This is a genomic window from Paenibacillus sp. A3, assembly GCF_001399685.1.
In the GTDB taxonomy this organism is placed as follows: domain Bacteria; phylum Bacillota; class Bacilli; order Paenibacillales; family NBRC-103111; genus Paenibacillus_G.
In genome coordinates this window covers 1-57,671 of sequence record NZ_JTHN01000182.1, presented here as the reverse complement: position 1 = coordinate 57,671, position 57,671 = coordinate 1, and the positions used below count along the sequence as shown (strand labels likewise).

The following is a 57,671-nucleotide window of genomic DNA, read 5'->3' as shown; positions in this document are numbered from 1 at the left end:
TTGACGACCGTGGCGACATAGTGAACGCTCTTCATACGGCCTTCGATTTTGAAGCTGTCGACGCCGGCGCGAATCAGCTCGGGAACGTGCTCGATCATGCACAGATCCTTCGAGCTCATCGAGAACGGATTGTCGCCCGCTTGGAACAGCGGAATTTCCTTAATGCCGATCTGCGGTCCGTTCAGCTCTTCCTCGGTAGTAAACAGATCATATTTCCAGCGGCAGGACTGCGAACAGCCGCCGCGGTTCGAGTCGCGGTCCGTAAAATGGTTCGACAGCACGCACCGTCCCGAATAGGAGCTGCACATCGCCCCATGGACGAACACTTCGATCTCCATATCGACGTGCGTCTTGATCTCGACGATTTCTTCCATGGTTGCCTCGCGGGCAAGCACGACCCGGTCAATGCCTTCTTCTTTCCAGAACTGCACGGCCTGCCGGTTCATCGTGGACTGCTGGGTGCTCAGGTGAATTTCCAGCTTCGGAGCCGCGCGCTTGCACGTCTCGATAATAATCGGGTCCGCCACGATAATCGCATGCACACCGGCATCCTGAATGCCGCGAAGATAATCTTCCAGGCCCGACAAATCTTCATTGTGGGCATAAATATTCGTCGCGACGAATACTTTCGCGCCGTATTTCTCCGCAAACTCGACCCCTTCCCGCATTTCCTCAAAGGTGAAGTTGTCCGCGTTCGACCTGAGCCCGTATTGCTGCCCGCCGATATAAACCGCATCCGCCCCGTAATGAACGGCGAACTTCAGCTTTTCCAAGCTGCCGGCCGGCGCGAGCAGCTCAGGTTTCTCGAACCGCACTCGCTTGCCGAGCAGCTCTTGCTTCAACAATGTCATTCTATTCCACCTCGCTTATATCTTCAGATCGTATTAATAAACCTGCTCTTTGAAAAAGAATCCGTACGTCAGCTCGCGCCGTTCGTCTTGCAGCGCGCGGATGGCATCCAGCCACTCCTCTTGAAACTCGTAGCCGTCCGGATTCGCCATATATGCGTCTATTGCTTGCCGGTAACCGCGCACAACCGCTTCATTATACTCCGGCGACTTCAGGAGCGCCTCCAGTTTGAAGCTGTCGATGCCGCCTTCCATCAGCTCGTGCAGGCTATCCAGCATACAGATGTCGTCCGAGCTCATGATATGCGTGCCGTTCGCATCCTCGTAGATCGGATATCGTTCGTTCGGCCGCTCCTGCTCGATCAGGAACAATCCTTCCTCTTTATCGAGCTCCAGCTTTTCAAGCTCTTGCGGACGCCCCTGATGCTCCTTGTAATTGGTCAGCAGGCTCCGCTTCGAATGATATATATTCGTAATGCCGTGAACCTGAACTTCGACTTCCATCGAACCTTCAAGCTGGCGCGCAATTTCCAGAGTCTCCTCCAGGTTCAGCTCGCGGGCCAGCACCATGCGGGCCGCCCCTTTGCTTGCCCAATAGCTAGCCGTCGCGTAGTTGGTGGAGGTCATCTCCGCATTCCAATGCAAACGCATGCCGGGTGCGAAGCCGCGAACAGCCATCAGTACGGCCGGATCGCCGAAGACGATGCCGTCGACGCCCGCTTGCTGCAGCCGGCCTACATACTTTTCCAGCTCAGGCAGCAAGTCGTTGTCCATAATATTGTTGACGGCTGAGTATACTTTCGCTCCATGTTCATGCGCCCATGAAACGAGCGATGCCAGCTCTTCTGCCGTCACTTCCCCCGGCAGCCGCAAGCCGAACCGGTGCTCGCCTACGAGGACGGCGTCCGCCCCTGCCTCGATATACCGCTCCGCTTCTGCCGATGATCCGGCCGAAATCAACAGTTCCGGTTTTTTCATGTGCCCTGCTCACCTTCTCCTCACATTGTAAAGCTACGGCTTGGCGCTCTTGGCGCTCTCCGCGATATTCTTCTTATGCTGTTCGAACGTTTCCGCAAACAAATGCGCCTTGCTTCCGTCCTTTTTGGTTACATAAAACAAATATTTGGTATCTGCCGGATAAATCGCCGCTTTGATCGAGGCGAGGCTCGGACTGGCAATTGGTCCGGGCGGCAGCCCTTTATTCAAATACGTATTATAAGGACTTTGGATCTGCAAATCCTTCTCAAACAGCCGTTCCTTCGGCTTGTCGAACAAATACTGCACGGTCGCATCGATTTGCAGCGGCATGCCCTGCTTTAAGCGGTTATGAATAACGCCGCTGACGAGCGCGCGCTCGTCTTCGACAACAACCTCGCGCTCAATGAGCGAGGCCAGCGTCAGCATCTGATGTACGGTCAAGCCGCGGTGGGCCAAGGTCTGCTTCCAATCCTGCGGCAGCTGCCCAAGCCTCTTGTCGAGCTCTTGCGTCATCGTCTCGATCATCTCTTGCGGACTCGTACCCTTTTTCCATTCGTACGTTTCCGGGAACAAATATCCTTCGAGACGGGACCGCAAGGACGCATCGGCTGGAATTTGCGCGGCTGCGGAGCCTTCCGGCCCCTTGTAGCTTTGGACAAGATTCGTGAACTGCTTCAAGTCAATGCCTTCCTGCTGCTGCAGCTTTTCCGCGATCTGACGCACGGTAAAGCCCTCAGGCACCGTCAGCCGGATGCCGACTTCTTTAACCGTATCTCCCTGGTTCAGGCGGTCGATAATCTCATCCGGCGACAGCCCGGGCGTCATGGCGTACTCGCCCGCTTGGAAGCGGCCGCCTTCCTGCTTGTATTTCAAGTACCACGTAAAAACGCGGGCGCTGCGAATAATGCCCTTGCTCTCCAGCTCGGCCACGAGCTGCCCCGTTCCGGCGCCCGGCGGCAGCGAGATGCGCTGCTCCGTCTCCGCAGCCGGCATCGGCTGAAGCGAGCGGGTGACATACCAACCAAACCCTGTCCCGGCTCCGGCCACCATTGCAACAATTCCTATTGTTCCCCAAATCCATACCCGTTTCACGGCGCCGCTCCTTTTACATCTCCGCAAACAAACGAAAAAGAGCGGATCATCTCCGCTCAGGCTTCCTTCAGAAAAAAGTTGTACATTACAACTGTTCGTCAGCCGGAAAAGTCAACTCGTCGAAAAGCTCGGAGACGTTTTCCCATTCATCGTCGTCTTCGATCGTTTCAAGCTCAAGCTCCCCGTCATCTTTCCGTGTCACACGGTAAATTTCCGGTTCGTCTTCCTTGCCCGGCTTCGCTTTTTCAAGCATCGCGTACCCTTGATCGCCCAGGATCAATTCGGAGACGATACGATAGACGACGGATTCCTGCTCTTCGTCATACAAAATAATATCATCTCCGAACGTTTCCCGCAACTGACGGGTCGGCGTCGCTGCCATATTCGGATTCAACGTTCCAGCCTCCTTATGCAAACGGCCCGCCTCCCGGACGGGAGACCGGTCGCCGTTTTACTTGGACGATTCTTCTTCCTCGTCGTCGTATTGGTCCATCAGCGTGTTGAACGTTTCCTCCACGATATTCCATTCTTCTTCGTCCTCAATCGTGTACAACTGCAGATCGTCGCCGTCTTCTTCATAGCGGAACGCGTACACTTCGTCGGATTCCTCGTCGGCATCGACAGGAACAACCATCATGTACTTTTTATCCGAGCCGTCCACTTTGAAATGCATGATGACTTCGAACTCTTCTTCGTTGCCTTCCTCATCGGGAATGTAAATAATTTCGGGCTCTTCCTGCAGTTGTTCCTGATTGGAATTTTGGTCTTTATCTGTCACCGTTTTTCACCTCTTCGAGTTGGATTGGGCATCCATATATCCTTGCAAAATGAGCGCAGCCGCCATCTTGTCGATGACCTGCTTTCGTTTCTTGCGGCTGACGTCCGCCTCCAGCAGCGTGCGCTGGGCGGAGGCGGTTGTCAGCCTTTCATCCCACAAATGCACCGGCAATTGTAGGGTTTCATTCAATTGCTCTGAAAATGCGATACAAATTTCTCCACGCGGACCGATCGTGTTGTTCATGTTTTTCGGCAGGCCTACGACGATTTCCGTGACGCTGTATTGCGCGATAAGCTCCCGGAGGCGGGCCATATCGCGCTCCTCGGTCGTTCTCCGGATCACTTCAAGCCCCTGCGCGGTCCAACCGAGCTCGTCGCTGACGGCGACGCCGATCGTTTTGTCCCCGTAATCCAATCCCATCAAGCGCATTAGGTTCTCCAGTCTGGTGGCTAAGTCCGTTGAATAATAGGCTTGCTGCGTGAGCGGATCATCCTTCCGATCGCTGCTCTCCCCCACAAAGTGAAGTCCAATCCAAGAAGTAAAATCGACTACTTTGCGGGGACCCCGGCTCCGGATTCTTGGATCAGATAACCTTTTGAGAGGTTAGAATCCGGAGACAAAGGCGACCGCTAACGCTTCTCCAGAACGATTCCGCCCCTCCGCAGCATTCACCGGACTTTAGGATTTATAGTGCTGCAAGTAGGAACGAACCAGTTCCTCGATCAATTCGTCCCGCTCCCGCTTGCGGATGATGCTGCGCGCATTGTTGTGACGCGGAATGTAAGCCGGGTCGCCCGAGAGCAAATAGCCTACGATTTGGTTGATCGGATTGTACCCCTTCTCCTGCAGCGCGTCGTACACCGCTAGAATGACTTCTTTGGGTGAGGTCTCGATCTCTTCCGCTTTTACGTTGAACTTCATCGTTTTATCCATCGAACTCATTTAGAGGCACCCCCCTGCATTGATCAATACTGACTTATTCGCCACGATCCTAAAAATTCCTGTTTACGGCAAAATTATTATTTTGCCGCGACGAGCTGCTCCACGCTTTGCAGCGCTTCCTGCAGCTTGGAAGCGTCCTTGCCGCCGGCTTGCGCCATGTCCGGACGGCCGCCGCCGCTGCCGCCGCAGCGAGCAGCGACTTCCTTGATCAGCTTGCCTGCGTGGTAGCCCTTCGACACCAGATCCGGGGTAACGGCCGCAACCAGATTGACCTTATCCTCCGCAGCGGCTCCGAGCACGATCACGGCCGAGCCGAGCTTCGTCTTCATCTGATCGACAATATTGCGGAGCGTCTCCATATCGCCTGCGCTCACCTGAGCGGCAAGCATCGTTACGCCGTCCACCGTTTTCGCCTGATCGGTCAAAGAACCCGCTTCAATGCCGCTCAGCTTCGCTTTGAGCGATTCGTTCTCGCGCGATACTTCCTTAAGCTGTGCAAACAAGCCGTCGATCCGCTTCGGCACGTCGCCGATGTTCGATTTCAGCAGGCTTGCCGCATCGCGCAGCAGTTGCAGTTGCCCGTCCAAATATTGATAGGCGTTCCGTCCCGTCGTCGCTTCGATCCGGCGCACGCCGGAGCCGATCCCCGACTCGCTGACGATTTTGAACAAGCCGATCTGGCTCGTGTTCCGCACGTGGCAGCCGCCGCACAGCTCCAGGCTGTAGCCGCCGACTTGCACGACGCGGACGATGTCGCCGTATTTTTCGCCAAAGAGCGCCATAGCCCCCATGGCCTTGGCCTCGGCAATCGGTTTGAGCGAAATTTCGACTTCGATGCTCTTCCAAATTTGCGCGTTGACCCGCTGCTCGATATCCTGCAGCTCTTCTGCGGAAATGCTGCCGAAGTGCGAGAAGTCGAAGCGCAGGCGCTCGGGCGCAACCAGCGATCCGGCTTGGTTCACGTGCTCGCCGAGCACTTCTTTGAGCGCTTTGTGCAGCAGGTGGGTAGCCGTATGATTTTTAATAATATCTTCACGCACATTCTGCGTTACCGTTGCCTGAACGGTGTCGCCCTTGCGCAGCACGCCCGCTTCCACGACAACCGTATGCACGTGCTGGCCGTGCGGCGCCTTGCCCACGTCCTCAACCTTGAGCACCGTATCGCCTGCGGTAATATATCCGTGGTCGCTGACCTGACCGCCGCTCTCGGCATAGAACGGGGTTTGGTCCAAAATCACCTGGCACGTCTCGCCCGTTCCGACCAAATCGACAAACTGATTCTCATGCACGACCGCGATCACTTTAGCAGCAGTTACCAAATCAGTATATCCAACAAACTCGCTTTTAACCGTGAAATCGGCCAGCGGACCGCCCTGTACCTTCATGCTGTCAGTCTCTTTGCGGGCCTCGCGGGCACGATCGCGCTGCTCCTGCATCGCTTGATCGAAGCCTTCGCGGTCGACCGTCATTCCTTTCTCGGCAGCGAAATCCTCGGTCAGATCGAACGGGAAGCCATACGTATCGTACAGCTTGAAGGCATCCGGGCCGCTGATGACCGTGCTGCCTTCGTTGCGGGCTTTGTCGACCATTTCGGCCAAAATCGCAAGGCCGTCGGACAGCGTCTCGTGGAAGCGCTCCTCCTCGATGCGGATGATCTTCTCGATGAATTCGCGTTTTTCGACCACTTCCGGATAGTAGACGCCCATCACCTCGCCGACAATCGGAGTCAGCGTATACAGGAACGGCTTGTCCATACCAAGTACCTTGCCGTACCGCACCGCACGGCGGAGCAAACGGCGGATGACGTAGCCGCGGCCCTCGTTGGACGGAAGCACGCCATCGCCGACCGAGAAGGCAACCGTACGGATGTGGTCGGCGATTACTTTCAGCGCCACGTCGTACTCTTCGTTTTGCTTGTAAGTCACGCCGGCAAGCTGGGCCGTCTTTTGAATGATCGGCTGGAACAGATCGGTATCGAAGTTCGAATCGACATCCTGCAGAATGGAAGCGAAACGCTCCAGGCCGGCGCCGGTATCGATGTTTTTGTTCGGGAGCGGCGTATAGCTGCCGTCCTTATTATGGTTAAACTGCGAGAAGACAAGGTTCCATACTTCAAGGAAGCGCTCGTTCTCTCCGCCCGGCCAGCACTCGGGATCGCTGAGATCGCCGTACTTGTCGCCGCGGTCGTAGAAAATTTCCGTACACGGGCCGCAAGGACCTTCGCCGATGTCCCAGAAATTGTCCTGCAGCTTGTAGATGCGCTCCTCCGGCAGTCCGATCTTTTTATTCCACAGTTCGAACGCTTCGGTATCCTCGGGATATACCGTGACGGACAACCGGTTCGGGTCGAAGCCGATCCACTCGGGGCTCGTCAGAAACTCCCAGGCCCAAGTGATCGCTTCCTCCTTGAAATAATCGCCGATGGAGAAATTGCCGAGCATTTCAAAGAACGTATGGTGACGGCGCGTTTTACCGACGTTCTCAATATCGTTCGTGCGGATACACTTCTGCGAGTTCGCGATCCGCGGATTTTCCGGGACGACGCGGCCGTCGAAATACGGCTTCAGCGGCGCCATGCCAGCGTTGATCCAGAGCAGCGACGGATCGTTGTGCGGCACGAGCGGAGCGCTGGGCTCGATCGTGTGCCCCTTGCTTTCAAAAAACTTCAACCATTTTGCGCGAATTTCACTTGCTTTCATTGGGTTCATTTTCCTCCCGACACTTCATTTTAATACAAAAAAACGCCCCTGAAACAGGGACGATTTGCTCGCGGTACCACCCTGGTTATTGTGCGGCTGCATGGATACGCCTTCACAATCTCCTCTGTCCGGACGATAACGGGCCCGCCCGGCGGACTTTTTGAATCCGCGCTCCGAAATGAGCGTTCGGTCATCCTTCATTAGAAAGGTTTTCCCAGCTGAAGCTGCGAGACTGCAAGCAAGCTTGCCGTCGACGCCTCCAAAACCTTCTCTCTGGCTAATGGACTATGACGTACTTAAATTTCATCAACGCTTTCCTGTGCCTAAAAATAAGCACTATTTATCAAAATTATAGCTTTCGGGCAGCAGACTTGTCAACAGAACGTCTACTGCTCCCAAGCCATGCGCTGGACAAGCCGGTGCCTGAACAGACTGATTACGAAATCCTCGTAGAAATCGTGCCGGACAATCCATTGATACTCGGCGTCTTCGTGGGCGTAGAATAAGACGTCCGTGATCACGTCGTTATCGTCAAAATAATCGCGAATCCGCTTCACTGCCTTCTCCACACCGGCATCGGGGCGATGAAGCTTCATCCGGAACTCGACATCTTGTCCGTTCGATTGCTCTTCAATGGTCAGAAGCTCACGGTCGTATTCATAGTATAGCATGGGTGAAGCCTCCTTCGGTTAACCGACTGCTGTTACATCAAATATCTCACATACACGTATATATTTGCAACAGCTATCGAAAGCAGCATGAGCGGAAAGGCGATCGCGAAAAATTTCATAAACGAAATCGGATGGCCTTCCCGAGCCGCCATACCGGCAACGATCAGATTCGCGCTCGCGCCGATCAGCGAGCCGTTCCCTCCGAGACAAGCCCCGAGCGCAAGACTCCACCAAAGCGGCTCCAGGTTGCTGACTCCCATCGTGCCCATTTCCTGAATCATCGGAATCATCGTCGCCACAAACGGGATGTTATCCAAAAACGCCGAAGCGATTCCGCTGAGCCAGAGGATCAGAACAGCCGATTTCGTCACATCGCCGCCCGTTACCCCGACCGCGTAGTTCGCCAACGCGGCGATTACGCCGGTTTCGATCAAGCCCGAGACAAGCACGAACAATCCGACGAAGAAGAAGATCGTCGTCCACTCAACCCGCTGAAACGCCTCTTCCAGAAAGTGCTCGCCGGTCAACAGCAGAAGCAGGAACGCACCGGCGAGTGCCACGGTCGCCGACTCCAAATGCACGAGCTGATGAACGAAGAAGCCGAGCAGGGTCAACCCAAGCACCGCAAGACATTTTTTCAACAGCGCGGGATCGCGGATTTCCGCCTTTTCGTCCAAAGTCATAAGGCTAAGCCGCAGCTCTTCCGTTGTGCGAATCTGTTTGCGGTAAATCAGGACAAAGAACGGCACAGTGACCGCGAGGACAATTGCCGCAATCGGCGCCAAGTTGTTGATGAAGGCCATAAAAGTCAGTTCTTTCACCGCGCTGCCGATCATGATGTTCGGCGGATCGCCGATCAGCGTCGCCGTGCCGCCGATATTGCAGGCGAGAATTTGCGACATTAGAAAAGGAACCGGATTCACTCGCAGCTGCCGCGTAATGCTGAAGGTGACCGGCACCATCAGCAGCACGGTCGTCACGTTATCCAGAAACGCCGAGCCGATCGCCGTTACCAGCGAAAGTACGATCATGATGCGGACCGGATGACCGCCCGCCTTTTTGGCCGACCAGACTGCAATGTATTTGAACAATCCCGTTTCCGCGGTAATACCGACGATAATCATCATGCCCACCAGCAGGCCAAGCGTGTTGAAATCGATATGATGAAGCGCCGTTTCCTGATTGACGATGCCCAGCACAACCATCAAAATGCCGCCGATCATGGCAACGATCGTCCGGTGAATTTTTTCCGAAACGATGAAACCATACGCTATCACAAACAATCCGATAGCGATAAGTGCTTGTTGATCCATAACAAAACCCTCTCTCCGATGCAAATTATTGGTGCCGCCAGCTCGCGCCGCTCTTCCGCATAACCCTAAAAAAAGCAAAAAGAAGCCCTTGGTGACAGGCTCCTCCGAAAACAACGCGATTATGTACTTGTCTTGTGCAACCGGCGGGCATCCGGTCAACGGCCGGATATCGAAGACACGTTCCCCTGCCGCTGCCAACCTATATATACGCACAAGGTGGTCGCTTGGTTTCGCCCGATAAAAAATTTTTTTCTAAAAAAAATAATCACGTCGTCTTCCGATGAATGTAATACATAAACAGATGCTGCAGAATCACTTTCATGACCGCAAAAAACGGAACCGCCAGTATGAGCCCCGTTATTCCGGCAATTTCCCCGCCCACAAGCAGCGCGAAAATGATCACAAGCGGATGCATATTGAGCGAACGGCCGACCACTTGAGGCGAGATTACATTGCCCTCCAGGATTTGGCACGTCGTATTAATGAGTCCGACAAACAGCACCATCTTCCAGGAAATCGTGGACGCCACGATCAGCGCCGGCGCCGCTCCTAGAAACGGACCGAGGTAAGGGATAATGTTGAACACCGCAACGACACTAGCCAACAGCAGCGCGTAAGGCATGCCGATCAGCCAATACCCGATGTAGGCGAGCAGCCCGACGATCATACATACGGTAAACTGGCCGCGGATATAGTTGCCGAGCGCCATATCGATATCCATCAGCATGGACATGATTTCTTTGCGGTGCGTTTTCGGCACGATGGCCAGCGTCGATTTTTCGATCAGTTGAAAATCTTTCAAGATATAAAAGGCGACAAACGGAATGATGAAGAGAAGAAAGACCGTATTGATGGTGCTGCCGATACCGTTAATATATTCCGCAATCGCGAGCGAGATTCCGTTCTCCAGCTTGGAAAGCGACTGCTGTATGCCCATCCGTACGCTGTCCGGGAGAAAATTGAGTCCGTTTAAGCCGTTAACCACGCTTTGCGCCTTAAAGGCGACATCGGGCATCTTATCGTTCAATTCCGCGAGCTGCCGCACGAACATCGGAATGAGATTCATCAACACGACGGTCGCCGAAGTAATGAAAACCGCATAAATGAGCAGCACGGCCATCGTTCGCGGCACTTTGCGGGCGCCCAGCAGCGTCACCACCGGATTCAGCACGTAAGAAATAATCAGCGCGATCGCGAACGGCGTCAAAATTTTTTTCAAAAAATCAAACAAACCTGCAATCATCGGCCGGAGCTGCAGCAGCATGTACAAAATGATCAAACCGAGCAGCGTATAGATCATGCCGACGAGCAGCCGTTGTTTCGGGAACCGGTCCATAGCGCCCCCCTTTACCTCGTTCTGACTTCTGACGAAGAGTTGGCCTTTTTACAGTATATGTACAAGTCCGGGCTCTTAATCCAGCACATAAAAAAACCGCTTCCCGAGACGCCTGTTCATAGCGTCCCGGAAAGCGGTGCTTGACTATACGATGATGCTCGAGCCGGAACTCCCCTATTAATATCTCTGGAGCATCCCGTCAGTTTGCATGAAGCTCGGGCATTTCTTCTTCAAAAAACAAATCGTCGAGCGAGCTAAGCGTGCCGTCTTCCTCCACTTGGAATACGGACATTTTTTCCCCGTTCACAGTCAGTTCGATAAAACAGCCCCAGCAGTAAAACTGATGGGAGCCGATTTTTCCAATATCCTTGGAATTGCAATTTGGACAACGTAACATCGGTATCACCCTATTCTTCTTTTGGTCCGAAGATTTCTTGAAGCGCTTCGCTGGCGTGAACGGGAACAATTAAGGCGTCTTCGCCGACCTTGACCGCATCCGGCATCGGCAGCCATCTGCGCCCTTCCGTTAGATCCGAGATGAAACCTTCGGTCAATTCGTAACCTATTACCTTTATTCCCCCATCCGGATCCAAATAAACGTCCTCGACCACCCCGAGCTGCTGCCCATTGACGGTAATGACCGGGAGTCCCTTAAGCTTGCGTTCGCCAAACAGCAGCGCCCTGCAAGCGGAGCTTGGATTCAGCGGGCGGACGGCTTGTTCTGCAGCAATCGTAATAGCATCGTCGCCCATCGCTATCACGTCTTTTCGCTCAATACACGTGGCTTCGGAAAACCAATGCCCCGCTTCGAGCAGCACGGACTCGACCTCCCAGCCATCGTTCAGCAACAGGTCTTTGGCGCTGCCCACTTGTTTCCCTGTCTCTACGCAAATGACCGGCAATCCGATAACATCGCGCGCTTTTCTCAACGAGCTTCTCTCCCAGCCGGCAAATCGAAATTTGCCTTATCCTTTAGTACGTAATCGGCTGATAATGGTTTCAACGGCCGTAGCGGCAGCAGCCATTTGCCCGGAGTCGTTGCCCGGTCCGAAACTAAATCGGATGGCCGATTGCGTCACTTCATCCGGCAGGCTCATCGCCTTAAGCACATGAGAGATTTCCAAGGAGCCGGACGTACAAGCCGAGCCGCTTGAAGCCATCACTCCCGCAAGATCCAGATTCATCAGCATCGTCTCGGTGGAAATGCCGGGAAAGCTGACATTCAAAATGTGCGGAAGCTTCTCTGTAGGATGACCGTTGACGACAAATTGCCCGGGGGCCAGACGCCGTTTCAATTCGGTGACCATTTCTTGACGTAGTTTTTCCATCTTTTGTTGCACTTCATACCTATTCCGGTCAAAAATTTCTACGGCTTTTGCAAATCCTGCGATGCCTGCCGTATTTTCCGTCGCCGGACGGCGTTTCCGTTCTTGAGCGCCGCCGTAGAGCAGCGGTATGACGCGAGTGCTTTGGGCTATATATAACGCGCCGACCCCTTTGGGACCGTTCAGTTTATGCGCGGAAAAACTCATCAAATCTACCGGCAGCTCACGAAGATTGATAGGCACGTGAGCCAACGCTTGAACGGCGTCGACATGAAAACAAATGCCGCGCTCCCTGGCAAGTCGTCCGATCGCTTCGACCGGCTGGAGCGTACCGACTTCGTTGTTGCCGTACATGACGCTGATCAGGATCGTATCCGGCCGAATGGCCGCTTCCACATCGTTCGGCGAAACTTGGCCGAATCGGTCCACAGGTACATAAGTCACTTCGTATCCAAGCTGTTCCAATCGCTCGCAAGCATGAAGAACGGCATGATGTTCGATCTGTGTCGTTATGATATGCCGGCCGCGTTCCCGGTACGCCTCAGCCGCACCGAACAGCGCCATATTGTCGCTTTCCGTTCCGCTCCCTGTAAATACGAGCTCGGACGGCGCGCAGCCGACAAAAGCGGAGATCCGGTCCCGGGCGGCGCTAAGCGCCATTCTTGCTTCCCGACCGGCTTGATGCGTGCTTGAGGGGTTCCCGTACGCCCCGGTCCAATATGGAAGCATCGCTTCCACGACTTCGGGAAGTACGGGCGTTGTGGCGGCGTGATCTAAATAAATGAACTCCAAAGCTTTCACCACATCTGTTAGGAGGATTTCAAAGCAGTCTAAATGTAAAACATGTAGCTGTCATTTTGATTTCCTTCATCTTTGTAAGAAATCAAATCGTACAGCGTCGTCGAATCAAGCACCTGCGCAATTCCGTCACGGATCCGAATCCAGAGCTGGCGCTTGGCCGGATCGTCTTCCTCGGTGAAATCCACCGGGCTGATCGGACCTTCCAGCACTCGAATCACATCGCCGGAGGAAATATCTTCGGGCGATTTGGACAAAATATATCCGCCGTATGCGCCGCGGATGCTTTTTACGAGACCTGCGTTACGCAGCGGAGCAACCAATTGCTCCAGATAATGCTCGGAAAGCTGATGCTTTTCTGCGATGCTTTTCAGTGAGGTGGGGCCTTCTCCGAACTTCGTCGCGAGCTCCATCATGATCGTGAGTCCGTAGCGGCCTTTGGTGGAAATCTTCAACTTGTAGCACCTCGTTTACATTTCATACATTTTTGTATCGTTTCTATGGTAACATAAAACCTTGTAATTTGGGAGAAAAACCGTGGCATATTCATGAAAAATTTTATTCTTTCTTGATTTGAATGTATAATACTTTTAATGTACGTACGATGTACAGGTATAGAAGCGAGGTAATGATCATGACAACAAAACCGCGAGTCGTTCTCGGGATGTCGGGCGGCGTCGATTCTTCCGTATCCGCGCTTGTCCTGAAGGAACAAGGGTACGAGGTCATCGGCGTGTTCATGAAGAACTGGGACGATACCGACGAATTCGGGCATTGCACGGCGGAAGAGGACGCCGAAGACGTGCGCCGCGTCTGCGACCAAATCGGCATTCCCTATTATACGGTAAATTTTGAGAAACCATACATGGATAAGGTGTTCGCCTACTTCCTCGACGAGTACCGCAAAGGGCGGACGCCGAATCCCGACGTGATGTGCAACCGAGAGATCAAATTCGGGGAGTTTTTGAACAAAGCTCTCGAACTCGGCGCCGACTATATCGCCACCGGCCATTACGCCCGCGTCGAGGAGCGGGACGGCAAATACCGGCTGCTGCGCGGGGTCGACAGCAACAAGGATCAGACGTATTTCCTGCACGCGCTAAACCAATACCAGCTGTCGAAAGCGATGTTCCCGATCGGCCATCTTCCGAAGCCGGAAGTCCGGGCTATCGCTGAAAAAGCGGGACTTGCGACCGCGAAGAAAAAAGACAGCACCGGCGTCTGCTTTATCGGCGAGCGGAACTTCAAGGAATTCCTGAGCGGCTATCTGCCTGCCAAGCCGGGAGAAATGCGAACGCTGGAGGGCGAGGTAAAAGGACGGCATGACGGCCTTATGTACTATACGCTCGGTCAGCGCCAAGGCCTCGGCATCGGCGGCTCCGGCAGCGGAGAGCCTTGGTTCGTCGCCGGCAAAGACTTGGAAAACAATATTTTGTATGTCGTTCAGGGCGAGAAGCATCCGGCGCTCTACTCCACCGGACTGCTGGCGACGGATTTGAACTGGATCGCCGGCGAACCGCCGAAAGAGCCGCTGCACTGTACGGCCAAGTTCCGTTACCGTCAACCCGACCAAGGCGTGACGGTCCATTTCGGCGAAGACGGCCGCAGCGAAATCGTGTACGACCAGCCGCAAAAGGCGGTTACGCCAGGGCAATCCGTCGTCTTCTACGACGGGGAAGTCTGTCTCGGCGGCGCGGTAATCGACAAGATTTTGCAGTAAGTCTGCATATATGTGTAATAAAAGGGGGCTTTTCGGTGTAAACCGAGGGCTCCCCTTTGTTTATGCCGGCTTTGTTTTTTTCAAGGCTTGATCCAGCTTGAATTGTCCGATTTTATTCATCTCAATCAGCATATTGTCCAGTTCAAGCTCTCCTTCAATCACTCCGGTCATGGATTGTCGGACCTGCTCATAAAAATCGGTTGAAAATTCCTGGGGAACGGAAGGCGTATAAGCGTCTTGGGGGGACAGTTTATAAAATGCTTCCATGTTACTATCCTTCTTTTGCATGCTATCCAAATAAGTTGGAAGACTGCCGTGGGTACCAGCCCGACCATTCATTTTTGAAAGCTTCTCGCTATTTATATACTCCAGCAGTTGCCAAGCGCTATCTATGTTTTTGGAACCGGCATAAATACCGAACAATTCGGTGGGATCAAGGGAAGCGCTTTGGTTAGGTGTAGCAGGATTTACAGGCTCCGTAACGATTCCCCATTCGAAACTAGCGCTGGAAAGATACCCCAATTCATACGAGTATTCTACCGTCATAGCCGCTCGCCCTTGCGTGAACGGATTTTCAAGCAGCAGATTTCCCTTTTGCGCGTCACCCGGTTGGTTGATATAAATCCCGCCTTCCTTCGTTCCTGTAATAACCATATCGAAAATACGCTTCCAGCTTGGAGTATTGATCATAATTTTCTTTCCCGCTGCATCCGTCAAACTTAATCCATCGGTTTCCGCTATATCTTTAGCAAGCCAGAAAGGATGGCGGGTGTTATGGTAGTAACCGTACATTTTGCCGGCATTGCGCTCCGATTTCGCAAAGCGCGCGGCCAATTGCAACACTTCCTCCCAGCTCATATGATCCGTTGGATAAGATATCCCGAATTGATCGAACAACGTCTTGTTGTAAAATAAGGCTTTGGATTGAAAGGTCGGTGACAGGCCGAATAATCTTCCCCCGCCTTTATTCCTTAAGTAAGCGGTCATATTTTTGTTCATCCGCTCGAGGTTCACGTCTTTTGATTTTTTCAGCAAAGGCTCCAGATCGACGAGCATTCCGTCCTCAACGAAGCTTGTAAGATTAAAGTTGAAAATGAGATCGGGCTGTTCTTTTTTTACAAGCTCCCGATATCCTTCCTCAGAAAAACCTTTCTTGTAGTAATCATTCAGCGGGACGACTTCGATCTCGACATGAGGGTTTTGAGAGGTGAACAACTTCCCGTAGATGTCATTGAAGCTTTCCTTATCGTAATAAAATACCTTTAGCGTCGTTGCTTTGTCTTCGGACTTCATGCCGGTACAACCGGCTGCGAGACAAGTTAAACAAAGAAACAGTTTCAATAGCATGCTCTTATGATTCATTTTGCACGGCTCCTATTTTCGCCAATCAGCTGCTTTGTTCCATTCCAAATTTGGATATTCATTCCTATTGTATCATTTTAATAGGGGGATGAGATTTAAAATAATAAAAAGCCCGCTGAAATGGATCAGCAGGCTTCCATACTGGACGATGAAGTTTTTACGAATGCGATGCAGCTTGTTCGGAGGATATTTCCCGCCGCGCGGGGGAAATTTGGATTTTCTCCCGGCTCATCCATAAGACGCACAAAATCGTGAGCGCAGCAGGAATCAAAGCCCACAGGAACGTGTGCGAGATCGACGTTGACAACGATGCCGTAATTTTGTCCAGAATCGGCTCCGGAATCGCGCTGCGGCTTGTCGGCGACAGCAAGTCGCGCGGATCTTTCAGGTTCATCCCCTGCGGCGCCCCGGCACCGCCGAATGCGCCGGCCAACGATGATTCCAAGTCGTTCCGCTGAATAATGCCGTACACGGTAATGCCGATCGTCATTCCGAGCGAGCGTACAAACGACATCGTCGAGCTGGCCGAGCCCCGCTGCTTCGCCTCGAAGCCGTGAATCGCCGACATGCCGAGCACGGAGAAGGATGCGCCCGTACCGAGGCCGATCAGAATCATGAACAACGTTACCAAATACCGCGGCGTATCCGGGGTCAGCGTAGCAAGCAGCAGGACGGATACAGCAAATAAAATGGAGAAAATAATCATGACGCCGCGGTACGACATTTTGCCGGAGCCGGCGAGAAAACCGCCCAACTGTGCGGTCACGACCGTCCCCAGCATCATCGGAAGAAGGACTAGCCCTGAATTGGTGGCGCTGCCGCCGAACACGCCTTGGACGTAGATCGGAATATAAACCGTCGCCACGATAAACGCTGCGCCGTAGAACAAGCCTACCAGATTGCTGGAAGCAAACAGACGGTTTTGAAACATCGCAAAGGAAATGATCGGTTCCTGGACCCGGGTCTCCGCAAACAGAAACGCGCCAAACAACACGACGAACCCGGCAAACAGACCGAGGATCGTTCCCGATGTCCAAGGATAAGTTCCGCCGCCTAATTCCAGCGCAAACATGAGACATACGATCGCACCGACCAGTGTGACCGCTCCCCACCAGTCAATCCGCTGCTTGGCATGCACCGGCGACTCCCGGTAGCACACGACAATAAAGAACAGGGCAAGCAGACCGATGGGCACGTTGACGTAAAAAACCCATTTCCACCCGATATAATCGGTAATATAGGCGCCCAGCAGCGGTCCGAAGATGCTGGACAGTCCGAACACCGCGCCGAACAATCCCGACATTTTGCCCCGCTTCTCCGGCGGAAACACATCATAAATGATCGTGAACGCAATCGGCATCAGCGCGCCGCCTCCGATACCCTGGATGGCGCGGTAAATGCTGAGCTCGGTGATACTGCCGGCCGTTCCGCATAGGACAGAGCCAAACAAAAATACGATTAAGCCGAACACGAAAAACCGCTTGCGTCCGTACATATCGGACAGCTTGCCGAAGATTGGCATCCCTGCCATCTCCGCCACCATGTAAGCCGATGTCACCCAGACGAATTTGTCCAATCCGCCGAGCTCGGCTACGATCGTCCCCATCGCCGTCGCTACGATCGTATTGTCCATCGCCGCCATCAGTATGCCGAGCAAGAGACCGGCGACGACGAAGCCAAGACGGCTCCCGTTAGATTTGCCGGTATTCATGAATTTTGGCTCCTTTGAATGGGTTCATGCTTTCCTTGTATTCGACCAGATCGATTTCACAGCCCGGGCCGATCGTAATCCGGCTGCCGCGGACGACTTTGGCCGTCGTATTCTCCAAATAAATTTCATCCCCTTCGATCGTTTCAGCGTCGAGCTTCGCGTCGAGCATCGGCAGTAACGACTTGAGAAGCGACTTGAAGCCTTTTTTGCGTACCGTGATCACTTCGCCGCCGATTTCCTGCGCAGAGCTGACACCGTAAAGCGAAATATCGATAACGCCCGCATTCAATAATCCGTCGATCCGGAACGCTCCCTTGGCATTGAACGTTTCCGCCTCGCAGTCACCGGCGACGGTCAAATCCCCTTCGAGATCGATCCGGTCACCGTTCATGTTCCCTTCAACCCGGGCGCTGCCGCGGCATTTAAAATCGAGATACGATACGTTCCCTTCCAGCTTGGCCCCCCCGTAAACTTTAATTTCCTCGCTTTCGACGGCGCCTTTCATCGACGACTGGCCGTTCACTTGAACCAGCTTTGCTTTCACTTGCCCGGAAACTTCGCTGACTCCGTTGGTCCTGAACTCCAAACAATCGATGTTCCCGTAAACTTTGCCTTCACCGTTAATTTTTACGTTCCGGTAGCTTCCGCCCGAGGAAGAGCCGCTGCCGGAAATAATGAGATCGCGGCGGTTGTTGCTGTCCATAGTTATCCCTCCGTACTTGCTGCATTTTATATTTTCGTAAACGCGTTACGATAATTTAATTTTCAATTCCTCTGCGCAATCGGCTATCGAAATCCGCGCTACCACCCTCACCCGCGGCTCGAAATACACCTCGCCCGGACTTGTCGCAATCACGAAGCCGGACATGCCCATCTTCCGAAAAAAGATCAGCTCGCCGTTCTTGCCTTGAAGCTTCGGATAATGCTCCGCCATAGTCTGAATCAGACCTTTCCCTTCCTCCAACGTCATCTCTCCGGTTTGCAGCAGCTTGTCGAGCGCATACATGCATATTATTTTTTCATAATCATAGACCGCGCTCGTTCCCTGCTGTTCGATGTAAAAATCGAGCGTCTCTTTCGTAACAATGTTGCGTTTTTCCAGCTCCGAACGCCCAAGGGCAACTTCGCTCAAATTCGGCGAAAATACGTCCGCCAGTTCATCCAGCGATAAATCGTCTTTCATATTCACGATTTTATCGATCCGCGCCAAAATGCTCTCCTTTGGAAAAAAGGTCTCCTGTCCCGTAAATGTCGACTTTCGAATAAACCATTCTTCCGGAATGAGATTTTTTCGTTTCCAGCGGTATAATTGGCCGTAAGAAATGCCTGTCAGTTCAAGCAAATCTTTTTTAGAGATTAATTCCCGTTCCGTCACCGTCAACGCCTCCTTACAAAAATAAGTGTAACATAACATTGTTACGTTGTAAATTATAGAACAAAAAAAAGCTTCAAAGTTCGAAGCCCTTTTTTGAGGAAACTATGTGGAAGGGGGGCGTTGCACCATTACACCCTGCTTGCCTCCGCCTTAAGACCGCCCGTCCTTCGCCACGTACGTACCTCTCCCTTTCATCCCCTGTCTTCGCAGGATGACCCGTCTGTCTGCTCCTGCCGAACCACTAAAATACGTGTAATCCGCAAATGATCGATCTCCTCGATCATAAACCGGAAGCGGTTTTCCCAGACGACAGACTGCTGCTTCTTAGGCGGCATCTCCACCTGAGAATACATCCATCCGCCAATCGTATCGTAATCGTCGGACGCGATACCTAGCCCGAAATAGCTGTTGACTTCCTCAATCAGCAGCCGTCCGTCGATCGAGTGCAAATGATCGCCCCGCGTCTCCATCTGCGGCCGTTCTTCATCGAATTCATCCTGTATCTCACCGACGATTTCTTCCATGATATCCTCAAAGGTGACCAGCCCGGAAGTCCCGCCGTATTCGTCGATGAGCAGCGCCATCTGCGTCTTCTTCTTTTGCATAAGTTTCAGCAGCTCGCTTATCCGCATCGATTCCGGAACTTTCATGATCGGACGGAGGATTGAGCGGATCGTTTCCGGCTGCTCTCCCGCAATCAACAGATCTTTCATGTGCACGAACCCGATAATGCTGTCTTTGTCCGGGTCGCATACCGGGTAACGCGTATGCATCTCGCTGATCGCTATCGCTTTATTGTCTTCGTACGAGCGTCCTGCGTACAAGCAGACCATCTCCGTACGCGGAATCATAATTTCACGGGCATACGTTTCGGCAAAATCGAAAATATTGTCGACCAGCGCCAGTTCGGTATTGTCGATGAACCCGCTGCGGTTGCTTTCTTTCATCAGCCCCCGAATTTCGTCTTCCGTGTGGGCGAGTCGATACTCCATAGAGGAAGCGATGCCCGTCATGCGCAGCAGCCAGGTCGAGATGCCGTTTAAACACCGAATCACCGGACGCATTGCTTTGTAAAAGCCAACAAGAGGCACGGACGACAACCGTGTCACCTGCTCCGATTTACGAATGGCATAGGCTTTGGGAACCTGCTCACCAAGCGTCGTGTGCAGCATAGCTATCAACGTAAACGCAATCAAAAAGGCAAGCGTCCCGATGACCGGCTCCGGCAAATGCAAAGGTCTGAGCACCGGTTTAAGAAGCGCTGCGACAACCGGCCCGCCGATCCAGCCAAGTCCGAGCGAGGTAAGCGTGATGCCTAGCTGGCAGGCCGATAAATGAGCATCGACATTTTGCATCAGGAACCGGACTGAACGAACTTGTCGGGATTCCGGGCACACGCGGGATTCCACACGGCTGTACGTCACTTTCACCATCGCGAATTCGGCAGCGACAAAAAGGCGTTCAATGCCACCAGGAGCAGCACAAGGATGACGCCCCAAATAAGCGATAACGGATCGTTAATCAACGCTCCGCCTATCCGCCAGCGTAAGGCGAACAGGCGCACCTCCCCGGATGTATGCAGGTTATCCGCGTCATGTTTGGAGTTTAGGGCATACGCGGATCCATTATAACACTATACGCCATGCTCGGAGACTAGAACGGGAAAACAAAGGGGCTTAACCGCAGGCAAGCTATGGGAAGGAAGTCTAAAAATGAAAAAATTTGAAGGGGTAAACCCGGCACGAACGTCAAAGGATTCAAAACGTTACGAGGATGTGGAACCATTGAATACGCAAAAACCAGGATTTATCGGGGCCTTTTATTATTTGCTATATCTTCTGCCCGCAGGCATCATCGGATTCACACTGACGATCGTCGGTGTCGTCTTGTCCATCGGTCTTATGCCATTGTTCATCGGCTTTCCGCTTATGATTATGACAGCGCGGTTCGCCAAGCACATGACCGCTTTGGATGCAAGACTCGCTGAACGGCTTCTTCAATCTCCTTCGACTGTCGCAGCTTCCACCCATTCGGATGACTTCAATTCCGGACGGCATGACAGAAGAGGTCTCTTCGCCCAATTAGGCGCCGAGCTTTCCGATCCGGCAACTTATGTAGGACTGCTGTTCCAAATCGTCAAGCTGCCCTTGGGCATCATTTCGTTTACGCTTGCCGTTACGATCGTAGCCGTTAATTTAGCACTCCTGGCGTCTCCGCTCGTCTATACGATTTTGCTGCAATCGATCGGCATTGATATATTCGAGAGAGAACTGTTCGCCCATTTACTTCCGTCGGATTTCAGTTCGCTCCAAATCTCGCTTATTTATGCAGGCATCGGTCTGCTGCTTCTGCCGGTGACCAATAAACTAATCCGTCTAAGCGCCTTATTCTTCGGACGCATCGCTGTCGAAATTTCCGATCCGGCCAGGGGAAGAGCTGGTGAAGCTCCGCTGCAGCGGGCCTAAGCAAGCTTATTTCCCCGGAAATGTTCCACCCTCAACCTCTGCTTGGGACCCCCCTGCGGCTTCACTCTGCCGCAGGCTTGTTATATTTCGCGTAAATCTTCGCTTCCACTCCGCTATTTTGCGGCTGATAAAATCGCTTGCCTTTCACTTCCGGAGGAAGATACTCGTTCCGGGCGTTCGGATGATCGATAGGATTCGAATAAGTTCTCGTACCATCGCGGACATCTGCGGGAACCTCGTAAGCTTTCGTCTGCTTGACGTAATCGAGTGCTCCGTTAATTGCTTTATAGACCGCATTGCTTTTCGGGCTCTCGCAAATGAACACGACGGCTTCGGCGATCGCCATCCGCGCTTCCGGCATGCCGACAAATTCGACCGCATCTTTGGCCGCCAATGCGATTTGCAGGGCGGTCGGATTGGCCATGCCCACATCTTCCGTCGCATGAACGACGATTCTGCGGCAGATGTATAGCGGGTCCACGCCCGAATACAGCATGCGCGCCAGCCAATAGATCGCCGCGTCCGTCTGTCCGCCGCGGAGCGACTTGCAAAAGGCGGACGTCATGTCGTAAAAATCGGTATGGGTTATCGCATTGATCCGGGACTCGAACGACTCCTGAATCGTCTGCAGCTCGATCGTTTGTGAATCGTGCAGCGAATAGGCGGCCGTTTCCAAAGCGATCAAGGCATTTCTTACATCGCCATTGCAGACGTCGCATAAATAATCCATCGCTTCCTGTGTAATCTCATACTCCCCGCCCAACCCTCTCTCGGGGTCCGCCAATGCCTGACGCAAAATTTGCTCCAGATCGTCTTTTTGCAGCGCTTCAAGCCGGTACACGCGGCAGCGGCTGACAAGAGGCGGTATGATATCATGTGCGATGCTTTCCGTCGTCGCGCCGATCAGGATAATGGTTCCGTCTTCGACGATCGGCAGCAGCGACTCCTGCACGTTGCTTTTGAGCGCATGAATTTCATCCAAAAACAGAATCGTCCGCTGATTGTACATCTTGAGGTTGTCCTTCGCTTTTCGGGCGACCTCCCGCAGATCCGAAACCGAAAGCGAAACGCCGTTCAACTTCTCAAAATGCGAGCTCGTCATTCCGCTGATGATCGTGGCGAGCGTCGTTTTGCCGCTGGAAGGCGGGCCTTGCAAAATCATGGAGCCGATCTTGTCCGTTTCGATGAGCCGGCGCAGCACCTTGCCTTCGCCGAGCAAATGCTTCTGTCCGAAAAATTGCTCCAGATTTTGCGGGCGCATTCTTTCCGCCAGCGGCTTGTATTCGTTCGTCCGGTTAAAATCGAATAAGTCCATGGTTTTCTCTGACCGCCAATCCTGAATATTCGCAAAAAAAGCACAGGCCCCCGACGCCGCATATGTGCTGCGAACGAATGACCTATGCTTTTTATTATAAAAGCACTTTGAACGTTTTACAAAGGTTTGGGGCTCAGCCCGAGCCAAGCTGGCCGATTCCGATGGCAAGCCAACGCTCCATGATGTGCCGGACATCCGATGCTTGATCGGGGCTGCACTCCACAATCACGACGACGTCCGCGCCATGTTCTCTCCGCCTGCGTTTTTTTCGCCGTTTGAAGTTAATCAGCCAGTCCAATACAAATCCAAGAGCGGCGCCTGCCCCAAGGCCGAGCAGTCCGCCGATAATCGGACCGATGGCCCAGCGAAAGCCCAGCGACGCTCCCAATACGGAACCGATCGTGCCGATTACAGCGGGGCTGTCCAGCATGCTGATCCCGTCCGAATGGCGGATCGTATCGAATACCCGCATCTCCTGTGGGGCGTTTTCCATAAGCGGAACCGCGGCAATCGCTGCGGCAAGGATACCTTGCCGTTCCAATTCGCATATTGCCAGCTCCAGCTCTGACGAATGACGAAAGGTCGCTACGATATACATCTTCTACCGCTCCGTCGCCCGGCAGAAGCTGGGGCGCAGTGTCCCATAGCTTCGCTCCAACCATTGCCTCTGGGCCTTATCGAACAATTTATTGTATTCGACCGAATACACATAAGCCTCATAAGCCGCAAAGCAGTAAAAAGAAGGCAAAAACAAGGCCCATTGCGAGTTAATCGAGTACCACGCCTGTACGTTACTTCCTGCCATCGTGACGAGTACGATTTCCGCAACACCCGAGAAATACATCAAGCCGACCCACCCGGCCAGCAGCAAAAAACCGATAGGAATGCGGCGAAGATACAGTTGGCCAAGCCCCGGCATGAGCATGGACCAAGCCATAGCGAGCCAGGGCGAGCTTTTGTCCAAATGATTCAAGCACATTCCGCCCATTTTAAAGGAAACAATGGGCGCACGCTCCCACTCGGCCAACACCCATTCCTTGTTCAGCTCAATTGTTTTGCGGTAGCTGTCCCAGACGGCGTAAATATAGACGGGAATATACAGCAGCACCCAACGCGGATTCAGCACCTGCTTCGATAGATCGACACGCCCCGTAAAAGAGCAAACCATCGACTTATTGATTCCTGACTGCATGTTGATCCCGATTTCCCATAACATCAAGATAAACCCTTTGATTTGGTTACCGAGAAGCAAATGGCCGAAACCCGGGAATGCGGCCGACCACCAAGCGGTCACCCAAGGCTTGCGCAAATGCAGCACATTGATATTCAGGGTTCCGAAATAAGCCAAATAGCGCCTGTAGTTTCCCGTTTCTGGGTTTCGTTCCATGGTCCGCACTCCGATGAAATAACGTTTGAACTCACTTTTTCTATCTTGCCCCATAAATGACAAAAAAAGCATCCTTTTCGCATTTTCGCTGTAAAGGATGCTTTCTTTAATGCCGAATCGCTGATTATGCTACTTCAGCCCGGCCTTAGCCAGCAAGTCGCGGACAGCGACGCTGACCATGATTAGCCCGGCGACCGGCGGAACGAACGCGTTGCTGGCCGGCGGCTGCTGCGCTTTACGAATCTCAGGGGCATTCTCCGGCACGATCCGCTGCGTGACGTCTACCCGCGGCTTGATCGGCTCTTCCGTCGAAAAAACGACTTTGACGCCCTTCTTGATGCCTTCTTTCCGCAGCTTGTGACGAATCACCCGCGCCATCGGATCGACGCTTGTCTTGGAGATATCCGCCACCTGAAACCGGGTCGGATCCATCTTATTCGCGGCGCCCATACTGGAAATGAGCGGAATTTTGCGCTGCAGGCATTGCTTGATCAGATGAATTTTGTAGCTGATCGTATCCGAAGCATCCAATACATAATCCAACGGATATTGGAACAGCTGCTCATACGTTTCTTCGGTATAAAACATACGCAGGGCGACGGCATCGCATTCCGGGTTGATTTGCAGAATACGATCTCGCATCAGCTCCGCCTTCGGCTGGCCGACTGTCGTCGTCAAAGCATGAATTTGCCGGTTCACATTCGTAATATCGACGACATCCTTGTCGATCATGATGATCCGGCCGACGCCGGTGCGGGCCAACGCTTCGGCGGCGATCGAACCGACGCCGCCGATGCCGAGAACCGCCACCGTACTATTTTTCATTACCTCAAGCCCTTCCGGGCCGATCGCCAGCTCCGTACGGGAAAATTGATGCAGCATGGCTTACTGTCCACACTCCTCTTATTCGGGTCTTAAGCTTTGGCGGAAGGCTGCTTGAGCGCCAAACGAATGGACAGGTCCTCAAGCTGCTTGGCATCCACGGGACCCGGAGCTCCCGTTAACAAGTCCGATGCGCTGGCCGTTTTCGGGAAGGCAATCGTTTCGCGCAGGTTGGTGCGGCCGGTAATCAGCATCACGAGCCGGTCGAAACCGAAAGCAATGCCTCCGTGAGGCGGCGTACCGTATTCGAAAGCCTCCAGCAGGTAGCCGAATTTCTCCTGCACCTCTTCCTTGGGAAGGTTCAGCGTAGCGAACATTTTCTCTTGCACTTCACGCTGATAAATCCGCATGGAGCCGCCGCCGACTTCGTAGCCGTTCAGCACAAGGTCGTAGGCCTGCGCACGGATTTGGCCCGGATCAGTGTCGAAGTAATGCATGTCTTCTTCCTTCGGACGAGTAAACGGATGATGCTCCGCCACATAGCGCTTCGCTTCTTCGTCATAGCTGAGCAGCGGGAAGTCCACTACCCACGCAAACTTGAATTTGCTGTCGTCGATCAGGCCCAGCTGACGGCCGATTTTCAATCGAAGGTTACCGAGCACGTCGGCAACGACCTTCTTCGTATCGGCGGAGAACAGCAGCAGGTCGCCTTCTTCGGCTTCCAGACGCTGCTTGAGCTGCTCCAGTTCCTGCTCGTTGAAGAATTTCACGATCGGCCCTTTCAGCTCGCCGTCTTTATACGTCATCCACGCAAGCCCTTTGGCCCCGTAGCGAGCGGCGAATACGCCGAGATCGTCGATTTCCTTGCGGCTCCAAGCGGCGCAGCCTTTGGCATTGAGCGCCTTCACCTGGCCGCCCTTTTTAATGACGTTGGCAAATACTTGGACGCCCGATTCGGCCACAATGTCCGAAACGTCCTGCAGCTCCAGGCCGAAACGAAGGTCCGGCTTGTCGGAGCCGTATTTGCCCATCGCGTCCGCATAGCTGATGCGTTGGAACGGCGTTTCGATGTCGGCGCCTGCCGTTTCTTTAAACAAGCGTACGACGAGCTTCTCCATCATGTCGAGCAATTGATCCTGCGACAGGAACGACGTCTCAATGTCCACCTGCGTAAATTCCGGCTGGCGGTCGGCGCGCAAATCTTCGTCGCGGAAGCAGCGGGCGATTTGATAGTAGCGCTCCATGCCGCTTACCATCAGCAGCTGCTTAAAAATTTGCGGCGACTGCGGCAGCGCGAAAAATTCGCCCGGATGGACACGGCTTGGTACCAAGTAATCGCGTGCGCCTTCCGGCGTGCTGTTGATCAAAATCGGCGTTTCCACCTCGATAAAACCGTTCTCGTCCAAATAATCGCGGAAGATTTTGGCCGCTTTGGCGCGAAGCATCAACGTACGCTGCATTTCCGGACGGCGCAGGTCGAGATAGCGGTGCTTGAGACGCAGCGATTCGTCGATTTCGATGCCGTCTTCGATGAAGAACGGCGGATTTTTCGCGGCATTCAAGATCTCGATCTCCTTAATGCGAACTTCGATCTCTCCTGTCGGAAGATTCGGGTTGACGGTCTCCGCATCCCGCTCGACGACTTCGCCGCGTACCGCGAGCACGTACTCGTTGCGCGCCCGGTCGGCTACCGCAAGCGCTTCGCCGGAAAAAGCCGGATTAAATACGATTTGCACGATCCCGCTCCGGTCGCGCAGATCGATGAACAATACCCCGCCCAGGTCGCGGCGGCGCTGCACCCAACCGTTCAGCGTTACCGTCTCTCCAACATTAGCTTTGCTCAAAGTGCCGCAATGATGCGTTTTTAACATCGTCGTCATGGTGTTTGTTACCTCCATTTTATCGTTAAACTTGCCCAGCCCGCTCGCACAATGTCTGCACGAGATCGGAGAGAGCCAGCGTTTCTTGTTCGCCTGTAGCCATCGTTTTCAAGGTAATTTCGCCCTTCGCGAGCTCGTCGTCGCCAAGAATGGCGACATAAGCTGCGTTGTACCGGTCGGCCGATTTCATTTTCGCTTTGATTTTGCGGCCCAGGTAGTCTTTTTCCCCGGATAGTCCCGCCAGCCGCAGATTTTGCAGCAGCTTCACACACTCGCGCTCTGCGGCTTCCCCGAGGCCGATCAAGTACACATCCAACGGTTTAGCCGCCGGAATATCGACTCCTTGCGCCTGCAGCACAAGCAGAATACGCTCCATCCCGAGCCCGAAGCCGACGCCCGGCTGGTCGGTTCCGCCGATTTGTCCGACAAGGCCGTTATAACGTCCGCCGCCTCCGATCGTATCGATCGCGCCGATACCGGCCGCTTTGTACTCGAACGCGGTGTGCGTATAGTAATCCAGTCCCCGCACCAGCCGCGGATTGATGCGGAACGGAATTTCCATCGCAGTCAGATATTCCTGCACCGCTTGGAAATGCGTTTGGCATTCCTCGTCCAAGTATTCGAGAATGGTCGGTGCGCCTTCACCGTATTTCTGATCGACCTTACAGTCGAGAATCCTCATCGGATTGCGGTCGTAACGAGATTGACAGTCTTTGCACAGCTTATCCTTCACCGGAGCGAAGAACTGCTGAATTTTCTCGCGGTATACCGCCCGGACGGCCGGGTTGCCGACAGAGTTGATTTCCACCGTGACGTCTTTTAACCCGAGTTCTTTATAGAACGTATAGCCGAGCGCAATAATCTCCGCATCGAGACTTGGGTCTACCGAGCCGAACGCTTCGATGCCGAACTGGTGAAACTGCCGGTATCGGCCGGCCTGCGGCTGCTCGTAGCGGAACATCGGGCCGATATAGTACAGCTTGCTGACATCCGGCTCGCCGTACAGCTTGTTCTCCACATAAGAACGAACGACCCCGGCCGTCCCTTCGGGACGAAGCGAAATGCTGCGGTCGCCTTTGTCCAGGAAGGTGTACATTTCCTTCTCGACGATGTCCGTCGTCTCTCCTACGCCGCGCTGGAACAGCTCCGTATGCTCGAACATCGGCGTACGGATCTCGCGAAAATTGAAACGCTGGCACAGCTCCCGGGCCTTGGTCTCAATATACTGCCATTTTTCGATTTCGCCGGGCAGCAGGTCCTGCGTGCCCTTCGGTTTTTGAATGCTCATGTAAGCCCAGACTCCTTTCTGTCGCGTTTCAGCACAAAAAACAAAAAACTCCCGCCCCTGAACAAATTCAGGGACGAGAGATTGTACTTACCCAAAAGTCTCCCGCGGTACCACCCACGATTCGAACGAGCTTGCCGCTGCCGAATCCGGCTTAAGCAAAATAACTCGCTCACACTCTTCAAGCGGGTAACGTCCGCCAGCCGCAAACGACTACTATCCGGCACTGGCTATGAACGCCTTCGTCTGGCCGGGGTTCCCCGTTCGTCCTCCGGGAGGTCTGTTCGTCCGATTCGCATAAGGAAGCTTGCAGCCTAGGCTTCCCTCTCTGGATACGCAAGGTTCGAATTACTTTGTCCCATCAACGGATCTACAAGATATGACATGGAATTAGAATTTATTCTACCCGCGAAGGTTTCCAAAGTCAAGAAAAAAACATGCGTTTGCTATCAAATTTTCGTTTGGATTATTTTGCCGCCTTCAGCGCGTTATATACGTCTTTCATCAGCATATACGTATCGCCGTTGGTCAGCTCCTGCTTGTTCGCAATGCCGTCCAATGTCGCGGCAGCAAGGAATCCTTTGCTTTGCAGCGTCTGCAGTGCTTGCTCGGGCGCCATCTCCACCTTCAGCAGAAGGGCGATCATATGCGCCGCTTGGTCCAGCGTAACAGGCAGCGTCTTCGGATCCGTGCCTTTGGCGAGCGCCTCTCCCGGGTTCCCGGCCATCGCCTCGGGCTTGAATTTGCGCATGCCCAAGAGTAGGTTGACTAACCGCTGCTGGTTCGACTTGCTATCCAGCGCAAAGTTGTTGTCGTATCCGCCCGTCGCAAGACCGAGCGTGACCGCTACCTTCAAGCCTTCGTACGCCTTATGCTCCATGAACGGCTGCGCCTTAATACTGAACGGCTTCAGCACCATGCCCTGCGTATTCAGCGTATCCTGAAGCTTCGTAATGGCCTCCTTGTTGGCGGACATTTGACGGAAGGTGATTCCGGAGTCCGCCGCGATTTTCGCTGCCGCTCCGGCCGCTTCGGCGGCCGCCATGCCGACCGGAATGACGCGCGCGGTCCCGTGCGGGAGCGAATCGAAGCTCGCCGCGCGTCCGACGACCAGCAGCCCGTCCACTTTCAGCGGCACGATGCTGCGGAACGGCACCGCGTATTGCTGAGGCACGGTCACGACCGCACCGGTGTCCGCAGGCGACATGCGCTGAATATCGACCGGATAGGAGCCGAAACCGACGCGGTCCCATTGATCGCGGTTTTCGAGCACGTCGATAATGCTGAGGCGGTATTCGCCTTGGATATGACGCGTTTCACGCACATACAGCTCCGGCGCCGTATCGTCCAAGTCGATGCCGGCAAATTCAGGGTATTTTTCCTTCATGTATTTCACAATATTAGGAAGCTCGTCCTTGCCGAGCTTAAATGCTTCTTCACGCGATTTGGGGTCGGTACCGTCGATTCCGAAAATTTGCAGCGCATTGATCAGCATCGTATCGTTGTTTTGACGTCCGATGTTCAATCCCCGCATCCGCACGCGATCTTTATTGACCGCAGGATAATCCTTCATGTCTTTGTAGCCCCAGGCGCTCATTTCGTTCGCGCCTGTTCCAGCGTCGTTATCTCCATCCAGACGCTTGCGGACCTTCTCCCATACGTCCGGCGTGACGTTCTTCAACCGGAAGACGAGCGTCACGGCCATACGCGCCTTCTTGTCGCCAAGATCTTCGCGCCCCGTCGTATAAGGGACTCCGGCGGCTGCGGCCATGTCCGCATCCTGCGTTGCATCGATGAGCGCTTTGGTCTGGACGGTTTTGACACTGCCGTCGGCCAGCGTCAGCTTCATGCCCGTGATTTTGGAAACCGTTCCTGAAGGGGAAGCGATCGGCTCCATCGATTTGACCTTCAGCAGCACGTCGATATTTTTCTCCGCGGCTACCAGCGCGTTGAAGGCATTTGCCGCCGTCACGACATCGAACGAATCGCCTTCGATTTTGCCGTACCACTCCGCAAATATGCCCTTGTTGAGCATTTCCCTTTTATGAAGAACACTTTTGTCCGGCTCATAGTTCATGTCCAAGCTGTTCAACCATCCGACGGTCATCAATCCGCCCAAAATCTCGCGGTCTTTTCCGTCAACCAGCAATGTCTTCTGTCCGTTGCGCGCCGCGGAAACGGCCGCCGCCACTCCCTCGGGGTCGGTACCGGCCACGATAAGGTCATAGCTGTCTTTTGGAGCACTTACCGTTTTCACTTCTTCCAGCTTCTGGGAGGCTTTTCGTTCACTGCCCCCTGCTCCGGTTTTTGTTCCCCCTGCTTTCCAGTAATGCCATGCGCCGGCGCCAGCCGCAATAAGAACGATCAGTGCGATTACCAGTACGTATCCTTTTGCGCTGCCTCCGGAATAGTTCGATTTCCCTGCCATAATACACCTCTGCCTCTGCCATGTTATGATTAAAGCCTGATCATTCAAAATTAAGACGAAGCCTGATTCGTTATGCCGCCCTTATGACGGCTGGCCGGCCGGAACGCCGTAAGCATCGTTCAGCAGCCTGATTTTTTTGTCGACATACTCTTGATATGCCTCGTTGTAGAAGGAGGGCTCCTTCGGGTTCGGCAACCGTTCGATGCGCTGCTCGTAACCGTCCTCATGCTCGACCTTCGGATAAAGCACTTTGCTTACCGCGCCGCAGCCGAGTCCGATAATCGTCTGACGTTCTTCCATCATCAGAATGTTGTACAGACTCTCGAAGCCTTCGAGCGAATAGCCGACGTTCTCCTGATTGCCCAAAATGTTTTTCTGCCGGTACATATAATACGGCTTGTATCCGTACCGCTCCGTCCATTCGGAGGCTGCCTGGATCATCTCGGCTATTTCGTCCCGCTCCGCCACTTCGTACTCGCTTTTGTTCTTCGTCATCTTGGAAGCGCGCTTGAAGGAAAGCGTATGAACCGTCAGCGATTCCGGCAGCAGCTCGGCCGTTTGATCGAGTGTCCTCTGCAGCTCGGCCATTCCTTCGTTCGGCAGCCCGATAATCAGATCCATGTTGATGTTGTTCAACCCGAGCTTTCGCGCGAGCTTGAACTTGTCGATCGTTTCCGTCACCGTATGATGCCTTCCGATCGCATCGAGCGTCGCCTGCGTGAAGCTTTGCGGGTTAATGCTGATCCGGTCGACCTTCCAGCGTTTCATCACTTCGATCTTGTCTTCGGTAATCGTATCCGGACGGCCGGCCTCGACGGTAAGCTCGCGGACACGGTCCATCGCCGGGAACGATTCGTGCATCGTGACGAACAGGGCATCCATCTGCTCGCCCGTAATGCTTGTCGGCGTTCCTCCGCCCCAGTAAATCGTCGTTATGCCGACTCCGGCTTCCCGCATCCAGCGGCCCATCTCGCGAATCTCGTAATGCAGTCCTTCCAGAAACGCCTCGACGGACCCGTTGTTCCCCCGAATATCGTAGGCCGGAAATGTACAGTAAGCGCATTTGGTCGGACAAAACGGAATCCCGATGTAAATGCTGACTTCCCGGTCCAAATGGAACAGATCAGGGATCACTTTCAGTTGGCGTTCGGCTATTCCGGCGAGCAGCTCCACTTTCGGTTCGGTGACGAGATACTCGTCGCGCAGCGTCTGCTTGCAGCTTTCAATCGGTTGTTTCATCATCATGTTATGCATCAGCTTGGTCGGACGCACGCCGGTCAAAATCCCCCATGCCTGCTCCAGCCCGGTATACTCGCGAAGCACCTGCAGCAGCCCATAGCCGACCGACCGCTTGACGGTGCGTTTATGCCCGGCGTCCCGCGCATCCATCGCCCGCTCATGCTCGTTGTCGTAAACTGCTCCCGTCTCCCGGTCGGTCAGTTGGACCTTGGACCTGATCACACGCTTCGTTTCATCGGCTTCCACCTCAACGCGAACGTGCAGACGCGCATCGTCAGTTTTCTCGTGGACCGCTTCGACCTCTTCGAAAAAAAGCTTGCATATATGAAACAGCTCATTGGCCTGTTCACCGAAACCGAGACGCTCGAATTCGATTTTCAATGCATTCCATCCTCCGTTATTCGTCTGTGCGAGTCAGCCGCCGGATGCCGAAATAAATGCTTCGTCTCTTTTAAGACGGGACTGCCGCACAAGAAGTTTCAAATTGGAACAAAACTAGCAATAGTTTAGCATATTTGGCTGTCTAATGAAACAAACGGGCCGCTTTCGCTCAATCCACGAAAACGGCCCTTCTTTTGGGTCAGCGGAACGGTTTGCGCGCCGTCCGCTTCAATTGCTCGCTGGAAGAAGAGAATTCGGCACGGATTTCCGTATCGTCCATGCCGGACGATTGCAATGCCGCCGCCTCCGCCAGACCGCCGGAACCAAGTTGCAGCTCCGGCATCAGTAAGCTTTGTTCTTTCGGCGATCGGTACATAATAGGCATAGGCTCCTTAGATGTCGGGCAGCCCACAAGATGAAAACGTGCGCAGGCTTATCTCTCATTGTCCCCCGCCTGAGCCTTGCTTATTCCTACCTTTATCGGACTCTTAAGCCTGCTTGCTTTCGACGATGAGCGTGACCGGTCCGTCGTTGACGAGCGATACGTCCATCATTTCACCGAACCTCCCGGTCTCCACATGAAGCCCCGCTTCGCGAAGCATCCCGTTAAACCGTTCGTAAAGCGGCTCCGCAAGCTCGGGACGAGCGGCCGCCATGAAATTGGGCCGTCTTCCCTTCCGGCAGTCCCCGTATAAGGTGAATTGAGAGATGGACAGCACCTGGCCGCCGGTCTCAAGCACCGAATGGTTCATTTTCCCTTGCTCGTCTTCAAATATGCGCAAGCCCGATATTTTATCGGCAACGTAACGGACATCCTCCTCGGTATCGCCGTCCGCAATGCCGACGAGCAGCACCAAGCCGTGGTCGATGCGTCCTACCGTTTCGCCGTTCACCGTCACTTGTGCCGCTTTGCTTCTTTGCAGTACCACTCTCATGAACGTCCTGACTCCGTTTCAAAAATAAAATTTCCGGGCCTTTAAGCCTGCATAATGCGCTGTACCGAATAAACGTCCTTGATCCGCTTGATTTTTTCCACGACCGAATGAAGATGATCGATATTGCGGATCAGGATCGTCATGTGAATGACCACCATCTTATTTTTATCCGAGCGGCCGGAAACGGCGGAAATGACCGTTTTGCATTCCGATACGACCTGCAGCACTTCGTTCAGCAGTCCGCGCCGGTCGTGACCCGTAATTTCGATCTCGACATTGTAATTCGCTTCGACGTTGTCCGCCCACTCGACCTCGATCACGCGATTTCCTTCGTCGCTGCATTCCGGCGAAGGAATGTTCGTACAGTCCGAACGGTGAACGGATACCCCTCGGCCGCGCGTAATATACCCGATAATCACATCGCCCGGCACCGGATTGCAGCAGCGGGCAAACCGCACGAGCAGGTTGTCCACTCCTTTGACCCGGACCCCTCCGGTCGGTCGGCCTTTGCGCTCCTTATCGGACACCGGCGCTTTCATTTCCTTAACCTCGGACGTAAGCATCGCCTGCTGCTGGGCTTCCTCCGCTTCCCTGCGAACCTTCTCCGTCAAACGGGTTACGATCTGGGCCGCGGTTATACCGCCGAAGCCAACGGCCGACAGCATGTCCTCAATTTCGTTAAAGTTGAATTTTCGGGCGACCTCCAGCATCTCGTCATCTTTCGTCAGCGCAGGAACGTCATAGCCGAGCCGTTTCAGCTCGCGCTCGATCATTTCGCGGCCCTTGAGCACGTTTTCTTCGCGGCGCTCTTTTTTGAACCATTGGCGAATCTTGGTCCGGGCGTGCGACGATTGAGCGATTTTCACCCAATCCTGACTCGGTCCGTACGAATGCTTGGATGTCAAAATCTCGATGATATCGCCTGTTTTCAGCTTGTGGTCGAGCGGGACGATGCGACCGTTGACTTTGGCGCCGATCGTACGGTTCCCGACCTCCGTATGAATCCGGTAAGCAAAGTCGAGCGGGACCGAGCCCGCAGGCAGTTCGATGACTTCCCCTTTCGGCGTAAATACGAACACCAGATCGGAGAAAAAGTCCATTTTAAGCGACTCGACGAATTCCTGCGCATCCTGCGTATCGTTCTGGAGCTCTAAGATCTCGCGGATAAAATGCATCTTGTCTTCGTAGCTGCCTGACGGGACAGACGTGCCTTCTTTATAGGCCCAATGCGCAGCGACCCCGTATTCGGAGGTACGGTGCATCTCAAACGTGCGGATCTGAACTTCCAACGGTTCGCCTTTCGGACCGATGACCGTCGTATGCAGCGATTGATACATGTTCGGCTTCGGCATGGCGATATAATCTTTGAAACGGCCGGGCATCGGCTTCCACAGCGTATGGATGATCCCTAGCGTGGCGTAGCAATCTTTAATATTGTCGACGATAATCCTCAGCGCCAGCAGATCGTAGATTTCATTGAACTGCTTGCTTTTTACCGTCATCTTCTTGTAAATGCTGTAAATATGTTTGGGTCTTCCCGAGATGTCGCCGTCGATCCCCATCTCCTGCAGCTTCTCGCCTACCGACGCAATGACGTCGCTTAAGTATTGTTCCCGTTCGGCGCGCTTCTTCTGCATCAGGTTCACGATGCGGTAATATTGCTGGGGATTCAAGTATCGCAGGGCGATGTCTTCCATCTCCCACTTGATCGCCGATATCCCCAGACGATGAGCGATCGGACAAAAGATCTCCAGCGTCTCGTCCGCAATGCGCCGCTGCGCTTCTTCCGACTGGTGCTTGAGCGTTCGCATGTTGTGCAGACGGTCAGCCAATTTAATAAGAATGACGCGAATGTCCTGTGCCATGGCGACGAACATTTTGCGGTAGTTTTCGTTCTGGTGCTCTTCCTTGCTCTTGAATTTGATTTTCTCGAGTTTGGTGAGGCCGTCGACGATCATCGCACAGGTAGCGCCGAACTTTTCATGCACCGTTTCGAGCGATACCGTCGTATCCTCCACCACGTCATGGAGCAGCGCAGCAATGATGGAAGTCGTATCCATCTGCATGTTAACCAAAATGTCCGCTACGGCAAGCGGATGCAATATATAGGGCTCTCCGGATTTGCGCACTTGGCCATAATGCGCCTGATCCGCAAATTCATAAGCTTCCCGGATTCGTTTCAGGTCATTTTCTTTCACATATGTGGATGCCTTCGCAAGAAGCTGCTCTATCCCCATCCGTTCATCCATTCCCTTAATTCGATTTTAATTCATTATGCCCTTGAACCGGGGGCTGCGTCAAGAATTTGCGGGACAAACCGACATATTACGTGCAAAACGGACATTTGTACACGCTCAGCGTACGCTGACGGTTACAGATCCCGCAGCGCATCGGCTACCAGCCTTCGGCGTTCTTCAATGTACCTGCGAATCATCCATACTTCGCCCTCGAACTCGGAAACCGGCCATTTGCGAGTCGTATCCCGCACCACATAAGGTCTTATCTCGCTGTGCATGGCGTGGGCGACGGGAATGATTCTTCTTACCGTGAACGGGTCGCTCAGCATAGCCGCGAGCAGTTTTTTATAGTTCATCCGGACGGACGGAAATTTCAGCAAGGTACGGGTCAGCCGGTTATAACCCGTCACGCGCACCAAATCGCTGCCGCACGGTTTGCCGAAGCAGTTCCTCCCCCAGGTGCCTTCATAATCCCATGGAATGATTCGGTATTTATGTGACTTTCGGTGACGGTATATGGCATAGTTCTGATCGAATCCGTCATAATTTCCGGTTAAAACGGCCCCTGCCAACCAGCGGAGGTAATTGTCGATGTCCAAGCGAAGCTGCAGATAGGATAATAGCGCTTTAGAGCTGTCCGAGCCGAGCGTATTCAGCTTGCGGATAAACAACGTGAACTTGCTCTGGTCATCCGAGGACCCGATCATTTGCTTGTAGCCCGAAAACAATGAGGATTTTTTGCGGCTCGAATCGTTCGAATACAAGCTGAAGTTAGCATTGTCGTTTATCGCATAAAATAACGACTGAACCGAGATTCCCCGTCTTCGGAAAAAATAGTGGTCGACCCCTTCGATCTCCAGATACACCCCTAAATTTTGACTATTGAGACGCAGCAAACAATGTCTGGTTTCAGGACAAGGTACCCCGATCCACTCGAAAAAGCGAAACGATAAAGCATTCCGAATCAACGAAGGATCGTCGTACTCGGCATTATAATGGTACGTTTTCCCGCTGTAAAGCACTTCGTAGGAACGTTTCGGGTAGTCGCGCGTATGTCCGCCCCGGTAGCGAACCTTAATCTCCTTTTTTGTTCCTTCGGACACGATGCTTCCTTGAACGAAACGGTTGCTCCAGACATTTTTTTGCAGCTGTTTCAACTGCTGCTCGCCAATTACCAAGTGCCGCACAGGCAGTTCCGCAACCATCGACCTTCCGCCTTTCTCTACAAAGCAAAAAGCCTATCCTTGAGGATAGGCTTTTTGTGCTACTTTACGGTATGCGTCCGCAAACGCCCCAGTCACGGCATTCGCCTCTTGACCCGATCCATTCCGAATTAAGAGAAAGCGTCTGTAAACCTTGCTTCGATTCTGTGAATATATCAAATCAGGCTCGCTGCGTTAAACGAACATAGACAAACATTGCTTCTTGAAAAACGTGCTTTTTATCTTGTCCGTCATATCTATCAACAGCCTGGCATGGTAGATGCGGAAATTGCAAATCAACTAGATTTCAGACCATTCCAAACGATGCGAGATACATATAAATAAATTACAAATCACCGCTATCGGCAAATGAAAGGAGGCGGATGGCTATTCGTTAAGTTAGGGATTCAGTGATAAGCTGTCCGCAGGAAATCGATCCATCCTTTTTCCCACATGATGATAAGGGGGTGTTCATATGAAAACGATGCGCTCGTATATTAATCAATACGTCGAGTTGTCCGTTTCTGGCAAAAAGGATTTTATCCGAGGCTTGTTAATCGATATCGGCAGCGATATCATGGTTCTCCAAGATGAAGGACGATTTCTATACCTCCCGCTCCTGCATCTGCAGCAAATGTCTCTCTCCGTCAAACAAGAGGCAGGTGTGGAATTTTCGGGGAGTTCATGGGAACTGTCACAAGATTTATCGTATCGAAAAGTGTTGATGAACGCCAAAGGAACGTTTACAGAACTGTATATAACCGGTAATCAATCGATTCACGGGTACGTAACGAGCATTATGAACGATTTCTTCGTTTTCCAGTCGCCGGTCTTTCATTCCGTTTTGATCGCCATGCGGCATTTGAAATATTTGATTCCGTACGGCCCGAATGCAACGCCTTATGCCATGAATCCGTCTTCTTTTCCGGTCAGCATACCGAACATGGCTCTGGCGAGAACGATCGATCAGCAATTGAAAAAATTAGAAGGGGAGTTCGTCGTATTGAATCTGGGTGAAAACCCCGGCAAGATAGGCCTGTTAAAAGCCGCCGACACCCCCATTATCGAGCTCATTACTTCCGGCGGTGCGTCGATGTTCATGCATATCGATCATGTCAAAACGGTCCACTGCCCTTAAGCTGCGGCGAGCCTCGGAATAATGAGAAAGGCGACCCTAAGGAATTCTTCCTTAAAGGTCGCCTTTTCTTATGAACAAGATTAATACTGCACGAGCGAAACTACTTCGATCCCGTCCAGCTTCTCCCGTCCGTTAAGCTCCAAAAGCTCGATCAGGAACGCCGCCCCAATCACTTCTCCGCCCAACTGCTTGACCAAGTTGATCGAGGTTGCAATCGTGCCCCCTGTGGCCAGCAAGTCGTCGGCGATCAGCACTTTTTGGCCCGGAGCAATCGCATCGTTATGCATGGCAAGCTTGTCTTTGCCATACTCCAGCGCGTAATCCGCTTCAATCGTCGCCCCCGGCAGCTTTCCGCTTTTGCGGATCGGCACGAAGCCGACTCCCAGTGCGATCGCGAGCGGAGCGCCGATCACGAAACCGCGCGCTTCCGGTCCGGCGATGCAATCGATCTCTTTGTCCTTCAAACGGCGGGCAAGCTCTTCAATAACGGCTTTGTAGGCTTGGCCGTCTCTCAGCAATGTCGTGATGTCCTTGAAGCTGATCCCCGGCTGCGGGAAGTCATCGATAACGCGAATATAATCTTTGAAGTTCATACTATTTCCTCCATCATGGAATGGTTTGGTCCCGGTCCCTTCAGAAGCTTCGAACGAAGCTCCTTTGCGGAGCAGTACAGAAGCTCCTGTTCTACGTCCGGCCGTTTCGAACGGCTGCGGTAAAGCAGCGATGCGGATAAATCTTTTTTCTCGGAGGAGGGCACAACCCTGTACCCCTCCCCTTCCGGCTCGATCAAACCAAGCTCGGTAAAAACGTCCAATATAAAAAGGGCGAGATGCGGCGAGAGCGCGCAACGTCTTGCAATCGCCTGAACAACCTGGCCGCCTGCAGACCGGTTCGCGGCTTCAGGCCGCAATGCCATGACGGCGCCGTATACGGCTTTGAACATCTCACGGCCCGGCATGATGCTGCCTTGCTTATCCTCTTCGGTGCCTCCGAACGCAGCGTAATACCGCTGCGTCGAGGACGCTTCGGCGGCCAGCGCGTGCAGCTGCTCCATCCTCTGAGGGAGGGAGTACATGAATACGTCCGAAGCCTCCGATAACGCCGTAAGTCCCGCGCGCTCGTTCGCAGGCCGAAACCGGCCGTGAATGTCGGCACACCACAGCGTGTATCGGTCAGAAGGCGATTGGAGCGGAGCCGGAATCGCCTCACCAAATACGATTACGGCAGGCAAAGAGCTATGCTGTCCCGCATGAGGCCGTTCAAGCCGTTCGCACAGCTCCGCCAGCTTTTTTTCCGGCTTCGGAGCCCCTCGCCAATCGAACAGCTGTATTTCCGGCACACGCACGTCCTGGATCATAATTTGCGGACGGCGCACTCCGTTCCATTCGTTGATGGATAGCTCTCCAAGCACTTCAAGCTGTGCCGATGGCGATATCCATTCCGCCAAAGAAGCTTTGCCGAACCCGACCCCATCCATAGCGGCCGCCGTCTCATCCTGCGCGGAACGGAGAGACAGCTTCAAATGCTGCTGCTCCTTGCCCATCGTGCGCATGTCATTTAAAGCAAGATCGCCGAATACGAAACGTGGAGACGGGTTCCCCATCCCGAACGGTCCAAGCCGTTCCAGCTGTCCAATGCTTTCCAAGGTTACGTCGCTGAAATCGCAGACCAGATCCGCATCCAGCTGCGGTATGTAATCGTCCGGCGTCAGCCACTCTTTCGCCAGCTGCTCCAACCGAAGGCCGAGTTCCGGCAAATGAGCCCTCGCAAGCGTCATGCCAGCCGCCATCGGATGACCGCCATAATGATCCATGATATCGGAGCAGTGCGTTAAGGCGCGGTACATGTCGAAGCCGGCGATCGAACGCGCAGAGCCTTTGGCCATGCCGGTTTCCGGATCAATGCCCAAAATAATGGTCGGCCGGTAAAAGCGGTCGACGATCTTGGAAGCAACGATGCCGATCACACCGACGTTCCACTCTTCGTGAGCCAGTACGATAGCATCGGGCAGTCCGCCGCTCGCTTTGCGTTTTTCGACCATATCTACGGCCTGTTTGGCCATTTCGTCGACAATGCGCTGCCGTTCCTTGTTCAGCTGATCCAGCTCGAATGCCAGCTGATCCGCTTCCTGCTCGCTCGTCGTCGTCAGCAGCCTGACCGCCGTATCCGCGCTGAGCAGACGGCCGCTTGCATTGATGCGGGGCGCCAGGGCAAACCCGATATGCGTAGAGGTTACCTCCCGAACCGGAATGCCGGCTATTTCCAGCAGTGATCGAATACCATAATTCGATGTCGATCTCATCCGTTCCAAGCCCTGCTTCACGATGATCCGATTTTCGTCCGTCAGCAGCATGAGATCGGCCACCGTACCGATGGCGGCAAACTCCAGCAGCTCCTCGGGCCAACGGCCGAGCAGCGCTTGTGCGAGCTTAAGGGCGACGCCTACCCCTGCAAGCTGCTTGTAAGGGTATGGACAACCCGGCTTTTTCGGGTTGATCAATACGTAAGCTTCCGGGAGTACCTCCGGCGGTTCATGGTGATCCGTAACGATGACATCGATCCCCAGAGCGTTCGCATGCGCGATTTCCTTCACCGCGCTAATGCCGGTATCGACCGTCACGATCAGCCCGACGCCCTGTTCCTTCGCCGCATCAAGCGCAGCGGTATTGAGACCGTAGCCTTCGTGAACGCGATGCGGAATGTAATAATCGAACGTGCAGCCGAGCTGCCGCAGCAGATGAACCATCAGCGTCGTGCTGCTGACACCGTCCGCATCGTAATCGCCGTAGATGCGAATATGTTCCCCGGTGTCGATCGCTTTTCGAATGCGCTCCACCGCTTGTTCCATACCATCTAAAAGGAACGGATCGTACGTCTGATCCGTTCCTCCGTTTAAAAAATGAGCGGCTTGCGTGGAATCTGTTATTCCCCGGACAACGAGCAGTCTTGAAATGATCGGCGGCAGATTAAGCTCCTCCGCCAACCTTTCAGCCGCATTGCCGTCTGCCGCGCCGATATTCCATCTTGCCTTCGCCTGAAGCATGACGGCCGTTCCCCCTATTCCTCTTAATGAAGCACCGTGGGCATATCGTCAGGCTCCGAATCCGCACTCTTGTACGGATAACCTGCATCGTACGGATTGACGTGAACGAACACGTCGGAAACGTGCAGGAACCGTTTCATGAGCGTATGCTTGACGATTTTGGCAATATCATGCCCTTCCTGGATCGAGATACGCGGATTGACGCTGATTTTCACGTCGACAATGACATAATGACCATGTTCCCGCGCCCGCAGTTGATCCACGGCAATTACGCCTTTAATGCGCTGTACCGTTTCAAGCAAATCTGCCGCATCTTCTTGATGCAGTACATGATCCATCGTGCTGTGAACCGAATCCATCAATAAACGGTATCCCATTCGAAGCACCATGACCGCAACGACCAGACCCGCAATCGGGTCCAAGTAATACAGGTAAGCATTTCCGAAATAGGAACCGAGCATCGCGCCCCCGACCCCGACAAAAGCGGCAATCGAAGAATAAACGTCGGAGCGGTGCTCCCAAGCGTTAGCGATCAGGGCTTGACTAGCCAGCTTCTTCCCAAGCCGGAACTTGTATTGAAACATCGCTTCTTTGACAATGATGGACAAGATGAGCACCGTCAGCGCGAAGCCTTCCGGCGGTTCGTGCACGCCGCCATAGATCGATTTCGCTGCCGAAATGCCGATTTCCACGCCGACCACAAGCAGCAGTACCGATAAAACAATGGCCGCTATCGGCTCCGCCTTGCCGTGTCCGTACGGATGATCTTCGTCAGGGGGCCGCTTGGCCGCGCGGAGCCCGACCAGCACCGCAACCGAGCCTATGACATCCGACGCCGAATGGAACGCATCGGCCATTAATGCTTTACTGTTGGCCATATAGCCGGTTACGCCTTTCAGAAGGGCCAGGGCAAGATTTCCTGCTATGCCGATCCATGCGCCCGCTGCCGCTTGCTTGTAACGTTCCTCCGTCATGGGCCACTCCTCCATGAGATTGATAGAAAGGCCGCGGAAACTTGCCGTTTCGCGCGGCCGGCCGCAGATGAACCATGGCTTCGGTAAAAGCGGTTCTTACGCTTTCGCTGCAGAGCTCTTTTTCGAGCCGATCGATTTACTTTTCAGATCGTACCATAGCGGACCTGCAATAAAGATGGAAGAATAAGCGCCGCTGGTCAGACCGACGATCTTCGCAAGCGCGAAGAGCTGAATGGAAGGACTGCCGAGCACAAGCAAACAAACGGCGGCAATCAATACCGTAAGGACCGTATTGATATTCCTTGTCATCGTCTGCCAGATACTGTCGTTCAATAAGGACGCCAAATCGTCCGGCGTCTTCAGCTTGGCAAAGCGCAGATTTTCGCGAACCCGGTCAAAGACGACGATTTTATCGTTAATCGAATAACCGATCGTTGTAAGCACGGCAGCCATAAATGGCAAGTTCACTTCCAGCCGGAATATCGCGAACACGCTGATGACCAAAAAGGCGTCGTGCAGAATCGCAATAATCGAGGCAATCGCGAACCGCCACTCGAAGCGGATCGTGACATAGAGACAAATGGCCAAGCTGGCTACCCCGATCGCGATGAGCGCTTTATTGCGAAGCTCCAGCGCCATATCCGGCGTAACGGTATTGACTTCCTGCGATACGCCGTCGCCGTAGGTTGCCTTGAATTTTTCCTGAATCTGCTTCAGGGTTGCTTCGGGCAAGATGTCGTTAAATCTCATGGACAGGCGATTGTTGTTGTCCCCGCCAAGGGTCATCACACCGGCTTCGACGCCGACGCTTTTCAGCAGCTCTTCGGCTTTGGCCTTATCCATCGCTTGTCCGGCCGAGATGTCCATCGACGTACCCGCCCGGAATTCTACTCCGTAGTTCATACCGCTAACCGACAACACAACGGCGCCGACAATACAGATGAGAAGCGAAATGATATAGAATGTTTTGCGATGTTTGACAAAATCAAAAAGTATTTTAGTTTTAGAGTTCACGGATTTCCGACTCCTTTACGCCAAAGTAGACCGGCTTCTTGAACAAATTGCTTCGGATGAGCAGCAAGGTCAAAAACCGCGCAAAGAAGACGTTCGTGATCACACTAAGCACGATGCTGAGCATCGTCGTAAGCGCAAATCCGCGGATGGCTCCGTTACCGATGTAAAATAATACAAAGCCGGAAATGATGTTCGTAATATTGGCATCCATAATCGTTCTGAACGAATGCTTCGAACCCGCCTTCATCGAGGAAAGAATGCTCTTGCCGCTGCGGATTTCCTCTTTGATCCGCTCCGCGGTAATGATGTTCGCATCGACCGCCATCCCGATACCGAGAATAAACGCCGCGATCCCCGGGAGCGTCAGCGTCGCGTTAATCCAGTCGAAAACGACGAGCAGCAGCCAGGAGTAGGTGATGATCGAGATCGAGGCGACGAGGCCCGGCACCCGGTAAAAAATCAGCATGAAGAGCAGGATCAGCACGGAACCGACAAGGCCGGCTTTAACCGTTTCCTGCAGGGACAATTGGCCAAGCGTAGCGCCTACGCTCTGCGTATATTTCTCGGTAAGCTTCAACGGAAGCGCGCCGAGGTTGATCGTGTCTTTCAGCTTGTTAGCTTCGTCATACGTATAATTGCCTGAGATCGTTGCTTTGCCGTCGGTTAGCACCTGCTGTACGATCGGCGCGGACAGCTGGGTCTCGTCCAAATAAATGGCAAGCGGTTGACCAAGCAGCTTCTCCGTGACCTTGCGGAATTTCTCTTTATCCTTGACTTCGATCGAAATCATAGGACGGTTCTGTTGGTCGAAACCGACTTGGGCGGCGCCTTCTACGAAGTCGCTCCCCAGCATTTCCTTCGTGCCGTCCGGCCCGCGGAACGTGAGCTGCGCAGGCTCTTTGATGATCTTTCTAACTTCCTCTTCGTTCGACACCCCGGCCAGTTTCACACGAATCCGGTCGCTTCCCTCGGTTGTCACTTCCGGCTCTGCAATTCCGAGACTATCGGCCCGTTTCTCCAGACTGATCGCGGTTTGCTTGAGCGACTCGGGGGTGACCGGCTTCCCGGGCTCAATCGGCTCCACAACGTACAGAATCTCAAAGCCGCCTTTCAAATCAAGCCCCAGCTTCACTTGTTTGACAAGCTGCGGACTCGTCACTCCGATCGCAGCAAAGACGATCAGCACGATAGCGAAAAAAGCGACGATTCTTTTGATGTCCATAAAAGTCTCCTTCCATACTCAATATTCCTATTATACCTACGTGCGAAAAACGAGTCAATTTGCCTCTTTTTTCCTTTCTGTAAAGATGCGCGCAAAAAAGAAGCCCGGTCGCTAGCGATGGGCATCCTTGTATATGCTCATGGTCATCCAGTTCATGAACTGCGTCGCCTTCAAAGATAAAATATCGTTGACGATCCGGTGCAGCGGAGGAACGCCGGTCTTATGGTATTTGTCGCTGACGCACTCCCATATTTCCTCTCCTGTCACCTGCTCGTAACCGATCATGCGGAACTCCTCAGCTTTGCTCCGGCAAATCTCCTCGATCACCCGGCTGAGCTCCTCGTCATTCATAGGCTCTTCTTCCGGTTCGGGGTCCGGCTCCGATTCCATGTGCTTCATCCAAAGCTCCGGCAGATCGCCCGCTTCGGGTTCGCACTCCTCGTCGTATTCCTCAGCCACAGCTGAACCAATCTCCTGTTGAGGCTCATCCCGCTTCGGATCGACCGCTCCTTCTTCCTCAAGCGAATGCGAGGCTGGAATCTTCTCTTCCGCCAACGAATTCTGCGGGTGATCGCCGTTCTCCCTCTCCGAGTAAAAAAGTTCCATATAAGGGATCGGCTCCGTATGCGGCTTTTCGGCTGCAGCTTCCCCCGACCCGTCTTCTTCCGGATTCCGAGACTCAGAGCTGCCCGTATGCCCGGCTTCCGGCCCCGCTTCCGGAGCGGAGGCGGCGTCGTGCTCCAATCCCGCTTCCATGGCATCCGGACCCTTGCCGTCGCTGCGATCTTGTTTCCAACTGTCGTTTTCCATCTTGCAACCCTCCCGCGTGCGCAGCCTCGTTATTGTACCTATTCGCTGTACCCGAGCGTTTTCCTGCCGTTCGTGCCTGCGGCGCGCTCTAAAAATTGTTGCATGCTCTTGGACAGGTTGTGCATATCCATTAATAACGCACGGGAATACAAGCCCATCCAGGAAGAAAGAAGGTCGGTCCCTTGACAAAACAATCGTTTATCCAAGGAACGCTCATCCTCCTTGCAGCAGGCATTGTCAACCGCATCCTCGGCTTCATTCCCCGGATTACGCTTCCGCGGGTGATCGGTGCGGAAGGAATCGGCCTTTATCAAATGGGATGGCCGTTTCTCATCGTCATTCTTACGATCGTCACTGGAGGCATCCCGGTCGCTGTTGCCAAATTGATCGCGGCGGCTGAAGCCGAAGGCAACACGGCCCGGGTCCGCACGATCTTTCGGGTAGCGCTTGCGCTATCGACCGTCATCAGCTTGGTCTTCACGGCCGTCATCGTCCTCGGCGCCCGCTGGATTACCGACCATCTGTTCACGGACCCCCGGGTATACTACACGTTCCTGTGTATGACGCCGATCATCCCTCTCGTCGGCATATCGGCCGTATTCCGCGGGTATTTTCAAGGCCGGCAGGACATGATTCCGACGGCGCTGTCCCAAGTGGTCGAGACGCTTGTGCGCATCGTTACCGTGCTCGCCTTTGCATTCATGCTGCTGCCTTACGGCATCGAATTTGCCGCCGCGGGAGCGATGATCGGCGTCACGGTCGGCGAGTTGTGCGCCCTGCTCGTTCTGGTGCTGCTATACCGGCATAACCGGTCGCAGCGGCTGGCGCTTCACCGGGCAAAGACCGGAGCTCGACGGTCGCTCAACCGCTTCGAGAGCCTGAAAAGTCTTCTGGAGTTGGCCGTTCCCGTCACCGGAAGCAAGCTGGTCGGCTCCGGTTCGTATTTTCTCGAATCGATTCTGATTATTCAAAGCCTCGCTGTCGCAGGCGTGGCAACCGGTGTGGCGACGGCGCAGTACGGAGCATTGCAAGGCATGATTATTCCGGTGCTGATGCTCCCTAGCGCCCTTACTTTTTCCCTCGCGGTCTCGCTTATCCCATCCTTATCCGAGGCGGCGGCCAAGAACGACATGAAAACGATCCATATGCGGCTGCACCAATCGTTGAAGCTTGCCTTGGTGACGGGCGCCCCCTTTGCCGTATTGATGTATGTGCTGGCAGAGCCAATTTGCCAGTATATGTACGGGCAGCCCGGGGTCGGGGCCATGCTTCGGATGATGGCGCCCGCAGCGCTTTTCATTTATTTTCAGGCGCCGCTGCAATCGACTCTCCAAGCGCTCGAAAGACCCGGAAGCGCATTGATCAATACGCTCGTCGGGTCCATCGTTAAGTTGACGCTGATTTATTTTTTGGCCAGCCGTCCGGAATTCGGCATCTTGGGTGCGGTTGTCGCCATCAGCGTGAATATCATGCTCGTTACCCTGCTGCATTGGAACAGCGTCGTGCGCTTGCTTCAATTTCGCATGCAAACCGGGGATTTCCTGAAAGTCGGAATAAGTATGGCGGTCGCCGGCTTCGCCAGCTATGTCGTGATGTATACGCCTTGGATTGCCAGCGGCTTTACGCGTTTTTCCTTTTCCTGCCTGACGGGGGTAGTCATTTATCTGCTGATCGCCATGCTGCTTAAACTCATTAACCGCGACGACGTTTTCCGCATTTTATGGCTTGGCAAACGGTTTGTGAAATAACGCAGGCGCCAGCTCATCTTTTTTTGTCGATAAACCAGCGGCCCCGATGATCGATGGAACAAAAAAATACGTCCTTGAAATCTTTGACTCCCTTATCCTGAAGCTGGCTCTTGAGCCAAAACCGGGTTTGGCCAAGCTTGGTCAAGTTTTCGTCCTGTACTTTACCGTCCATAATCAGCGGCAAAGGAAGTCCTTCGTAACGAAACGACGCCGGCTCTTCGGGAGATCGTTCCGCCTCTTGATTCTTTTCGACCACGGTCAGCTTACCGGACGATTCGAGAAGGGCGAATTCCACATCCGCAAGGTTTGTCACTTTGTTCTCTCTCAATTGCAGCAGCAGATCGTCCAAATTGTAAAGTTGACGCTTCATTTCCTTCTGATTCAGCTTGCCGTTCTGAATAATGGGGGAAGGCTTGCCTTCGAACAAGCGGCGCAGCTTCTCGTTTTTCAACGAAACAAAAGCAATGGTCAATTGAATTACGACCAGCGTTGCCATGGGAAGGATGCCTTCAAGTAAAGGCTTCTTCATATCCTCCAGCACGAACACGGCAATTTCCGCGATCATGATGGAAATGACAAGATCAAAGACGGACAGCTTGCCAATCTCCCTTTTTCCCATAATGCGCAGGGTAAAAAATACGATCACATAGATCAGGATGGTGCGAAAAAAAAGCGGCAGTAGATCCATGGACTCGGCCTCCCCGAATGCAGTTCAATGGCTATTGTAGCCCCGGGGAACGATTGTCATGCGGGTGAATTGCTGGTAACAAATCGATGGTTCCGCAGCCGAAGTAGCTGTACTATTTCGGTGTACATGCCCATACAATGGAAAATAGAATGGCTTGGAACAGGAGGTCAAGAGGGATGATGAAAAGTTCGCCCTTATTTGCCGGATTAGTATATGCCGTAGCATTCATGCTTGCCGGGACGCTTCTCGCTTCGCTTGTACTGCTCGGAACAAATATTCCGGAAAAATCTTGGCTGGGCGCGACGCTGTTTATTCATGGAGTCGCCATGCTGGTGGGGGGTGCGGTGTCGGGCAAGCGCAGCGGCAGCAAAGGCTGGTACCACGGAGGAATGTTGGGGGGAATGTATACTTTAGTCGTATGGATCATCGGGTTTCTGGCTTATGATGCAGGTTTTTCCAAGGAGATGCTGGGGCTTGCTGTTGTAGCTTTGCTGGCCGGGGCGCTAGGCGGGATGATCGGCATCAATTTGAAGAAATGAACCGGACCGCCTATCCAATCGAACACAGCTCCCTCCGTACGGAACGGAAACAAAAAAGCGAGATCTCTTGAACCCGCCGGAATCCGGATGGTGCGAGACCTCGCTTGTTTGCGTTTGCAGCGAAGCGTTAGGGGATGAATTACTTTCCTTCGGAAGCTGCCCCCGAAGACGTTACCGTATTAATCGCCGAACGTTCGAAGGTCAGCTTCGTGACGTCGTTCACTCTCAGGACGACCGTATCGTCCGTAAGCTCCAGGATCGTGCCGTGCAGGCCCCCGATCGTAACGATCTTATCCCCTTTTTTCAAGTTGCTCAGCATCATGTTGCGAGTCTTTTGACGTTTTTGCTGAGGGCGGATAAGCAAGAAATAAAGCACGACGAACATCAGGACGAGCGGGCCGTAAGTCACGAGATAACCCTCGATCCCCGGAGCCGCCGCCGTTTCATTTGCCGCTAACCACATTTGTCTGATTCCCCCCTTTCTACAGACTTTCTCTATGTATACCCATTGGTAAGTCCGGCGAACCCCAAGCGGCTGCGCTCAAGATTCACCGGTCTTTTAGAACCCTTTGCTGTTCTCGTCGATGCCGTATTTCGCGAAAAATTCGTCGCGGAAGTCAAGCAGTCGGTCTTCCCGGATCGCTTGACGCACCCCGCGCATCAGCTCCAGCAGGAAATGAAGGTTATGGTATGTCGTCAGCCGGATGCCGAATGTTTCGTCGGCTTTGATCAGATGGCGGATGTAAGCCCGCGAATAGTGACGGCATGTATAGCAGGAGCACTCCGGATCAAGCGGACCGAAGTCTTCGGCAAACTTCGCATTGCGGACAACCAGCCGGCCTTCGCTCGTCATGACGGTGCCGTTGCGGGCAATACGCGTCGGCAGCACGCAGTCGAACATGTCAATGCCGCGGATCGATCCTTCTACCAAGGCGTCGGGCGACCCTACCCCCATCAGATAGCGCGGCTTATGGGCAGGCAGATAAGGAACGGTGTAGTCGAGCACCTCATACATTAGATGTTTCGGCTCGCCTACGCTGAGTCCCCCAATAGCATACCCCGGGAAATCCATGGAAGTCAACTCAAGCGCGCTCTGCTTGCGCAAATCCTCGTACATGCCGCCTTGGACGATCGCGAATAACGCCTGATCGTTCGGCCGGGCATGGGCTTTCAGACACCGTTCCGCCCAGCGGGTCGTCCGTTCGAGCGATTGCTTGGCGTAGCTGTGCTCCGCCGGATAAGGCGGGCATTCGTCGAAGGCCATCATAATATCCGAACCGAGCGCATTTTGAATCTCGATCGATTTCTCCGGCGAAATAAACAGCTTGTCCCCGTTCAAATGGGAGCGGAACTGCACGCCTTCCTCGCTGATTTTGCGCATCTCGCTCAAGCTGAACACTTGAAAGCCCCCGCTGTCCGTCAGAATCGGACGATCCCAGTTCATGAAGCGGTGCAGTCCTCCCGCCTTCTTCACAGTCTCATGGCCGGGACGGAGGAATAAATGATACGTATTGCTCAAAATAATATGCGCATCCATCTGCTTCAGCTCTTCGGGGCTCATCGTCTTCACGGTAGCCTGGGTGCCGACGGGCATAAAAGCCGGTGTTTCGATCACCCCGTGAGGCGTATGCACCCGACCCAGCCTCGCGCCGGATTGCTTGCAGGTCTTGATGTGCTCATAGGTAACGGCCAATCCAATCACTTCTTTCTCTTCCGGTCAATTTTTCCTTATTTAATGAATGAACATCGCGTCGCCGAAGCTGAAAAAGCGGTACTCCCGCTCGACGGCTTCGCGGTAAGCGGCAAGCACGTTCTCCCGCCCTGCGAGCGCGCTGATCAGCATAAGCAGCGTCGATTTGGGCAGATGGAAGTTGGTTAGCAGCGCATCGACGATGCGGAACCGGTAGCCCGGATAAATGAAAATTCCGGTCCAGCCGCTCCCCGCTTGCAGCATGCCATCTTCACCCGCTGCCGTTTCCAGCGTCCGGGCCGAAGTCGTCCCTACAGCAACCACCCGTCCGCCTTTTCGCTTGACGGCATTGACAAGATCTGCGGTTTCTGCGGGTACTTCGTAATACTCTTCGTGCATCTCGTGCTGTTCGACGGTCTCAGCCCCGACGGGACGGAACGTTCCTAGTCCAACATGCAGCGTAACATACGCTAATTGTATCCCTTTTTGTTCCAGCCGATTCAAATATTCCTGCGTGAAATGAAGCCCCGCCGTAGGCGCCGCGGCCGAGCCTTGGTGCTTCGCATACACCGTCTGGTACCGCTCGCGCTCCGGCAGCTGCTCTTTAATATACGGCGGCAGCGGCATATGTCCCAAGCGGTCGAGCAGCTCGTTAAAAATGCCTTCGTAGCTGAAGCGCAGCACCCGGCTGCCCATGTCGCCTTCGGATTCGACGGTTGCGACAAGCAGCGGCGGCTCCGCATCTGCGTCCGCTTCGGACGGAGCACCGCCCCCAAAATGCAGCACGGTCCCGGTCTTCAGACGCTTTGCCGGACGGACGAGCGCTTCCCAGCGGTCCCCTTCAAGCTGTTTGAGCAGCAGCACTTCGGCTTTGGCACCGGTGTCCGCTTTCACTCCGAACAGCCTCGCCGGAATGACCCGCGTATCGTTTAGCACGAGTACGTCTCCCGCCTCAAGATACCGTTCCAATTGTTCAAACTGATGGTGACCGATTTCCCCCGTTCGTTTATCCAGCGTGAGCAGGCGCGAGGCCGTCCGGTCCGGAAGCGGCGTCTGCGCAATGAGCGATTCGGGTAAATGGTAGTCGAACAAGTCCACTTGCATGATACGTTTCATCCTTCTGTAGGTTTCATATTTAGTTCAACTTTTTTATGCTTTGCAGCGCTCAAGGAGCGGCTTTCTGAATCGAGACGCCCGTGTAATACGTCAGCAAAATTTTCTGGTAATCGTAACCAAGCTCGGCATAGCCTTTGGCACCCCACTGAGACATCCCCAGCCCGTGGCCGTAGCCGGTGCCTTTGAAAATAAACTGCGTGTCCCGAGTAGCTAGCCGCACTTTGCCTTGCGCATTCATCATAAAGAGCTGATTATCGGTTTGTTTTCCCTTTCCGCCGCTGCCTGCAACAACGACGGGCTGAGAGGCCGAGGTCTGGCTTCCCGTCGCCCCCCCTGCTCCCAATATAGTATAGCGTCCCGTTTCTTCAATATCAAACCGGGTGCTGGGCAAGCCGCCGAGCATCGTGCGGAGCGAATCCGGATAAGCGGCTTTGAGCGGCTGTCCGTTCGCCGTCACTTCCATCGCGCGGCCGGACGCTCCTCTTTTCGATACTTCAAGCCGGTTTAACGCCCCGCCGGTATAAGACGCGCCAAGTTTTTCTTTTAATTTCGCCGCATCGTAGGGCCCGCGGACCCAGGAGTAAGCGTTCGATTCGATCTCTTGATCGATCACGACGAATCGGTCCCCGATGTCCACCTTGAACGCAGTCGGGTTAGTCGCATTGTCTACGTAGGGGGCCGGCCGGACGCTCACGCCGGTTGCCGTCGACTCGTAATAAGGCAAGCCGGCCGGATTTTTTTGCCCCGTCGCCCTTGCGTAGTCCGAGTGAATGTAACCGGTATTACCATTCGGCAGAACGATCCGGTACCACGCTTTCTTGCCTGCCTGAGCTCCTTCGTCCGGGGATTTCTGGCTCTTCAAGTACGCCACTTCGTTGCCCCACACTTCCGTCGGAGCTGCGGTCATCCCCCCTGCATTGGAGTAAAACAGCGGATTGATCAACCCGTTCTTATCTACGATCACTTCGCCTTGCGTCGCTTGCACCGCTTGCTGCGCGGCGGCGAACTCTCCCGCCACTCCTTTATACGCTTGATCCGTGGTCGTGTCGGTGACGTGGGCGATCTGGTATTTGACGCCCTGCTTGAGCGCAAACGTGCGCGCGGCGACAGACTGCGCCTTCAGGGCTTCCAAAGGCCATTCTTTACTCATCTCGGAGCCGAGGACCGAAACGAGATACTGCTCAAAAGGCAGCTCGTTGACGACGGCCAGCTTGCCGTTGAGCCGGGACAGCTCAATCCCCCCGCGATAGGCGCGCTCGGACCGCTCGCGAACGGTGACGCCGCCCTGCGCATCCGACGCCGCAGCCCACAGCTTTGCTCCGCCGCTGAAGGCGAAGGCCGCCAGCGGTCCGCCGGCTCTTTCGCCGCCCATGTCAAGCTCGCTGCGCTTCAGCACGTAGCTTTGTGCAGCATCCACCGGCGTAAGCGCCACGGTCGGCAGCGCGGCTGCAATCTGCGCCTTCAGCGCCTGCAGCGCCGCGTTGTCCGCAGCTTCGCCGACGAATACGGCGTAGCCGGCTTCGGTCAGCGCCACGTCGGCGTCGAAGCCCGACTGCGACAGCGCTACCGCTTGCGCATTCGCCTCCGCTTCACCGGCGAAGCTGCCCGCGCTCCAGCGCAGCGGCCCGCTGACGGTAGCGCCAGACTGGCCTGCGGCGGCCGACGCTGCCGCTTCCTTCGTGGCGAACGGGCCCACATAGGCCCGATACGCCGACTGCCCGCGCTTCACGCGCTGTACTACGCCTGCAGCGGTCCCTCCAGTCGTGAGCTTCTGCGCCTGCGAACGCGCGGCCGTAACGTCGCCCGTCTCGGGCAGCTGCGCGTAATAGCCGTCCGCATAAACGCGAACCGGCGTTTTTGCCGCCGCTTGATGGACGGACTTCACTCCGGCTGCCCCGCGCAAGCCGAGCTGCAGGCCGGTGTCTGCCGACAGCGTCACTGCGGCGGCCGGAGTAACATATTTGCCTGTATCGATAAATAAAGCGACACGAATATTGTCTAGCTTCGGCACCGATACCGCGGCATAAGCAGCAGGTATCATGTCTCCTTCCGGTCCCGCCAAGCCGATGGCTGCCGCAAGCAGCAGCGCTGCCGGCATCTTCATTCCTGATCTTAAGCGACGCGCCGCCCGCCCCATGGGAGCTTGTCCCATCCGGTCGAGCGGCCGTTTCGTTTCATGCATAAACCGCCGATTCCCCTCTCTTGACGGAACCGCCGATCCCCTTCCGCTTAAGAGCGGCTTGGCATCGGCAGCCCGAGATGTTTGCACGCGCTCGGCGTTACCATCCGTCCCCGCGGCGTCCGCTGCAAAAATCCGATTTGCAGCAAATACGGCTCGTAGACGTCTTCAATAGTCTGACTTTCCTCTCCGATCGATGCGGCAATCGTATCAAGCCCGACCGGACCGCCCTGAAAGCTCAAAATGATGGCCCGCAGCATCTTATGATCGATCTCGTCGAGTCCGAGCGGATCGACTTGAATGCTCGATAGCGCCGCCTGCGTAATGTCGAGCGTAATGATGCCGTCGCCCTTCACCTGGGCAAAGTCGCGCACCCGCTTGAGCAGCCGGTTTGCGATCCGCGGCGTCCCGCGCGAGCGCATCCCGATTTCCCGGGACGCTTCGCCTACGATCTGCACCTGCAGCAGATCGGCGGTGCGGCTGACGATATAAGACAGCTCGTCGACCGTGTAATACTCCAGCCGGCTGACGACGCCGAACCGGTCGCGAAGCGGCGCCGAAAGCAGCCCGACGCGCGTTGTCGCGCCCACCAGCGTAAACGGCGGCAGGTCGAGCCTCACCGAACGGGCGCTCGGCCCTTTGCCGATGATGATATCGAGAGCGTAATCTTCCATCGCCGGATACAGCACCTCTTCTACCGTTCGGTGAAGCCGGTGAATCTCGTCGATGAAGAGCACGTCATTTTCCTGCAGGTTGGTCAAGATGGCCGCGAGATCGCCCGGCCGTTCGATCGCCGGTCCCGAGGTCGTGCGCAGATTGACGCCGAGCTCGTTAGCGATAATATTCGAAAGCGTCGTCTTGCCAAGGCCCGGCGGTCCGTACAGCAGCACGTGATCCAGCGCTTCCTTGCGCATTTTGGCCGCTTCGATATATATTTTCAAATTTTCCTTCGCCTGGGCCTGACCGATATATTCAGCCAAATACCGCGGACGAAGGCTGAACTCCATCCCTTGATCCTCCATCATCAGATGCGCCGAGATGATGCGGTCTTCCATGTTGTGCCTCTCCTTCCTGTCGGCTGTCCGCCAAGACGGACGCCGCCTGCCGCGTCAAGCTTCCACACGGCTTATTTCATCAGCGACTGCTGGAACAGCGCCTGCAGCGCAAGCTTCGTTACCGCGTCGGCCGTCTCGTCGCCCTTCAGCTTCGGCTTGACGGTTTGCCCCGCCCGGTCCGCCTCGGCTTCGGTATAGCCTAGCGCAAGCAGCGCCGCTTTCGCCTCGGCCCAAGCGCCGCTTGCCGCCGGCCCTGCCGCGGCAATTTCCGGCAAGCCAAAGCCGAAACCGTCCGCCTCTGCCGAAGTCCATGCGCCCAGCTTATCTTTCAGATCGAGCACCATGCGCTGCGCCGTCTTTTTCCCGATGCCCGGCAGCTTGGTCAAGAACGAAAGATTCTCCTGACTGATGGCCGCCGCGATCACTTCGGGGCGGCCTCCCGCCAGTACGCCGATGGCTACCTTCGGCCCGATGCCGTTCACATCGAGCAGCAGCCGGAACAACGACTGCTCTTCTCTGGATAAAAATCCGAACAGCAGATGAGCGTCTTCCCGTACATGGTAGTGAATGTACATTGTCACTTCCGAGCCGTCCTTACCGGCTCCAACCGCATACGGATTGGCGCAAAATACGCGGTAGCCGACGCCGTGCACGTCCAGCACCACATATTCCGTTTCGCGGTGCGCCACCGTCCCTCTTAAAAAGTCGATCATCGCTTATAAACTCCGTTCAATTTTTGTTGTAATCCCGAAGAATGGGCGTGACATATGGCTACTGCCAACGCATCCGCCACATCATCGGGCTTCGGTACGGCAGATAAATGCAGAAACATTTTAACCATTTCCTGGACCTGCTTCTTCTCCGCTTTCCCGTAGCCGACAATCGCCTGCTTCACCTGCAGAGGGGTATATTCGGCAATCGGCAGCCCTTGCTGGACCGCCGCCAGCATCAGTACGCCGCGGGCTTGCCCGACGGTCAGCGCCGTCGTGACGTTCCGGTTAAAGAACAGCTTTTCGATCGCGACCGCATCGGGCTTATATTTCTCGATAAGCTGCACCGTCGCTTCGTATACTTGTTTTAGCCGCAGGGCATCTTCCGTACCGGCTTTCGTCTGGATCGATCCGTATTGAACGGGAACCAGCTTATGACCTTGTTTATCGATAAACCCGAAGCCGACGATAGCGATCCCCGGGTCAATGCCTAAAATCCGCAAGACGCGCACTCCCCCATTCGCTTTCCCATATGCGGCCCTCGGACCGCAAGAAGCGAACATATGTATTCACCTGCCATTATAGCAGATTATCCCTTCCATGAACACGGCAAAAAGTCCGCCCGGCCTCCAATGGCGCAGCGGACTTCGTAGCATTTCGTTATAGGACAGGGGGCTTGTCTGATTCGGTCCCGTAGGATTGAACGCCTCTCCTCTAAGGGGATGGCGCCACTTGCATCGCTTTCTCCGTTTCTTCTATCGCATAATCGCTCAGGGTCGAGAGCACGCTGTTATAATCGGCCAAATCCCTTATCCGAACCCCCTGATAAAGCTGCTTAACCGTCTCCCGGGGCAAGCTGCTTTCCAAATGCCGGATGTTCAGTTGAAAAAACGTTCGCAGCACGTTTTGTCCCGCCCCCGGCACCCCTTCGAACAACGACAAGTTGCCTTTGGCGTCCAGTCCGAAATAAGCGTTGTTTTTGCACTGCGGGGACAAGTCGTCCACCTTCTCGATGAAATAAACCCGGTTTGCATTCCCAAGACTAACGGTCATCGACGGATGAGCTTTGTGGTAGGCCAAAATATCGGCTGCGTTCATGATGCCGATCCGCTGCAGCTCTTCGCCGCAAACATACGATTTTTTTACAAAAGCATCCCTTTGCCCGCTCAAATCTTTTACCATCGCACGTACTTCTTCCTCCGGCTGCACATAGGCTTCGACGGTGCGACTGAAGACGGACTGTTCCTGACCCTGCCGGCCGCTTTTGTCATATAGCGAGCCGCGCAGCATCCACGCACCCGCAGCGAACAAGCCGGCTGCAAGCAAAACGACAGCCAGATTCAGCCAACGGCGTTTCAGACGCAGCTTTTTTTTCAATTGCTTCTTTAACTGATTCCAAAAGCCGAGCAACATCATGGCGATCCCCTTCTGTCCGTGGTGTTTTGAAATACCTAAAGCCTTTTTACTATTTTTCCCATGGGGATCGACGTTTATACTTTTTCCATGTATACTATGTTGCATACGAACAGCGGGAAGGAAAGGCGGTTGTTTATGCATCCTCTAATCAAAGAAATTTGGGCGTGGGTTCGTTCCATCGCAGCCGCTTTCGCACTGACGCTTGTGATCGGCATCTTCGTGTTTCAACCGACCAATGTGCTGGGCCATTCGATGGACCCTACGCTGCACAACGAACAGCGCATCTATGTATCCAAGCTGTCGCATACGTTCCGCTATGCGCCGAAGTACGGAGATATCGTCATTATCGACAGCAGGGTGGAACGGGAACGCACGCTCAAGGACGATGTGCTGGAACACCCTTTGCTGATGTTCATTCGCGGGAGCGACGACCCGAATATGTACGTCAAACGGGTCATCGGCAAGCCCGGGGATGTCCTGGAGCTCAAAAACGGTAAAGTATACCGTAACGGGGATCCGCTTGAGGAACCGTACTTGAACGAGCCGATGCAGGTTCTCGGCGAACACATATGGACGATCCCCGAAGGCCATATCTTCGTTATGGGAGATAACCGAAATCACAGTAAAGACAGCCGGGAAATCGGGTTTATTCCGCTGGACCACGTGTTGGGCATCAAGATGTGACTCGATCATAAAAAAACAGCCGGAGGCTCGGGCTTCCGGCTGTTTTTTTATTTAGTTCCCCAGCCAAGGCAAGGGTTTTCTCGGTTTAGCCGAGCGGGTCGTCTGCCGGCGATTGCGCTCAATCAAGCTGCTGATCGCGGCACGCGCCGAGCTTTGCTTCTTTTTCCGTTTCGGGGGGCGAACCGATTTAGGTTCCGATTGGGTATCGACTTGCGAAATGACCGCCTTTTCGGAACGAGCGTTCTCTCCCGATTCCCCCTCGCCTTCTCTCCCCTTATCGTCTACCGGGGGCTGCCCCCAAAGATAGGGGCTTCCGTACGGAGATACCGCAGACCTTACATAGCCCGGATACGACGGAAACCCCGGGTATCCATGGAACGGAACGGCCGGTTCACAGAATATAGGCCCCGGACCGGCAAACGGCATGAGCGGGTATTCGTCCATCGGGTGGCCATAGGGCTGGAACGGACCGGGGATATTCGGCAGCGGCAGAGGCGGCTCGAGCGAAATCGGCGCTGTTTGGGACCATTGGGGCATAAAAGAAGCCTGCTCAGGCATTTGTGCAAAAGAAGGCGATTCCGGTGGCAGCGCGTACGGCAAATCCGCTAGCCCTCCTCCGCAGCCGCAGCCGCTTTTAATAACCGGCGGGTGACCGGTCGATAAAGACGGGTATGCCGGAGGCGCTGCCGAGGCCGTAAAAAATGGCATCGTCCCTGTGCCGGGCATTTGCGGAATCGGTGGAAGCTCCGGTTCCTTGCCTTTACCGTAGGGCTGCGGCGGCTGTTGAGCCATCGCTGCGACAGCGGGAACATTGTATTGCTGGAACAAAGACGCGGAAGGCTGCTGCGGTTGATATCCAGGTTGAAACGGTTGATACCCGGGCTGCGGCTGAGCTGCTTGATACGGATTTAGAGCAGGCTCGCTCGGCTTTCCTTTCTGCGCCGCCTGGAACGGCTGCGGTGCCCCGTACGGCTGCGGCTTTTGCGCTGCGCTAAATGGCTGCGGCATCGGCTCCGGCTTGCCTTTCTGTGCCGCTTGGAACGGCTGTGGAGCATCATACGGCTGCGGCTTTTGCGCTGCGCTAAACGGCTGTGCCGTTGGTTCCGGCTTGCCTTTCTGCG

The 57,671-nt window shown here is 54.2% G+C and carries 53 protein-coding genes and 1 pseudogene (1 of these 54 running past the window's edge); 6 read left to right on the top strand and 48 right to left on the bottom strand.

The window, feature by feature from the left end:
* The 15 genes from QJ48_RS25830 to QJ48_RS25760 form a co-directional block, all read right to left on the bottom strand.
* Positions 1-851 carry the 5' portion of a U32 family peptidase gene (locus tag QJ48_RS25830; RefSeq protein ID WP_054976277.1) on the bottom strand. Its footprint begins 439 nt before the window's first position, so 851 of the gene's 1,290 nt are visible here — the first part of the coding sequence; its start codon is at positions 849-851; the stop codon falls past the left edge of the window.
* A 33-nt stretch (positions 852-884) separates the two neighbouring features.
* Positions 885-1,826: a peptidase U32 family protein gene (locus QJ48_RS25825; RefSeq protein WP_054976276.1), complete on the bottom strand. Its 942-nt coding sequence runs from the start codon at positions 1,824-1,826 to the stop codon at positions 885-887.
* Between the two features lie 33 nt (positions 1,827-1,859).
* Positions 1,860-2,918 (bottom strand): endolytic transglycosylase MltG, encoded by a 1,059-nt coding sequence (mltG, locus tag QJ48_RS25820; RefSeq protein WP_054976275.1) that lies wholly within the window; start codon positions 2,916-2,918, stop codon positions 1,860-1,862.
* A gap of 85 nt (positions 2,919-3,003) precedes the next feature.
* The gene (locus QJ48_RS25815) at positions 3,004-3,300 is read right to left on the bottom strand and encodes a DUF1292 domain-containing protein (RefSeq protein WP_054976302.1); all 297 of its coding nucleotides are present in this window, start codon (positions 3,298-3,300) and stop codon (positions 3,004-3,006) included.
* Positions 3,301-3,369: 69 nt separating this feature from the next.
* A complete protein-coding gene (locus tag QJ48_RS25810) occupies positions 3,370-3,696 on the bottom strand; it encodes a DUF1292 domain-containing protein (protein WP_054976274.1) in 327 nt (108 codons plus the stop codon).
* 6 nt (positions 3,697-3,702) lie between these two features.
* Positions 3,703-4,125 carry a Holliday junction resolvase RuvX gene (ruvX, locus tag QJ48_RS25805; RefSeq protein ID WP_054976273.1) on the bottom strand — a complete coding sequence of 141 codons (423 nt, stop codon included), beginning with the start codon at positions 4,123-4,125 and terminating at the stop codon, positions 3,703-3,705.
* 249 nt (positions 4,126-4,374) lie between these two features.
* The gene (locus tag QJ48_RS25800) at positions 4,375-4,638 is read right to left on the bottom strand and encodes an IreB family regulatory phosphoprotein (protein ID WP_025850272.1); all 264 of its coding nucleotides are present in this window, start codon (positions 4,636-4,638) and stop codon (positions 4,375-4,377) included.
* 77 nt (positions 4,639-4,715) lie between these two features.
* Positions 4,716-7,337: an alanine--tRNA ligase gene (gene alaS, locus QJ48_RS25795; RefSeq protein ID WP_054976272.1), complete on the bottom strand. Its 2,622-nt coding sequence runs from the start codon at positions 7,335-7,337 to the stop codon at positions 4,716-4,718.
* 386 nt (positions 7,338-7,723) lie between these two features.
* Positions 7,724-8,008 (bottom strand): hypothetical protein, encoded by a 285-nt coding sequence (locus tag QJ48_RS25790; RefSeq protein WP_010497092.1) that lies wholly within the window; start codon positions 8,006-8,008, stop codon positions 7,724-7,726.
* Positions 8,009-8,040: 32 nt separating this feature from the next.
* On the bottom strand, positions 8,041-9,321 hold the full coding sequence (locus QJ48_RS25785) for an ArsB/NhaD family transporter (RefSeq protein ID WP_054976271.1): 1,281 nt from the start codon (positions 9,319-9,321) through the stop codon (positions 8,041-8,043).
* Between the two features lie 265 nt (positions 9,322-9,586).
* On the bottom strand, positions 9,587-10,657 hold the full coding sequence (locus QJ48_RS25780; RefSeq protein ID WP_054976270.1) for an AI-2E family transporter: 1,071 nt from the start codon (positions 10,655-10,657) through the stop codon (positions 9,587-9,589).
* 199 nt (positions 10,658-10,856) lie between these two features.
* Entirely contained in the window at positions 10,857-11,054 is a 198-nt protein-coding gene (locus QJ48_RS25775; protein WP_010497085.1) for a hypothetical protein, read from the bottom strand.
* Positions 11,055-11,064: 10 nt separating this feature from the next.
* The gene (locus QJ48_RS25770; RefSeq protein WP_054976269.1) at positions 11,065-11,586 is read right to left on the bottom strand and encodes a PRC-barrel domain-containing protein; all 522 of its coding nucleotides are present in this window, start codon (positions 11,584-11,586) and stop codon (positions 11,065-11,067) included.
* Positions 11,587-11,622: 36 nt separating this feature from the next.
* Positions 11,623-12,774: a cysteine desulfurase family protein gene (locus QJ48_RS25765; RefSeq protein ID WP_054976268.1), complete on the bottom strand. Its 1,152-nt coding sequence runs from the start codon at positions 12,772-12,774 to the stop codon at positions 11,623-11,625.
* Positions 12,775-12,812: 38 nt separating this feature from the next.
* A complete protein-coding gene (locus QJ48_RS25760; RefSeq protein WP_054976267.1) occupies positions 12,813-13,235 on the bottom strand; it encodes a cysteine metabolism transcriptional regulator CymR in 423 nt (140 codons plus the stop codon).
* Between the two features lie 179 nt (positions 13,236-13,414).
* Between QJ48_RS25760 and mnmA the strand changes: the two genes are divergently transcribed.
* The gene (gene mnmA / locus QJ48_RS25755; protein WP_157261756.1) at positions 13,415-14,500 is read left to right on the top strand and encodes a tRNA 2-thiouridine(34) synthase MnmA; all 1,086 of its coding nucleotides are present in this window, start codon (positions 13,415-13,417) and stop codon (positions 14,498-14,500) included.
* A 60-nt stretch (positions 14,501-14,560) separates the two neighbouring features.
* Here mnmA and QJ48_RS25750 read toward each other — a convergent pair whose 3' ends face one another.
* The 5 genes from QJ48_RS25750 to QJ48_RS25730 all read right to left on the bottom strand — a co-directional run bounded on the left by QJ48_RS25750 (position 14,561) and on the right by QJ48_RS25730 (position 20,381).
* Positions 14,561-15,862, bottom strand: a complete 1,302-nt coding sequence (locus QJ48_RS25750; RefSeq protein ID WP_054976265.1) for an ABC transporter substrate-binding protein — start codon at positions 15,860-15,862, stop codon at positions 14,561-14,563.
* A 157-nt stretch (positions 15,863-16,019) separates the two neighbouring features.
* On the bottom strand, positions 16,020-17,573 hold the full coding sequence (locus QJ48_RS25745) for an MDR family MFS transporter (RefSeq protein WP_054976264.1): 1,554 nt from the start codon (positions 17,571-17,573) through the stop codon (positions 16,020-16,022).
* On the bottom strand, positions 17,554-18,276 hold the full coding sequence (locus QJ48_RS25740) for a polymer-forming cytoskeletal protein (RefSeq protein ID WP_054976263.1): 723 nt from the start codon (positions 18,274-18,276) through the stop codon (positions 17,554-17,556). Before QJ48_RS25740 ends, QJ48_RS25745 begins: the two co-directional genes overlap by 20 nt.
* 45 nt (positions 18,277-18,321) lie before the next feature.
* A complete protein-coding gene (locus tag QJ48_RS25735) occupies positions 18,322-18,948 on the bottom strand; it encodes a YhbD family protein (RefSeq protein ID WP_237763065.1) in 627 nt (208 codons plus the stop codon).
* A 191-nt stretch (positions 18,949-19,139) separates the two neighbouring features.
* Entirely contained in the window at positions 19,140-20,381 is a 1,242-nt protein-coding gene (locus QJ48_RS25730) for a hemolysin family protein (protein WP_337589639.1), read from the bottom strand.
* A gap of 351 nt (positions 20,382-20,732) precedes the next feature.
* Here QJ48_RS25730 and QJ48_RS25725 point away from each other — a divergent pair, with 351 nt between their 5' ends.
* The gene (locus tag QJ48_RS25725) at positions 20,733-21,413 is read left to right on the top strand and encodes a sensor domain-containing protein (protein ID WP_063858169.1); all 681 of its coding nucleotides are present in this window, start codon (positions 20,733-20,735) and stop codon (positions 21,411-21,413) included.
* A gap of 61 nt (positions 21,414-21,474) precedes the next feature.
* Here the strand turns inward: QJ48_RS25725 and QJ48_RS25720 are convergent, their stop codons facing one another.
* The 12 genes from QJ48_RS25720 to QJ48_RS25670 all read right to left on the bottom strand — a co-directional run bounded on the left by QJ48_RS25720 (position 21,475) and on the right by QJ48_RS25670 (position 36,527).
* Complete coding sequence (locus QJ48_RS25720; RefSeq protein ID WP_054976260.1) at positions 21,475-22,728, bottom strand: replication-associated recombination protein A; 1,254 nt, start codon at positions 22,726-22,728, stop codon at positions 21,475-21,477.
* 133 nt (positions 22,729-22,861) lie between these two features.
* Positions 22,862-23,326, bottom strand: coding sequence for a hypothetical protein (locus QJ48_RS25715; protein ID WP_054976259.1), 465 nt, complete (start codon positions 23,324-23,326; stop codon positions 22,862-22,864).
* A 3-nt stretch (positions 23,327-23,329) separates the two neighbouring features.
* Complete coding sequence (locus QJ48_RS25710) at positions 23,330-24,115, bottom strand: hypothetical protein (protein ID WP_054976258.1); 786 nt, start codon at positions 24,113-24,115, stop codon at positions 23,330-23,332.
* A 129-nt stretch (positions 24,116-24,244) separates the two neighbouring features.
* Positions 24,245-24,997 (bottom strand): ThiF family adenylyltransferase, encoded by a 753-nt coding sequence (locus QJ48_RS25705; RefSeq protein ID WP_054976257.1) that lies wholly within the window; start codon positions 24,995-24,997, stop codon positions 24,245-24,247.
* Positions 24,998-25,029: 32 nt separating this feature from the next.
* A complete protein-coding gene (aspS, locus tag QJ48_RS25700; RefSeq protein ID WP_054976256.1) occupies positions 25,030-26,817 on the bottom strand; it encodes an aspartate--tRNA ligase in 1,788 nt (595 codons plus the stop codon).
* A 25-nt stretch (positions 26,818-26,842) separates the two neighbouring features.
* Entirely contained in the window at positions 26,843-28,105 is a 1,263-nt protein-coding gene (gene hisS, locus QJ48_RS25695) for a histidine--tRNA ligase (RefSeq protein WP_054976255.1), read from the bottom strand.
* Positions 28,106-28,568: 463 nt separating this feature from the next.
* The gene (locus tag QJ48_RS25690; protein WP_054976254.1) at positions 28,569-30,530 is read right to left on the bottom strand and encodes an FAD-dependent oxidoreductase; all 1,962 of its coding nucleotides are present in this window, start codon (positions 30,528-30,530) and stop codon (positions 28,569-28,571) included.
* Positions 30,531-30,611: 81 nt separating this feature from the next.
* Positions 30,612-32,150 (bottom strand): coproporphyrinogen III oxidase, encoded by a 1,539-nt coding sequence (locus QJ48_RS25685; protein ID WP_054976253.1) that lies wholly within the window; start codon positions 32,148-32,150, stop codon positions 30,612-30,614.
* A gap of 199 nt (positions 32,151-32,349) precedes the next feature.
* On the bottom strand, positions 32,350-32,526 hold the full coding sequence (locus QJ48_RS37080) for a hypothetical protein (RefSeq protein ID WP_157261755.1): 177 nt from the start codon (positions 32,524-32,526) through the stop codon (positions 32,350-32,352).
* 112 nt (positions 32,527-32,638) lie between these two features.
* Positions 32,639-33,085, bottom strand: a complete 447-nt coding sequence (dtd, locus tag QJ48_RS25680) for a D-aminoacyl-tRNA deacylase (RefSeq protein WP_054976252.1) — start codon at positions 33,083-33,085, stop codon at positions 32,639-32,641.
* Positions 33,086-33,126: 41 nt separating this feature from the next.
* Positions 33,127-35,322 carry a bifunctional (p)ppGpp synthetase/guanosine-3',5'-bis(diphosphate) 3'-pyrophosphohydrolase gene (locus QJ48_RS25675; protein ID WP_054976251.1) on the bottom strand — a complete coding sequence of 732 codons (2,196 nt, stop codon included), beginning with the start codon at positions 35,320-35,322 and terminating at the stop codon, positions 33,127-33,129.
* A gap of 134 nt (positions 35,323-35,456) precedes the next feature.
* On the bottom strand, positions 35,457-36,527 hold the full coding sequence (locus QJ48_RS25670; protein WP_054976250.1) for a CotH kinase family protein: 1,071 nt from the start codon (positions 36,525-36,527) through the stop codon (positions 35,457-35,459).
* A gap of 472 nt (positions 36,528-36,999) precedes the next feature.
* Between QJ48_RS25670 and QJ48_RS25665 the strand changes: the two genes are divergently transcribed.
* Positions 37,000-37,662: a hypothetical protein gene (locus tag QJ48_RS25665; RefSeq protein WP_054976249.1), complete on the top strand. Its 663-nt coding sequence runs from the start codon at positions 37,000-37,002 to the stop codon at positions 37,660-37,662.
* 80 nt (positions 37,663-37,742) lie between these two features.
* Here the strand turns inward: QJ48_RS25665 and QJ48_RS25660 are convergent, their stop codons facing one another.
* The 6 genes from QJ48_RS25660 to QJ48_RS39395 form a co-directional block, all read right to left on the bottom strand.
* Positions 37,743-38,255 carry an adenine phosphoribosyltransferase gene (locus QJ48_RS25660; protein ID WP_054976248.1) on the bottom strand — a complete coding sequence of 171 codons (513 nt, stop codon included), beginning with the start codon at positions 38,253-38,255 and terminating at the stop codon, positions 37,743-37,745.
* A complete protein-coding gene (recJ, locus tag QJ48_RS25655; protein ID WP_054976247.1) occupies positions 38,252-40,705 on the bottom strand; it encodes a single-stranded-DNA-specific exonuclease RecJ in 2,454 nt (817 codons plus the stop codon). The genes QJ48_RS25660 and recJ overlap by 4 nt, the downstream gene beginning before the upstream one ends.
* A 23-nt stretch (positions 40,706-40,728) precedes the next feature.
* Positions 40,729-41,679, bottom strand: a complete 951-nt coding sequence (locus QJ48_RS25650) for a cation diffusion facilitator family transporter (protein WP_054976246.1) — start codon at positions 41,677-41,679, stop codon at positions 40,729-40,731.
* Positions 41,680-41,775: 96 nt separating this feature from the next.
* Positions 41,776-42,693: a protein translocase subunit SecF gene (secF, locus tag QJ48_RS36260; RefSeq protein WP_082420684.1), complete on the bottom strand. Its 918-nt coding sequence runs from the start codon at positions 42,691-42,693 to the stop codon at positions 41,776-41,778.
* Complete coding sequence (secD, locus tag QJ48_RS36255; protein WP_082420683.1) at positions 42,683-43,915, bottom strand: protein translocase subunit SecD; 1,233 nt, start codon at positions 43,913-43,915, stop codon at positions 42,683-42,685. The genes secF and secD overlap by 11 nt, the downstream gene beginning before the upstream one ends.
* 111 nt (positions 43,916-44,026) lie before the next feature.
* Positions 44,027-44,725: a post-transcriptional regulator gene (locus tag QJ48_RS39395; RefSeq protein ID WP_063858167.1), complete on the bottom strand. Its 699-nt coding sequence runs from the start codon at positions 44,723-44,725 to the stop codon at positions 44,027-44,029.
* Between the two features lie 182 nt (positions 44,726-44,907).
* Between QJ48_RS39395 and spoVB the strand changes: the two genes are divergently transcribed.
* Entirely contained in the window at positions 44,908-46,473 is a 1,566-nt protein-coding gene (gene spoVB / locus QJ48_RS25635; RefSeq protein ID WP_054976245.1) for a stage V sporulation protein B, read from the top strand.
* A 13-nt stretch (positions 46,474-46,486) separates the two neighbouring features.
* Here spoVB and QJ48_RS25630 read toward each other — a convergent pair whose 3' ends face one another.
* Entirely contained in the window at positions 46,487-47,161 is a 675-nt protein-coding gene (locus QJ48_RS25630) for a DUF421 domain-containing protein (RefSeq protein WP_054976244.1), read from the bottom strand.
* A gap of 176 nt (positions 47,162-47,337) precedes the next feature.
* Here QJ48_RS25630 and QJ48_RS25625 point away from each other — a divergent pair, with 176 nt between their 5' ends.
* Positions 47,338-47,700: a TIGR04086 family membrane protein gene (locus QJ48_RS25625; RefSeq protein ID WP_237763064.1), complete on the top strand. Its 363-nt coding sequence runs from the start codon at positions 47,338-47,340 to the stop codon at positions 47,698-47,700.
* 139 nt (positions 47,701-47,839) lie between these two features.
* Here the strand turns inward: QJ48_RS25625 and yajC are convergent, their stop codons facing one another.
* The 8 genes from yajC to QJ48_RS25585 all read right to left on the bottom strand — a co-directional run bounded on the left by yajC (position 47,840) and on the right by QJ48_RS25585 (position 55,866).
* Positions 47,840-48,163, bottom strand: a complete 324-nt coding sequence (gene yajC / locus QJ48_RS25620; RefSeq protein WP_054976243.1) for a preprotein translocase subunit YajC — start codon at positions 48,161-48,163, stop codon at positions 47,840-47,842.
* 96 nt (positions 48,164-48,259) lie between these two features.
* The gene (tgt, locus tag QJ48_RS25615) at positions 48,260-49,399 is read right to left on the bottom strand and encodes a tRNA guanosine(34) transglycosylase Tgt (protein ID WP_157261757.1); all 1,140 of its coding nucleotides are present in this window, start codon (positions 49,397-49,399) and stop codon (positions 48,260-48,262) included.
* A 33-nt stretch (positions 49,400-49,432) separates the two neighbouring features.
* Positions 49,433-50,494, bottom strand: coding sequence for a tRNA preQ1(34) S-adenosylmethionine ribosyltransferase-isomerase QueA (queA, locus tag QJ48_RS25610; protein ID WP_054976242.1), 1,062 nt, complete (start codon positions 50,492-50,494; stop codon positions 49,433-49,435).
* Positions 50,495-50,555: 61 nt separating this feature from the next.
* On the bottom strand, positions 50,556-52,688 hold the full coding sequence (locus QJ48_RS25605; protein WP_237763063.1) for a SpoIID/LytB domain-containing protein: 2,133 nt from the start codon (positions 52,686-52,688) through the stop codon (positions 50,556-50,558).
* Between the two features lie 47 nt (positions 52,689-52,735).
* Positions 52,736-53,740, bottom strand: a complete 1,005-nt coding sequence (gene ruvB / locus QJ48_RS25600; protein WP_010498666.1) for a Holliday junction branch migration DNA helicase RuvB — start codon at positions 53,738-53,740, stop codon at positions 52,736-52,738.
* 71 nt (positions 53,741-53,811) lie between these two features.
* Entirely contained in the window at positions 53,812-54,453 is a 642-nt protein-coding gene (gene ruvA, locus QJ48_RS25595; protein WP_054976241.1) for a Holliday junction branch migration protein RuvA, read from the bottom strand.
* On the bottom strand, positions 54,450-54,953 hold the full coding sequence (gene ruvC / locus QJ48_RS25590) for a crossover junction endodeoxyribonuclease RuvC (protein ID WP_054976240.1): 504 nt from the start codon (positions 54,951-54,953) through the stop codon (positions 54,450-54,452). The genes ruvA and ruvC overlap by 4 nt, the downstream gene beginning before the upstream one ends.
* A 211-nt stretch (positions 54,954-55,164) precedes the next feature.
* Positions 55,165-55,866 carry a BofC C-terminal domain-containing protein gene (locus QJ48_RS25585; RefSeq protein ID WP_054976239.1) on the bottom strand — a complete coding sequence of 234 codons (702 nt, stop codon included), beginning with the start codon at positions 55,864-55,866 and terminating at the stop codon, positions 55,165-55,167.
* A 135-nt stretch (positions 55,867-56,001) separates the two neighbouring features.
* Between QJ48_RS25585 and lepB the strand changes: the two genes are divergently transcribed.
* Positions 56,002-56,550 carry a signal peptidase I gene (gene lepB / locus QJ48_RS25580; RefSeq protein WP_054976298.1) on the top strand — a complete coding sequence of 183 codons (549 nt, stop codon included), beginning with the start codon at positions 56,002-56,004 and terminating at the stop codon, positions 56,548-56,550.
* A gap of 51 nt (positions 56,551-56,601) precedes the next feature.
* Here lepB and QJ48_RS37685 read toward each other — a convergent pair.
* Positions 56,602-57,671 (bottom strand): annotated as a pseudogene (locus tag QJ48_RS37685) (hypothetical protein); the annotation flags it as partial.

What these genes read in the sequence shown, in the direction of transcription:
- QJ48_RS25825 (WP_054976276.1), bottom strand. Translation starts at nt 1,826, where the DNA reads ATGAAAAAACCGGAACTGTTGATTTCGGCCGGATCATCGGCAGAAGCG.
- QJ48_RS25815 (WP_054976302.1), bottom strand. Translation starts at nt 3,300, where the DNA reads ATGGCAGCGACGCCGACCCGTCAGTTGCGGGAAACGTTCGGAGATGAT.
- ruvX (WP_054976273.1), bottom strand. Translation starts at nt 4,125, where the DNA reads ATGCGCTTGATGGGATTGGATTACGGGGACAAAACGATCGGCGTCGCC.
- QJ48_RS25800 (WP_025850272.1), bottom strand. Translation starts at nt 4,638, where the DNA reads ATGAGTTCGATGGATAAAACGATGAAGTTCAACGTAAAAGCGGAAGAG.
- alaS (WP_054976272.1), bottom strand. Translation starts at nt 7,337, where the DNA reads ATGAAAGCAAGTGAAATTCGCGCAAAATGGTTGAAGTTTTTTGAAAGC.
- QJ48_RS25790 (WP_010497092.1), bottom strand. Translation starts at nt 8,008, where the DNA reads ATGCTATACTATGAATACGACCGTGAGCTTCTGACCATTGAAGAGCAA.
- QJ48_RS25785 (WP_054976271.1), bottom strand. Translation starts at nt 9,321, where the DNA reads ATGGATCAACAAGCACTTATCGCTATCGGATTGTTTGTGATAGCGTAT.
- QJ48_RS25780 (WP_054976270.1), bottom strand. Translation starts at nt 10,657, where the DNA reads ATGGACCGGTTCCCGAAACAACGGCTGCTCGTCGGCATGATCTATACG.
- QJ48_RS25775 (WP_010497085.1), bottom strand. Translation starts at nt 11,054, where the DNA reads ATGTTACGTTGTCCAAATTGCAATTCCAAGGATATTGGAAAAATCGGC.
- mnmA (WP_157261756.1), top strand. Translation starts at nt 13,415, where the DNA reads ATGACAACAAAACCGCGAGTCGTTCTCGGGATGTCGGGCGGCGTCGAT.
- QJ48_RS25750 (WP_054976265.1), bottom strand. Translation starts at nt 15,862, where the DNA reads ATGAATCATAAGAGCATGCTATTGAAACTGTTTCTTTGTTTAACTTGT.
- QJ48_RS25745 (WP_054976264.1), bottom strand. Translation starts at nt 17,573, where the DNA reads ATGAATACCGGCAAATCTAACGGGAGCCGTCTTGGCTTCGTCGTCGCC.
- QJ48_RS25740 (WP_054976263.1), bottom strand. Translation starts at nt 18,276, where the DNA reads ATGGACAGCAACAACCGCCGCGATCTCATTATTTCCGGCAGCGGCTCT.
- QJ48_RS25730 (WP_337589639.1), bottom strand. Translation starts at nt 20,381, where the DNA reads ATGGTGAAAGTGACGTACAGCCGTGTGGAATCCCGCGTGTGCCCGGAA.
- QJ48_RS25720 (WP_054976260.1), bottom strand. Translation starts at nt 22,728, where the DNA reads ATGGACTTATTCGATTTTAACCGGACGAACGAATACAAGCCGCTGGCG.
- QJ48_RS25715 (WP_054976259.1), bottom strand. Translation starts at nt 23,326, where the DNA reads ATGTATATCGTAGCGACCTTTCGTCATTCGTCAGAGCTGGAGCTGGCA.
- QJ48_RS25710 (WP_054976258.1), bottom strand. Translation starts at nt 24,115, where the DNA reads ATGGAACGAAACCCAGAAACGGGAAACTACAGGCGCTATTTGGCTTAT.
- QJ48_RS25705 (WP_054976257.1), bottom strand. Translation starts at nt 24,997, where the DNA reads ATGCTGCATCAATTTTCCCGTACGGAGCTGGCGATCGGCCCGGAAGGG.
- aspS (WP_054976256.1), bottom strand. Translation starts at nt 26,817, where the DNA reads ATGACGACGATGTTAAAAACGCATCATTGCGGCACTTTGAGCAAAGCT.
- hisS (WP_054976255.1), bottom strand. Translation starts at nt 28,105, where the DNA reads ATGAGCATTCAAAAACCGAAGGGCACGCAGGACCTGCTGCCCGGCGAA.
- QJ48_RS25690 (WP_054976254.1), bottom strand. Translation starts at nt 30,530, where the DNA reads ATGGCAGGGAAATCGAACTATTCCGGAGGCAGCGCAAAAGGATACGTA.
- QJ48_RS37080 (WP_157261755.1), bottom strand. Translation starts at nt 32,526, where the DNA reads ATGTACCGATCGCCGAAAGAACAAAGCTTACTGATGCCGGAGCTGCAA.
- dtd (WP_054976252.1), bottom strand. Translation starts at nt 33,085, where the DNA reads ATGAGAGTGGTACTGCAAAGAAGCAAAGCGGCACAAGTGACGGTGAAC.
- QJ48_RS25675 (WP_054976251.1), bottom strand. Translation starts at nt 35,322, where the DNA reads ATGGGGATAGAGCAGCTTCTTGCGAAGGCATCCACATATGTGAAAGAA.
- QJ48_RS25670 (WP_054976250.1), bottom strand. Translation starts at nt 36,527, where the DNA reads ATGGTTGCGGAACTGCCTGTGCGGCACTTGGTAATTGGCGAGCAGCAG.
- QJ48_RS25665 (WP_054976249.1), top strand. Translation starts at nt 37,000, where the DNA reads ATGAAAACGATGCGCTCGTATATTAATCAATACGTCGAGTTGTCCGTT.
- QJ48_RS25660 (WP_054976248.1), bottom strand. Translation starts at nt 38,255, where the DNA reads ATGAACTTCAAAGATTATATTCGCGTTATCGATGACTTCCCGCAGCCG.
- recJ (WP_054976247.1), bottom strand. Translation starts at nt 40,705, where the DNA reads ATGCTTCAGGCGAAGGCAAGATGGAATATCGGCGCGGCAGACGGCAAT.
- QJ48_RS25650 (WP_054976246.1), bottom strand. Translation starts at nt 41,679, where the DNA reads ATGACGGAGGAACGTTACAAGCAAGCGGCAGCGGGCGCATGGATCGGC.
- secD (WP_082420683.1), bottom strand. Translation starts at nt 43,915, where the DNA reads ATGGACATCAAAAGAATCGTCGCTTTTTTCGCTATCGTGCTGATCGTC.
- QJ48_RS39395 (WP_063858167.1), bottom strand. Translation starts at nt 44,725, where the DNA reads ATGGAAAACGACAGTTGGAAACAAGATCGCAGCGACGGCAAGGGTCCG.
- QJ48_RS25630 (WP_054976244.1), bottom strand. Translation starts at nt 47,161, where the DNA reads ATGGATCTACTGCCGCTTTTTTTTCGCACCATCCTGATCTATGTGATC.
- QJ48_RS25625 (WP_237763064.1), top strand. Translation starts at nt 47,338, where the DNA reads ATGATGAAAAGTTCGCCCTTATTTGCCGGATTAGTATATGCCGTAGCA.
- yajC (WP_054976243.1), bottom strand. Translation starts at nt 48,163, where the DNA reads ATGTGGTTAGCGGCAAATGAAACGGCGGCGGCTCCGGGGATCGAGGGT.
- queA (WP_054976242.1), bottom strand. Translation starts at nt 50,494, where the DNA reads ATGCAAGTGGACTTGTTCGACTACCATTTACCCGAATCGCTCATTGCG.
- QJ48_RS25605 (WP_237763063.1), bottom strand. Translation starts at nt 52,688, where the DNA reads ATGCATGAAACGAAACGGCCGCTCGACCGGATGGGACAAGCTCCCATG.
- ruvB (WP_010498666.1), bottom strand. Translation starts at nt 53,740, where the DNA reads ATGGAAGACCGCATCATCTCGGCGCATCTGATGATGGAGGATCAAGGG.
- ruvA (WP_054976241.1), bottom strand. Translation starts at nt 54,453, where the DNA reads ATGATCGACTTTTTAAGAGGGACGGTGGCGCACCGCGAAACGGAATAT.
- QJ48_RS25585 (WP_054976239.1), bottom strand. Translation starts at nt 55,866, where the DNA reads ATGATGTTGCTCGGCTTTTGGAATCAGTTAAAGAAGCAATTGAAAAAA.
- lepB (WP_054976298.1), top strand. Translation starts at nt 56,002, where the DNA reads ATGCATCCTCTAATCAAAGAAATTTGGGCGTGGGTTCGTTCCATCGCA.